At 68.3% G+C, this 57,671-nt stretch carries 47 protein-coding genes (1 of these 47 only partly in view); 28 read left to right on the top strand and 19 right to left on the bottom strand.

The window, feature by feature from the left end; all coding sequences use genetic code 11:
- Window positions 1–21 precede the first annotated feature (21 nt).
- On the bottom strand, window positions 22–516 hold the full coding sequence (locus HWX36_RS14315; RefSeq protein ID WP_175952731.1) for a MarR family transcriptional regulator: 495 nt from the start codon (window positions 514–516) through the stop codon (window positions 22–24).
- 256 nt (window positions 517–772) lie between these two features.
- Here HWX36_RS14315 and HWX36_RS14320 point away from each other — a divergent pair, with 256 nt between their 5' ends.
- The 3 genes from HWX36_RS14320 to HWX36_RS14330 all read left to right on the top strand — a co-directional run bounded on the left by HWX36_RS14320 (window position 773) and on the right by HWX36_RS14330 (window position 3,694).
- Window positions 773–1,540: a GntR family transcriptional regulator gene (locus HWX36_RS14320; RefSeq protein ID WP_175952732.1), complete on the top strand. Its 768-nt coding sequence runs from the start codon at window positions 773–775 to the stop codon at window positions 1,538–1,540.
- 73 nt (window positions 1,541–1,613) lie between these two features.
- Complete coding sequence (locus tag HWX36_RS14325; protein ID WP_175952733.1) at window positions 1,614–2,657, top strand: aromatic ring-hydroxylating dioxygenase subunit alpha; 1,044 nt, start codon at window positions 1,614–1,616, stop codon at window positions 2,655–2,657.
- 56 nt (window positions 2,658–2,713) lie between these two features.
- Window positions 2,714–3,694: a PDR/VanB family oxidoreductase gene (locus HWX36_RS14330; RefSeq protein WP_175952734.1), complete on the top strand. Its 981-nt coding sequence runs from the start codon at window positions 2,714–2,716 to the stop codon at window positions 3,692–3,694.
- Between the two features lie 136 nt (window positions 3,695–3,830).
- Here the strand turns inward: HWX36_RS14330 and HWX36_RS14335 are convergent, their stop codons facing one another.
- The 4 genes from HWX36_RS14335 to HWX36_RS14350 form a co-directional block, all read right to left on the bottom strand.
- A complete protein-coding gene (locus HWX36_RS14335; RefSeq protein ID WP_175952735.1) occupies window positions 3,831–4,112 on the bottom strand; it encodes an acyl-CoA dehydrogenase N-terminal domain-containing protein in 282 nt (93 codons plus the stop codon).
- Between the two features lie 10 nt (window positions 4,113–4,122).
- Window positions 4,123–6,027, bottom strand: coding sequence for a feruloyl-CoA synthase (locus HWX36_RS14340; RefSeq protein WP_175952736.1), 1,905 nt, complete (start codon window positions 6,025–6,027; stop codon window positions 4,123–4,125).
- A gap of 91 nt (window positions 6,028–6,118) precedes the next feature.
- Window positions 6,119–7,570 carry an aldehyde dehydrogenase gene (locus tag HWX36_RS14345; RefSeq protein ID WP_175952737.1) on the bottom strand — a complete coding sequence of 484 codons (1,452 nt, stop codon included), beginning with the start codon at window positions 7,568–7,570 and terminating at the stop codon, window positions 6,119–6,121.
- A gap of 42 nt (window positions 7,571–7,612) precedes the next feature.
- Entirely contained in the window at window positions 7,613–8,440 is an 828-nt protein-coding gene (locus HWX36_RS14350; RefSeq protein WP_175952738.1) for a p-hydroxycinnamoyl CoA hydratase/lyase, read from the bottom strand.
- A 170-nt stretch (window positions 8,441–8,610) separates the two neighbouring features.
- Here HWX36_RS14350 and HWX36_RS14355 point away from each other — a divergent pair, with 170 nt between their 5' ends.
- A complete protein-coding gene (locus tag HWX36_RS14355; RefSeq protein ID WP_175952739.1) occupies window positions 8,611–9,504 on the top strand; it encodes an amidohydrolase family protein in 894 nt (297 codons plus the stop codon).
- A 117-nt stretch (window positions 9,505–9,621) separates the two neighbouring features.
- Here the strand turns inward: HWX36_RS14355 and HWX36_RS14360 are convergent, their stop codons facing one another.
- From HWX36_RS14360 to HWX36_RS14395, 8 genes are all read right to left on the bottom strand, one after another.
- Window positions 9,622–10,524, bottom strand: a complete 903-nt coding sequence (locus HWX36_RS14360; protein ID WP_175952740.1) for an SMP-30/gluconolactonase/LRE family protein — start codon at window positions 10,522–10,524, stop codon at window positions 9,622–9,624.
- A 45-nt stretch (window positions 10,525–10,569) separates the two neighbouring features.
- On the bottom strand, window positions 10,570–11,589 hold the full coding sequence (gene araH / locus HWX36_RS14365) for an L-arabinose ABC transporter permease AraH (RefSeq protein WP_175952741.1): 1,020 nt from the start codon (window positions 11,587–11,589) through the stop codon (window positions 10,570–10,572).
- Between the two features lie 33 nt (window positions 11,590–11,622).
- Window positions 11,623–13,173, bottom strand: a complete 1,551-nt coding sequence (gene araG, locus HWX36_RS14370; protein ID WP_175952742.1) for an L-arabinose ABC transporter ATP-binding protein AraG — start codon at window positions 13,171–13,173, stop codon at window positions 11,623–11,625.
- A 22-nt stretch (window positions 13,174–13,195) separates the two neighbouring features.
- Window positions 13,196–14,200, bottom strand: a complete 1,005-nt coding sequence (locus HWX36_RS14375) for an arabinose ABC transporter substrate-binding protein (RefSeq protein WP_175952743.1) — start codon at window positions 14,198–14,200, stop codon at window positions 13,196–13,198.
- Between the two features lie 73 nt (window positions 14,201–14,273).
- Entirely contained in the window at window positions 14,274–15,203 is a 930-nt protein-coding gene (locus HWX36_RS14380) for a Gfo/Idh/MocA family oxidoreductase (protein WP_175952744.1), read from the bottom strand.
- A gap of 25 nt (window positions 15,204–15,228) precedes the next feature.
- The gene (locus tag HWX36_RS14385) at window positions 15,229–16,158 is read right to left on the bottom strand and encodes a dihydrodipicolinate synthase family protein (RefSeq protein WP_175952745.1); all 930 of its coding nucleotides are present in this window, start codon (window positions 16,156–16,158) and stop codon (window positions 15,229–15,231) included.
- A gap of 50 nt (window positions 16,159–16,208) precedes the next feature.
- Window positions 16,209–17,570, bottom strand: coding sequence for an MFS transporter (locus HWX36_RS14390; protein WP_175952746.1), 1,362 nt, complete (start codon window positions 17,568–17,570; stop codon window positions 16,209–16,211).
- A gap of 79 nt (window positions 17,571–17,649) precedes the next feature.
- Entirely contained in the window at window positions 17,650–19,401 is a 1,752-nt protein-coding gene (locus HWX36_RS14395; RefSeq protein WP_175952747.1) for an IlvD/Edd family dehydratase, read from the bottom strand.
- A gap of 114 nt (window positions 19,402–19,515) precedes the next feature.
- Here HWX36_RS14395 and HWX36_RS14400 point away from each other — a divergent pair, with 114 nt between their 5' ends.
- The gene (locus tag HWX36_RS14400; RefSeq protein WP_175952748.1) at window positions 19,516–20,466 is read left to right on the top strand and encodes a LysR substrate-binding domain-containing protein; all 951 of its coding nucleotides are present in this window, start codon (window positions 19,516–19,518) and stop codon (window positions 20,464–20,466) included.
- 2 nt (window positions 20,467–20,468) lie between these two features.
- On the opposite strand, the gene HWX36_RS14405 is transcribed toward HWX36_RS14400, so the two are convergent.
- The gene (locus HWX36_RS14405; protein WP_175952749.1) at window positions 20,469–20,945 is read right to left on the bottom strand and encodes an OsmC family protein; all 477 of its coding nucleotides are present in this window, start codon (window positions 20,943–20,945) and stop codon (window positions 20,469–20,471) included.
- Between the two features lie 392 nt (window positions 20,946–21,337).
- Between HWX36_RS14405 and HWX36_RS14410 the strand changes: the two genes are divergently transcribed.
- Window positions 21,338–23,443 (top strand): TonB-dependent receptor, encoded by a 2,106-nt coding sequence (locus HWX36_RS14410; RefSeq protein WP_175952750.1) that lies wholly within the window; start codon window positions 21,338–21,340, stop codon window positions 23,441–23,443.
- A gap of 134 nt (window positions 23,444–23,577) precedes the next feature.
- Here HWX36_RS14410 and HWX36_RS14415 read toward each other — a convergent pair whose 3' ends face one another.
- Window positions 23,578–24,612: a LacI family DNA-binding transcriptional regulator gene (locus HWX36_RS14415; protein ID WP_175952751.1), complete on the bottom strand. Its 1,035-nt coding sequence runs from the start codon at window positions 24,610–24,612 to the stop codon at window positions 23,578–23,580.
- 189 nt (window positions 24,613–24,801) lie between these two features.
- Between HWX36_RS14415 and ugpC the strand changes: the two genes are divergently transcribed.
- The 7 genes from ugpC (at window position 24,802) to HWX36_RS14450 (ending at window position 32,113) form a co-directional block, all read left to right on the top strand.
- Window positions 24,802–25,950: a sn-glycerol-3-phosphate ABC transporter ATP-binding protein UgpC gene (ugpC, locus tag HWX36_RS14420; RefSeq protein WP_175952752.1), complete on the top strand. Its 1,149-nt coding sequence runs from the start codon at window positions 24,802–24,804 to the stop codon at window positions 25,948–25,950.
- A gap of 9 nt (window positions 25,951–25,959) precedes the next feature.
- Complete coding sequence (locus tag HWX36_RS14425) at window positions 25,960–27,945, top strand: beta-galactosidase (RefSeq protein WP_175952753.1); 1,986 nt, start codon at window positions 25,960–25,962, stop codon at window positions 27,943–27,945.
- 63 nt (window positions 27,946–28,008) lie between these two features.
- Entirely contained in the window at window positions 28,009–29,268 is a 1,260-nt protein-coding gene (locus tag HWX36_RS14430) for an extracellular solute-binding protein (protein ID WP_175952754.1), read from the top strand.
- A gap of 54 nt (window positions 29,269–29,322) precedes the next feature.
- Window positions 29,323–30,267 (top strand): sugar ABC transporter permease, encoded by a 945-nt coding sequence (locus HWX36_RS14435; RefSeq protein ID WP_175952755.1) that lies wholly within the window; start codon window positions 29,323–29,325, stop codon window positions 30,265–30,267.
- Window positions 30,268–30,284: 17 nt separating this feature from the next.
- Window positions 30,285–31,136, top strand: a complete 852-nt coding sequence (locus HWX36_RS14440) for a carbohydrate ABC transporter permease (RefSeq protein WP_069261021.1) — start codon at window positions 30,285–30,287, stop codon at window positions 31,134–31,136.
- A 97-nt stretch (window positions 31,137–31,233) separates the two neighbouring features.
- A complete protein-coding gene (locus tag HWX36_RS14445; RefSeq protein WP_175952756.1) occupies window positions 31,234–31,620 on the top strand; it encodes a DUF4258 domain-containing protein in 387 nt (128 codons plus the stop codon).
- Between the two features lie 22 nt (window positions 31,621–31,642).
- Window positions 31,643–32,113 (top strand): hypothetical protein, encoded by a 471-nt coding sequence (locus HWX36_RS14450; protein ID WP_175952757.1) that lies wholly within the window; start codon window positions 31,643–31,645, stop codon window positions 32,111–32,113.
- A gap of 15 nt (window positions 32,114–32,128) precedes the next feature.
- Here HWX36_RS14450 and glcC read toward each other — a convergent pair whose 3' ends face one another.
- Complete coding sequence (glcC, locus tag HWX36_RS14455; RefSeq protein WP_175952758.1) at window positions 32,129–32,899, bottom strand: transcriptional regulator GlcC; 771 nt, start codon at window positions 32,897–32,899, stop codon at window positions 32,129–32,131.
- Window positions 32,900–33,118: 219 nt separating this feature from the next.
- Between glcC and glcD the strand changes: the two genes are divergently transcribed.
- The 13 genes from glcD to HWX36_RS14520 all read left to right on the top strand — a co-directional run bounded on the left by glcD (window position 33,119) and on the right by HWX36_RS14520 (window position 51,085).
- Entirely contained in the window at window positions 33,119–34,618 is a 1,500-nt protein-coding gene (gene glcD / locus HWX36_RS14460; RefSeq protein ID WP_175952759.1) for a glycolate oxidase subunit GlcD, read from the top strand.
- On the top strand, window positions 34,618–35,694 hold the full coding sequence (glcE, locus tag HWX36_RS14465; protein WP_175952760.1) for a glycolate oxidase subunit GlcE: 1,077 nt from the start codon (window positions 34,618–34,620) through the stop codon (window positions 35,692–35,694). Before glcD ends, glcE begins: the two co-directional genes overlap by 1 nt.
- A gap of 24 nt (window positions 35,695–35,718) precedes the next feature.
- Window positions 35,719–36,939: a glycolate oxidase subunit GlcF gene (gene glcF, locus HWX36_RS14470; RefSeq protein WP_175952761.1), complete on the top strand. Its 1,221-nt coding sequence runs from the start codon at window positions 35,719–35,721 to the stop codon at window positions 36,937–36,939.
- Between the two features lie 20 nt (window positions 36,940–36,959).
- Entirely contained in the window at window positions 36,960–37,364 is a 405-nt protein-coding gene (locus HWX36_RS14475; protein WP_175952762.1) for a heme-binding protein, read from the top strand.
- Between the two features lie 329 nt (window positions 37,365–37,693).
- Entirely contained in the window at window positions 37,694–39,868 is a 2,175-nt protein-coding gene (locus HWX36_RS14480) for a malate synthase G (RefSeq protein ID WP_175952763.1), read from the top strand.
- 530 nt (window positions 39,869–40,398) lie between these two features.
- Window positions 40,399–41,964, top strand: a complete 1,566-nt coding sequence (locus HWX36_RS14485; protein WP_175952764.1) for a sensor domain-containing diguanylate cyclase — start codon at window positions 40,399–40,401, stop codon at window positions 41,962–41,964.
- 135 nt (window positions 41,965–42,099) lie between these two features.
- A complete protein-coding gene (locus HWX36_RS14490) occupies window positions 42,100–43,485 on the top strand; it encodes a cache domain-containing protein (protein ID WP_175952765.1) in 1,386 nt (461 codons plus the stop codon).
- Window positions 43,486–43,514: 29 nt separating this feature from the next.
- Entirely contained in the window at window positions 43,515–44,159 is a 645-nt protein-coding gene (locus HWX36_RS14495) for a response regulator transcription factor (protein ID WP_043186307.1), read from the top strand.
- A gap of 432 nt (window positions 44,160–44,591) precedes the next feature.
- The gene (locus tag HWX36_RS14500; RefSeq protein WP_175952766.1) at window positions 44,592–45,140 is read left to right on the top strand and encodes a fimbrial protein; all 549 of its coding nucleotides are present in this window, start codon (window positions 44,592–44,594) and stop codon (window positions 45,138–45,140) included.
- Window positions 45,141–45,228: 88 nt separating this feature from the next.
- On the top strand, window positions 45,229–46,002 hold the full coding sequence (locus tag HWX36_RS14505; RefSeq protein ID WP_175952767.1) for a fimbria/pilus periplasmic chaperone: 774 nt from the start codon (window positions 45,229–45,231) through the stop codon (window positions 46,000–46,002).
- Window positions 46,003–46,154: 152 nt separating this feature from the next.
- The gene (locus HWX36_RS14510) at window positions 46,155–48,701 is read left to right on the top strand and encodes a fimbria/pilus outer membrane usher protein (protein WP_244136422.1); all 2,547 of its coding nucleotides are present in this window, start codon (window positions 46,155–46,157) and stop codon (window positions 48,699–48,701) included.
- Complete coding sequence (locus HWX36_RS14515; RefSeq protein ID WP_175952768.1) at window positions 48,689–49,873, top strand: fimbrial protein; 1,185 nt, start codon at window positions 48,689–48,691, stop codon at window positions 49,871–49,873. Before HWX36_RS14510 ends, HWX36_RS14515 begins: the two co-directional genes overlap by 13 nt.
- Window positions 49,874–49,954: 81 nt before the next feature.
- Window positions 49,955–51,085, top strand: coding sequence for a fimbrial protein (locus HWX36_RS14520; RefSeq protein ID WP_175952769.1), 1,131 nt, complete (start codon window positions 49,955–49,957; stop codon window positions 51,083–51,085).
- A gap of 171 nt (window positions 51,086–51,256) precedes the next feature.
- Here the strand turns inward: HWX36_RS14520 and HWX36_RS14525 are convergent, their stop codons facing one another.
- Window positions 51,257–51,853: an ABC transporter substrate-binding protein gene (locus tag HWX36_RS14525; protein WP_175952770.1), complete on the bottom strand. Its 597-nt coding sequence runs from the start codon at window positions 51,851–51,853 to the stop codon at window positions 51,257–51,259.
- A gap of 325 nt (window positions 51,854–52,178) precedes the next feature.
- Between HWX36_RS14525 and HWX36_RS14530 the strand changes: the two genes are divergently transcribed.
- Together HWX36_RS14530 and HWX36_RS14535 are read left to right on the top strand one after the other, a co-directional pair.
- On the top strand, window positions 52,179–54,812 hold the full coding sequence (locus HWX36_RS14530; protein ID WP_175952771.1) for an MMPL family transporter: 2,634 nt from the start codon (window positions 52,179–52,181) through the stop codon (window positions 54,810–54,812).
- On the top strand, window positions 54,805–55,788 hold the full coding sequence (locus tag HWX36_RS14535) for a VacJ family lipoprotein (protein ID WP_175952772.1): 984 nt from the start codon (window positions 54,805–54,807) through the stop codon (window positions 55,786–55,788). The genes HWX36_RS14530 and HWX36_RS14535 overlap by 8 nt, the downstream gene beginning before the upstream one ends.
- 115 nt (window positions 55,789–55,903) lie before the next feature.
- Here the strand turns inward: HWX36_RS14535 and HWX36_RS14540 are convergent, their stop codons facing one another.
- Both HWX36_RS14540 and shc read right to left on the bottom strand, forming a co-directional pair.
- Window positions 55,904–56,560: a phosphorylase gene (locus HWX36_RS14540; protein WP_244136423.1), complete on the bottom strand. Its 657-nt coding sequence runs from the start codon at window positions 56,558–56,560 to the stop codon at window positions 55,904–55,906.
- Between the two features lie 50 nt (window positions 56,561–56,610).
- A protein-coding gene (shc, locus tag HWX36_RS14545) for a squalene--hopene cyclase (protein WP_175952774.1) crosses the window boundary here: on the bottom strand, window positions 56,611–57,671 show its 3' portion. 913 nt of this gene lie beyond the right edge of the window; the window shows 1,061 of its 1,974 coding nt (coding positions 914–1,974); its start codon lies beyond the right edge, outside the window — the gene reads right to left on this strand; its stop codon occupies window positions 56,611–56,613.

The following is a 57,671-nucleotide window of genomic DNA, read 5'->3' on the forward strand; positions in this document are numbered from 1 at the left end:
CGAAGGAAGCGAACGTGCGGTTCAGTCGCGCAGGTTGCGCACGAACAGTTCGAGCGTGCGCTGGACCTGCGCGGCTTCGGCGGCGGTGAGGTCGTCGCCGAGCATCCGGCGCTCGAGCGGCCGCAGCACCCGTTCGCATTCGCGCAGGATCGCCGAACCTTCGTCGGTCAGGCGCAGCAGGATCACGCGGCCATGATTCGGATCGGCCTCGCGCGTGACGAAACCTCGCGCCGCCATCGCGACCATCACCTCGTTGGCGGATTGCGGCGTGATGAACGAGCGCACCGCGAGCTGCGCATTGGACAGCGCGCCGCGCGACTCGAGCACCGACAGCGCCGTGTATTGCGCGAGCGTCACGCCGAGCGGGGCGAGCGCATCGCTCATCTGGCGGCGCAGCAGCCGATCGAGATTGCCGATCAGGTAGGTCAGCCGCTGCTGGGCACGCATGGGCGGCCTGGCCTCGGTGGCACGGGCAGCGCGCTTCGCGCCGGCCGGTTTGACGGGAGTCGAACTCATGAAGGTGTCGGGAGGAATATCGCGGGCCATCTTACCTCACGCGGCCCGCATGGCGGACAGGCTCGCATCGCCTGCTTCGTGGCGACCGGCGCACTGTATACAACACGAGCCAGACTAGCCGGTTTCGCTCGTGGTTTACCCGCTGATTTGCACGATTCCGCTTGAACGCATGGCAGCGATGTATACAATTTTATCAAGTAACCTGATAACTCCGCACGCCTGCGCCGGCAATGCGGCACAGCTCCCGATATCCGCCATGACCGACCTCGACGTTCCGACTTCCGACACCCGCACCGCTTCCCCGTCGCAAACGGTCCGCACGCTGCTCGGCCTGCGCGAACTCATCGTCGGCGGAGAACTCGCGCCCGGCGCACGCATTTCCGAACTGTGGGTCGTCGAGCGGCTCGGCGTATCGCGCACGCCGGTTCGTGCGGCGCTGATCCGGCTCCAGGAGGAAGGGCTGGTCGAGCCGATTTCGACCGGCGGGTTTGCGGTGCGCGCGTTTTCTGCGCGCGAGATCGGCGATGCGATCGAACTGCGCGGCACGCTCGAAGGGCTCGCCGCGCGGTTCGCGGCCGAACGCGGCGTGCCGCCGTCGATGCTGCACGGCCTGCACGCGTGCGCCGACGAGATCGACGTGCTGCTCGCCGGCCCGCTGACCGACGACACCTTCTCGCGCTACGTCGACGCGAATGCCCGCTTTCACAGGTTGCTCGCGGCCGCGGCTGGCAGCGACGTCGTCGCGCGGCAGATCGACAAGGTCGCGACGTTGCCGTTCGCGTCCGCGAGCGCGTTCGTCGTCGTGCAGTCGCTCGATCCGCGCGCGCGCGAAACGCTGATCGTCGCGCAAGCCCAGCATCGCGCGGTGCTCGACGCGATCGAACGCCGCCAGGGCGTGCGCGCCGAAGCGCTGATGCGCGAACACGCGCAGATCGCGCACGACAACCTGCGGCGCGTGCTCGACAGCCAGCGCGCGATGACAAAGCTCAAGGGCGGCAACCTGATTCGCCGCGACGCCGGCTGACCGGCGCGCGGCGCACGACGCGCCGCTCATCCGACGATAGACACGGCGTGAGGACACGCCATGGAGGAGACGCATGTTCCTGAAAAACGCGTGGTATGTGGCCTGCACGCCGGACGAATTCGCCGGCAAGCCGCTGGGGCGGCAGATTTGCGGCGAACGCATGGTGTTCTTTCGCGACGCGGACGGCGCGGTCGCCGCGCTCGAGGATTTCTGCCCGCACCGCGGCGCGCCGCTGTCGCTCGGCACCGTGCGCGACGGCCGGCTCGTGTGCGGCTATCACGGGCTGACGATGGGCGCGGACGGCAAGTGCACGAGCATGCCGTGCCAGCGCGTCGGCGGCATTCCGGCGATCCGCCGCTATCCGGCCGTCGAGCGGCACGGCTTCGTATGGGTGTGGCCGGGCGACCCGGCCCAGGCCGATCCGGCGACGATCCACCCGCTCCACTGGGCCGACGATCCGGGCTGGGCGTATGGCGGCGGTCTCTATCACATCGACTGCGATTACCGGCTGATGATCGACAACCTGATGGATCTTACGCACGAGACCTACGTGCATGCGTCGAGCATCGGGCAGCCGGAGATCGAGGAAGCGCCGCCCGCGACCAAGGTGAACGGCGATACGGTCACGACCAGCCGCTTCATGGAAGGCATCGTGCCGCCGCCGTTCTGGGCCGCCGCGCTGCGCGGCAACGGGCTCGCCGACGACGTGCGCTGCGATCGCTGGCAGATCTGCCATTTCACGCCGCCGAGCCACGTGATGATCGAAGTGGGCGTCGCGCATGCGGGCAAGGGCGGCTATCACGCGGACCCGCGCGACAAGGTGTCGAGCATCGTCGTCGATTTCATCACGCCGGAAACCGAGACGTCGATCTGGTACTTCTGGGGGATGGCGCGCAGCTTCGCGGTGGACGACCGCGCGTTGACGGAGACGATCCGCAACGGGCAGGGCGCGATCTTCGCCGAGGATCTCGACATGCTCGAAGCGCAGCAGCGCAACCTGCTGCGCTGGCCGGACCGGCCGCTGCTGAAGCTGAACATCGACGCGGGCGGCGTGCAGTCGCGACGCGTGCTCGACCGGCTGATCGACCAGGAGCGCGCCGCCGCGCTGCCGTGCTGACCGCATGCCGCACCGCCGCCGCATGGCGGCGCGGCACGCCTACTTCGCCCTTCCCCATGAAAGTCACGCTCATCCGCAAGCTTCCCGTCGCGACCGACATCTGCGCGTTCGAACTCGCGCCGGCAGACGGCACGGCGCTGCCGCCATTTACGGCCGGCGCGCATATCGACATCCACGTCGGCGGCTTCGTCCGCCAGTATTCGCTGTGCAACAGCCCGTCGGAGACGGGCGTCTACCGGCTCGGCGTGCTGCGCGAGCCCGCGTCGCGCGGCGGCTCGCTCGCGATGCACGCATGCGAGCCCGGCACGACGCTCGACATCAGCGCGCCGCGCAACCACTTCCCGCTCGACCCGCGTGCCGCGCACAGCGTGCTGCTCGCGGGCGGCATCGGGATCACGCCGCTGCTCAGCATGGCCGCGCACCTGATCGAGACCGGCCAGTCGTTCGAGCTGCATTACTGCGCGCGCGAGCCGGCGCGCGCCGCGTTCCTCGACCGGCTCGACACGCCCGGGCTCAAGGCCCGCACGCGGCTCTGGTTCGACGACGCGCCGGACGGCCGGCGCATCGATTTCGCGCAGATGCTCGCGAAGCCCGATGCGGGGACGCACCTGTACGTGTGCGGCCCCGGCGGGTTCATCGGCGCCGTGCTCGCGGCGGCCGCGCAAGCCGGCTGGGATCCGGCGAACGTGCATCGGGAGTATTTCGGCGCGGCCGGCTCGGGTTCGGCCGGCGTGGACGCCGCGGCTGTCCCAGGCGAAGACGGTGCCGACCGCGCGTTCCAGGTCTCGCTCGCGCAATCGGGCCGCGTCGTCGACGTGCCGGCCGGCACGACGATCGTCGAAGCGCTGCGCGGCTGCGGAATCGAGGTGCCGGTGTCGTGCGAGCAAGGCGTGTGCGGCACCTGCCTCACGCGCGTGCTGTCCGGCACGCCCGATCATCGCGACGTCTACCTGACCGACGACGAGCGCGCGGCCAACGATCAGATGCTGCCGTGCTGTTCGCGTGCGGCCACGCCGCTGCTGGTGCTGGATCTGTGAAAGTGCGTGCGGCGCGGTGGACGCGCCGCACGCCGCGCGTTCACGCCGACGGCCGGCTTTGAGCCCCGGCAACCGGCAACGACGCCCGGCAACCGGCCTCGACGAGCGCGAGCCGATGCGCGAACGCCGCCAGCGGTTAGTCGAAGAAGTAAGCGCCGACCGAGCGCTTGTCCGTGCGGAACGGATCGTCGCACGGCGCGTCGCCAATGTCGAACCGGCAGCCGTCGAGATCGCCGCTCGCGTCGAGCGGCGCGACGCGCCCGGTCACGAAGCGCGCCGCATCGTCGAGCACCTGTTGCGCGCTCGATGCATCGAGGTCCGTCCATTCGGGCACACGGCGCCACAGCGCCGGTGCGTCGAGCCATTCGTCGATCACGAACAGCATGTCGCGCGGCGGCGCGCGATATCCGGTACTCATCGTGCGCGCCTTACGCGCCGCGCGCCGTGCCAGCGACGATCACGCCCGAGTCGGCCGCGTCGGCCGCATACATCGCTTCGACCACCGCCGCGCGCTGCGTCAGCACCGCGCGCTGGTTGATCGACCCCTTGTCGGTGATTTCGCCGAGATCGAGCGACGGCGGCGTGTCGAGCAGGCACAGCCGCGTGATGAACGTCGCGCTGCCGGTCGCGTCGCGGTTCAGCCGCTGCAGCAGGTCCGCAAAGAACGCGCGCACGGCCGGCGCCCGCAGCACGGCGCGCACGTCGGCGTCCGGCCCCGCGCCCGCGAGGCGGCGGCAATCGTCGACGCGCGGGAAGATCATCGCGCCGACGTCGTCGCGGTTCATCCCGGTCACGACCGCGTCCTGCACGTACGGCGCGCCGTTCGACACGATCCGCGCGCGCATCGGCCCGACGCTCACGAAGGTCCCCGTCGACAGCTTGAAATCCTCGGCGATCCGGCCGTCGAACATCAACCCGATCTCCGGACGCCGCGGGTCGACGAAGCGCACCGCGTCGCCGCTGCGGTAGTAGCCTTCGTCGTCGAACACCTCGCGCGCGTCGTCGCCGCTCGCGCGCCAGTAGCCGGCCATCACGTTCGGGCCGCGAAAGCGCGCCTCGAGCTTGCCGTCGACCGGCACCAGCTTCGCGTCGCAGCCGGGCGCGGGCAGGCCGATGTAGCCGGCGCCCGACATCGGCCCGGTGGTGAACATGCACGACGGCGCGGCCTCGGTCATCCCGAGGCCCGCCATGATCCGGATGCGCTCGCCGCAGTGCGCGAGCGTCACGCGCTCGAGCCGGTCCCACGCGGCCTGCGACAGCCCCGCGCCCGCGAAGAAATACATCTTCACCCGCGAGAAGAAGGTCGCGCGCAGCGCCGCGTCCGTTTCGAGCGCGACGGTCAGCTCCTCCCAGCCTTTCGGCACGTTGAAGTACACCGTCGGCGCGATCTCGCGCAGGTTGCGCAGCGTCTCGTCGAACTTGCCGGCGACCGGCTTGCCGTCGTCGATGTACAGCGTGCCGCCGTTGTACAGCGCGATCCCGACGTTGTGGCTGCCGCCGAACGTGTGGTTCCACGGCAGCCAGTCGACCAGCACCGGCGGCTCGATGCCGAATTGCGGAAACGTCTCGAGCAGCATCTGCTGGTTGCTGCACAGCATCCGGTGCGTGGTCGGCACCGCCTTCGGCAGCCGCGTCGACCCGGACGTGAACAGGAACTTGGCGATCGTATCGCCCGTGATCGCCTCGTGCGCGGCGTCGACGCTGCCCGGCGCGGTGTCGAGCAGCGACGCGAAGCGCGTGACGCCGCGCATCCCGTCCGGCGCCGACACGACCACGCGCTCGACGTCGGGCGGCACCGTCGCATCGAGCGCGGCGCGGAACGCATCGCCATCGGTGGCGAACACGAGCCCCGGCGTCAGCAGCGCCAACGCGTGGCGCAGCTTGCCGTAGTCGCTCGACACGAGCGAATACGCGGGCGACAGCGGCGCATACGGAATGCCGGCCCACATCGCGCCGAACGCGACCTGCAGGTGTTCGAGATCGTTGCCGGACAGGATCGCGACCGGCCGCTCGGCCGACAGCCCGCGATCGAGCAGCGCCTGGCCGATCGCGCGCGCGCGTTCGAGCATCTGCGCATAGCTGATGCCGATCCACGCGCCGTCGGGGCCGCGCCGCGCGACGAGCCAGCGGTCCGGGTGCGCTTGCGCACCGCTGACGAGCCGGTCGGTCAGCCGGCGCGGATACGCGCCGAGCGCGGTCGATGCGCGCAGGGTCCAGCAGCCGTCGCGTTGCGCGATGTCGGGCGGTGCCGCACCGATCGCGACGGGGCGGTAGCCGGCGGGGGCGGGCTGCGCGGCGGCAGTGCCGTGCAGTTGGGTCGGATCCGCATCCAAGGTCTGTCTCCAGTCGGTTCCGCCTGCGCGCTGGCAGCGCGCGGCGGGAACTTCATTGTGTCGTTGTCGGTGCCGCGACGCGGCGGCCCGCTCAGATCGGGTAGTGGCGCGGCGCGGTCTGCACGGTGATCCAGCGCAGGTCGGTGAATTCGGCAATCGACGCCTTGCTGCCGAACCGACCGTAGCCGCTCGCCTTCACGCCGCCGAACGGCATCTGCGCCTCGTCGTGCACGGTCGGGCCGTTGATGTGGCAGATGCCCGACTCGATCCGTTTCGCGACCTGCATCGCGCGTGCGATGTCGCGGCTGAACACCGCGGCCGACAGCCCGTATTCGCTGTCGTTCGCGGCCGCAAGCGCCGCTTCGTCGCCGTCGACGCGCTGCACGGTCACGACCGGCCCGAACGACTCGTCCGCGTAGAGCTTCATGTCGCGCGTGACGCCGTCGACGATCGTCGGTTGCATCACCGCGCCGTCGACTTCGCAGCCGAGCGGCAACGCCGCGCCGTGTGCGCGTGCGTCGGCGACCAGCGCCGCGATGCGCTGCGAGGCCGCCGCGCTTTCCAGCGTACCGAGCACGACGCCCGGTGCGGCCGGGTTGCCCGCCTTCAGCGTACGCGCCTTCGCGACGAGCCGTTCGACGAACGCATCGGCGACTGTCCGGTCGACGATCACGCGCTCGGTGGACATGCAGATCTGGCCCTGGTTGAAGAACGCGCCGAACGCGACCGCGTCGACCGCCGCATCGAGATCCGCGTCGTCGAGCACGAGCACCGGCGCCTTGCCGCCGAGTTCGAGCAGCGCCGGCTTCAGGTGCTGCGCGGCGAGCGTCGCGACGATCCGGCCGACGCGCGTCGAGCCGGTGAAGTTGACGCGCCGCACCGCCGGGTTCGCGATCAGCCGTTCGACGATCGCGGGAGCGTCCTGCGGCGCATGCGTGATCACGTTGACGACGCCGTCGCCGAGCCCCGCGTCATGCAGCACGCTGCCGATCAGCCGGTGCACGCCCGGGCAGCCTTCGGACGCCTTCAGCACGACCGTGTTGCCGCACGCGAGCGGCATCGCGAGCGCGCGGGTCGCGAGAATCACCGGCGCGTTCCAGGGCGCGATGCCGAGCACGACGCCGCACGGCTGGCGCACCGCCATCGCGAGGCTGCCCGGCACGTCGGACGGGATCACCGCGCCGTCGATCTGCGTCGTCATCGCGGCGGCCTCGCGCAGCATGTTGGCCGCGAGCATCACGTTGAAGCCGTACCAGTTCGCCATCGCGCCGGTTTCCGCGCGGCCGATCTCGATGAATTCGCCGGCGCGCGCGTCCATCCGGTCGGCCGCCGCGAGCAGCCGCCGGCGGCGCTCGGTCGGCGCGAGCGCCGCCCATGCGGGAAACGCGCGCGCGGCCGCCGCGACCGCGGCATCCGCATCGGCGAGCGTCGCCGCGGCGGCGCGCGACGCCACCTGTCCCGTCGCCGGATCGATCCGGTCGAACGTGCCGCCATCCGACGCGCCGCGCGACACGCCGTCGATCAACAAACTCACTTCGTGCATTTCGCTGTCTCCGCTCAGTCCGGTTGCGTGCCGCGTCGCGCGTCAGCGCTTGTATGCCTGCAGGCCCGGCTTGATGCTCTTGTCGTCGAGGAACTGCTTGAGGCCCTGCTCGCGGCCGCCTTCCGGATCGCGGTAGTTCGCCTGGTCGAGCTTCGCGTACAGGTAGTCCTCGTTCTGCTCCCACGTCAGTTCGCGGCAGCGCTTGAAGCCGTGCTTCGCGTTGCGGATCACGACCGGATTCTTGTCGAGCAGCTTCGCGGCGAGCGCCAGCACTTCATCGCGCAGTTGCGCACGCGGCACGCTCTTGTTGACGAGCCCCATCTTCGCGGCCTGCTGCCCGGTGAAGGTATCGCCGGTCATGATGTAGTACAGCGCCTCGCGATGCCCGACGGTATCCGCCATCGCCTTGCTGACGAGGTTGCCCGGCGGGATGCCCCAGTTGATCTCCGACAGCCCGAACACGGCTTCGTCGGCCGCGATCGCGAGATCGCACGCGACGAGCGGCGAGAAACCGCCGCCGAAACACCAGCCGTTGACCATCGCGATCGTCGGCTTCGCATACATGCGCAGCAGTTGCCACTGCCAGCGGCTCGCGTCGCGGCGGATCTTTTCCTGCAGGATTTCCGGGCCCGCGTCCACTTCGCGGAAATACTCCTTCAGGTCCATCCCGGCCGTCCAGGCATCGCCCTCGCCGGTCAGCACGAGCACCTGCGCCTCGGCGTCGAGCTCGACCGCTTCCAGCACGTCGATCATCTCCGCGTTCAGCGTCGGGCTCATCGCGTTGCGCTTGTCCGGGCGGTTCAGCGACACCCACGCGATGCCGCCCTCGACCGTAACCTTCACCGTTTTCCAGCGACCTTCGTAACTCATCTTCGTTCTCCAATAACCGTGCCGCCCTGTGCGACTCGACGCCAATTTACTATCAGGTAACCTGATATGTAAAGTAGAATGGAAGCGGCTCGGGACAAACCCCTAAACGGGCACGAACGCACGGTTTCGCGCCGCGCGGCGCCTGCCCTTCACGACATGAGGAGACACGCTTGGACATCCGCAACCTGATCGCCATCGACACGCACGTGCATGCCGAAGTGTCGTGCTGCCAGCCGCCCGACCTGTTCGCGAAGGCATTCGACGACGCAGCCGACCAGTACTTCGGCACGGTGCTGAAGCAGGGCCGCCGGCCGACGATTCCGGAGACGATCGCGTACTACCGCGAGCGCCGCATCGGCTTCGTGATGTTCACCGTCGACTGCGAGACGAACATCGGCCGGCGCCGCATTCCGAATGAGGAGATCGCGCAGTTCGCGCAGGACAACGCCGACGTGATGATCGCGTTCGCGAGCATCGACCCGCACAAGGGGCGCTTCGGCGCGCGCGAGGCGCGCCGCCTGATCGAAGAACACGGCGTGAAGGGTTTCAAGTTCCACCCGACGATGCAGGGGTGCTTTCCGAACGACCGGCTCGCGTATCCGATCTACGAGGTGATCGCCGAATATGGGCTGCCGGCCGTGTTTCACAGCGGCCATTCGGGGATGGGATCGGGCATGCGCGGCGGCGGCGGGCTGCGTCTGAAGTACTCCGAACCGATCCATCTCGACGACGTCGCCGCCGACTTTCCGGACATGAAGATCGTGATCGCGCACCCGTCGTGGCCGTGGCAGGAGCAGGCGCTGTCGATCGCGCTGCACAAGCCGAACGTCTACATCGATCTGTCGGGATGGTCGCCGAAGTATTTCTCGCCGGAGCTGGTGAAGTACGCAAACACGCTGCTCAGGCACAAGGTGCTGTTCGCATCGGATTTTCCGCTGATCCGGCCGGATCGCTGGCTGGAGGATTTCCACGGCGCCGGGTTCCGGCCCGACGTGCATCCGCTGATCCTGAAGGACAACGCGGTGGCGTTGCTGGGGTTGGGGCTCGACGCGCCGCGCGAGTGATGCGCCGAGTGGTGAATGCGCCGATCGTGGCGCGGCGGCAGGCGCGGCCGGCGCGGCCGTGCGACGACGCCGCGCCCGCCGGCCGCCGGCCGCTGGTCGCTGGCCGCGCCGTAACGCTCAGGTGGCGCGCTTCGGCGTGAACCGCGCGGTCGGCAGCCCCGCATGCCGCGTCTGCGCGACGAACACGCCGCCCGCATGCGCATCACTTGCCAGCGCATCGCCGCTCAACCCGACGCGCGCACTCGTCACGTACAGGCGGCCTTCGCCATCGAGCGTTGCGCAACTCGGCTGCGCGGTCGGCACGTCGACGCGCGCCGTCTCGATGCCGTCCGGCCCGTAGCGCACCACCCGCCGCCCGCCCCACTGCGCGTTCCACAGGCCGCCGTCGCGATCGATCGTCGAGCCGTCGGGGTCGCCGTCCGGGTCGGTCAGGCGCGCGAACGGCCGCACGTTCGCGACGTCGCCGCCCGCGCGGTAGTCGCAGACGAAAATCTCGCGAACGAGCGAATCGCAGAAATACATCCTCGAACCGTCCGGCGAGAACGCGATGCTGTTCGCGATCGCCGCCGGCGGCAGCGCGAGCCGTTCGAGCGTGAGATCCGGCTTGAGCCGGTAGAACCCGCCGACCGCGCGCGGCGGCTCGCCGCCTTCGTCCTTCATCCCGAACACGAACGCGCCGAACGGGTCGCAGCGCCCGTCGTTCAGCCGCGTCGGCAGATCGGGTTCGACGTCGACGATCCGCGTGAACGCGCCGCTGCGCAGGTCGAAGAACGCGAGATGCGTCGCGAGCCCGACGAGCAGCACGTCCGGATCGTCGGTCAGCGCGAAACACGCGAGCCGCTCGGGCATCGGCCACGGCGTCAGGCCGGAACCGTCCGCGCGGCATCGCCACAACTGCGCGCCTTCGATGTCCGTCCAGTACAGCGCGTGCGTCGCATCGCACCACGTCGCGCCTTCGCCGAGCGTGTTGCGGCTGTCGGCCAGCAGCGTTGCCTGCCCGGCCGGATGAATCTGTTGCATGCCGTCTCCCGATATCTGTCGTGTCCGCAGGCGGCCGCGCTTTCGTCAGATCTTCATCGCGCGCCGCTGGTTGCGACGATACTGGTCGAACAGCACCGCGAGCAACAGAATTCCGCCGCGTATCAGATATTGGTAAAACGTCGGCACGTTCAGCAGGCTCATCGCGTCCTGCACCGCGCCCATGATCAGCACGCCGACTAGCACGCCGGAGATCGTCGCGACGCCGCCCGTCAGCGACACGCCGCCGAGCACGCACGCGGAGATCACGCCGAGTTCGAGCCCGACCGACGTCTTCGGATCGCCGAGGCTCATCCGCGACGCGAGCATCACGCCGGCGAAGCCCGTCACGAGCCCCTGCAGCACGAACACGGTGATCTTGATGCGCATCACCGGCAGCCCCGCGAGCAGCGCGGCCTCGCCGTTGCCGCCGACGGCGAGCACGTTCTTGCCGAACACCGTCTTGCGCAGCAGGAAGCCGAACACGACGAAGCCGACGATGTTGCTCCAGATCGGATACGAGATGCCGAGGAACGAGCCGGCGCCGAGGTCGAAGAAGCGTTCCTCGGAGATCATCACCGCGTCGCCGTTCGACGTGATGAACGCGAGCCCGCGCACGACTTCCATCATCGCGAGCGTGACGATCAGCGAATTGATCCGGTAGCGCGCGATCAGCACGCCGTTCACGAGCCCGACCGCGCCGCCCGCGAGCACGCCGGCCGCGGCGCCGAACAGCACGCTGTGCGTCGCGGTGATCAGCGTCGACGCGACGACGCCCGAGAACGCGACGATCGACGCGACCGACAGGTCGACCTCGCCGAGCGCGAGCACGAACATCATCGTCACCGCGATCGAGCCGATCAGCGTGACCGACAGCAGCAGGCCCTGGATGTTGCGCGGCGTGAGGAAGTCCGGCACCGTCAGCGACAGCGTCGCGAACAGCACGAGAAACACCATCACGATGCCGGAACGGTTGATCAGTTGCCACACGCCGCCGCGCGCCCGCATGGGCACGCGGGCGGCATCGGGGGATGGAGAGGTACGTTGGGGTTGCATTGCCTGGCTCATGTCATTTGCATTCCGGTTGATCGTTGCGGGGCGCTAGCGCGGCAGCGCGAGCTTGATCAGCGCGTCGGGCGTCGCCTGCGCCTTCGCGACCTCGCCCGCGATCCGTCCTTCCTTCATCACGATGACCCGGTCCGACACGCCGATCACCTCGGCCAGGTCGCTCGACACGAGGATCACCGTGCGGCCCGCTTCCGCGAGTTCGTAGAACAGGTTGTAGATTTCCGCACGCGCGCCGACGTCGATGCCGCGCGTCGGCTCGTCCATCAGGAACACGTCGATGCGTTCGGCCAGCCAGCGCGCGAGCACGACCTTCTGCTGGTTGCCGCCCGACAGCGCGCCGATCGGCGTATCGCCGTCGCGGGTCTTGATCGCGAGCCGCTCGATGTAGCGTTGCGCGAGCTCGCGCTCGCGCCGCGTGTCGAGCAGCATCCGCGCCGGGCTGAAATGCCGGCGCGCGCTGATGTTCAGGTTGTCGGCCACCGATGCGATCGCGACGATGCCCTCCTGCTTGCGGTCTTCCGGACACAGCGCGAGGCCGGCGCGTACCGCGTCGCGTGGGCTCCCGAACGCCACCCGCTTCCCGTTCAGCTCGACATGTCCCGCGCTCGGGCGCACCGCGCCGTACAGCAGCTTCATCAGCTCCGAGCGGCCCGCGCCGACGAGCCCGAAGAAGCCGACGATCTCGCCGCGCCGCGCGGTGAACGACACGGGCTCGGACAACCCGGGCCCCGCCAGCCCCTTCGCCTCGATCAGCACGTCGCCGGCCGCGCGCGACCGGTAGCCGTACACGTCCTCGATCGAGCGACCGACCATGCAGCCGATCAAGCGGTCGCGATCGAGATCGGTGACGGAATCGAACGTGTCGATGCGGCGGCCGTCGCGAAACACGGTCACGCGGTCGCACAGTTCGTAGACTTCCTCCATCCGGTGCGTGACGTAGATGATCGCGCGGCCTTCCGCGCGCAGCGCGCGGATGATCCGGAACAACTGCGTGGTCTCGCGCGCCGACAGCGAACTCGTCGGCTCGTCGAACGCGATCACGCGCGCGTCGCGCATCAGCGCCTTGCCGATCTCGATCATCTGGCGCTGGCCGATCGACAGATACTTCACCGGGGTGCCCGGATCGATGTGCTCGCCGAGCCGCTCCAGCGCATCGAGTGCGCGCGCGGCGAGCGTGCGTTCGTCGACCACGCCGAGCCGGCTCGGCAGTTGCCCGAGCATCAGGTTCTCCGCGACCGTCAACTCCGGCACCAGATGCAGCTCCTGGTAGATGATCGCGATGCCGGCCTCGAGCGCCGCACGCGTCGACGCGAAACGCTGCTCCGTGCCGTTCAGCGTCAGCGTGCCGGCCTGCGGCTGGTTCACGCCGGACAGCACCTTCAGCAGCGTCGATTTCCCCGCGCCGTTCTCGCCCATCAGCCCGTGCACTTCGCCCGCGCGCACCGACAGCGACACGGCGTCGAGCGCGCGCACGCCCGGGAACGTCACCGTGATGCCGTCGAGCGCGAGCAGCGGGGCGCCGCCCGGTGGCGGGGCGTGGGCACCGGCGTCGGCGTTTGCGTGCGTGACGGCCGTCATCGTCATCGTTTCCTCGCTCGGCGCCCGCTCAGATGCCGAGCTCGGCGCGCACGGCCTGCCAGTTCGCGCGCGTCATCAGCTTGCCGCTCGTCTGCGTGTCGGGCGGCGGCGTCTTGCCGTTGCGGATCCAGTCGACGAGGTTCTGCGTGCTGTCCTTGCCGTGGTTCGTCGAGCTGACGGCGATTGTCCCGTAGAAGCCGGTCGGCTCCTTCTTCTGGAATTCGGCGAACGCCTCGCCCGCGCCGTTGATGCCGACGCCGATCACGTCGGCCGCCGGGATGTGCAGTTGCTCCGTCGCGCGCACCGCGCCGAGCACGGTTTCCTCGTTCAGTGCGTAGACCACCCATTTCTTCACGTTCGGATGGCGCGCCAGCACGGGAGCTGCCGCGCTGAAGCCGCCTTCGTCGTCGGTCGTCTTCTGCGGCGCATCGAAGATGTTTTCCTTGCGGAAACCGTTCGCGAGCAGCGCCTGCGTCGCGCCGTCAGTGCGCAGCTTCGCGGTCGGCAGCTCGTAGTTCGTGATCCGCAGCGCGCCGACTTCCTCGGGCTTCCAGCCGCGCCGCTTCATCTCGTCGGCAATGGCCTGGCCGACCTGGTTGCCGATCTTGGTCGCCGACATCCCGAGGTGCGGCACGTTCGGCAGCGGCTTGCCGGTCGAATCGACGAGCTGGTCGTCGACGGTCACGAACTTCATGTTGTAGCGCTTCGCGCGTGCGGCGATCGCCGGGCCGAGGCGCACGTCGGGCGCGCAGATCACGAAGCCCTGTGCGCCTTGCGAGCCGAGGTTGTCGATCGCGGCCAGCACCTTCTCGCCGTCGGGCGTGCCGATCTTCACGACCGAGAAATTCTCCTTCTGGCCGAGCGCGGACGCCGCGTTCTGCTCGTTGATGAACCAGGCCTGCTCGGGCATCTTCACCAGGAAGCCGATCTTCAGCGGCGCGTCGGCGCGCGCGGCGCCCTGCATGCCGAGCGGCGCGATGCAAAGCGCGGCCAGCAGCGCGCGCAGGGTATGGCGGCGAATCGTGCGATTCATGTCGTGTCTCCTTGTATCGACTGGGGTCTTCATCATTCGTCGTGCGCGGCCGCGGCGAAGCGCGCCGGCACGTTCATCGGCCGAACGCGTCGGTCTGGACGCGCCGCCCGAACAGAAACGCATCGGCGACGAGCCGCAGCGGCCGCACGTCGACATCGCTTGCGCCGCGCGCGATCAGCGCGCGGAAGTGCGCGTACAGCGCCGGATACTCGCGTTCCGGCCCGAGCTCGACCGGCTCGCCCGCGATCGACAATTGCGCGCCGCCGCGGCTGATCGCGAGCACGCCGTCGGCCGTATCGACCGCGATCTCCCATTGCTCGAGCGGGCCGTGCCGCCAGTCGAATTCCGCGCGCACCGGCACGCCGTCGGTATCCGCGCAATCGAGTTCGGCCGCGATCGGCGTCTGCACGTCGCTCGGCACGATGAGCGTCGCCTCGCGCAGCACGAGCTCGCGCGGCAGGATCCGCGTGACGATCGACAGCGCGTTGATGCCCGGATCGAACACGCCGAGGCCGCCCGGCTCCCAGATCCACTGCTGCCCCGGATGCCAGCGCCGCACGTCCTCTTTCCAGCGCACCTGCACCGCGCGGATCGTGCGCGTCGCGAGCCACGCGCGGGCGGGCTCCACCGCGCTCGCGCAGCGCGAATGCCAGGTCGCGAACAGCGTGAGGCCGCGTTCGCGCGCGAGCGCCTCCAGCGCGGCCACTTCGCCGAGTGTCGCGCCCGGCGGCTTCTCGAGCATCACGTGCTTGCCGGCTTCGAGTGCGGCACGCGCCTGCGCATAGCGCACCTGGGGCGGCGCGCACAGCGACACGGCGTCGAGCTCGCGCTCGGCGGCCAGTAGCGCACGGAGGTCGCGATAGTTGCGCACGCCGGTGACTTCCGCGTGGCGGCTCGCGCAGGCCGTCAACGCGAAGCCCGGTTCGGCGGCGATCGCCGGAAGATGCTGGTCGCGCGCGATCTTGCCGATCCCGACGACGCCCAGCGAAACCTGATCATTCATCGTGCATGTCTCCTTCGCGTATCGCTCAGTGCGCCCAGCGCAGCACGAGCGGATCGAGCCGGCGCGCGATCGCGAGCAGTTCCGCGCGCGTGTCCGGATGCAGTTCCGGCATCGGATGCCGCGGCCGCTCGCACGCGATCACGCCGCCTGCGCGCATCAGCGCCTTCGCGGTGAGGATCCCGGACTGGCGGTTCTCGTGATTGATCAGCGGCAGCCACGCCTGGTAGCGCGCATACGCGTCGTCGTGGCGCCCGTCGCGCCATGCTTCGAGGATCGGCCGGATGCCGTCCGGATACGCGCCGCCCGTCATCGCGCCGGTCGCGCCCGCATGGAGGTCGGCGAGCAGCGTGATCGCCTCCTCGCCGTCCCACGGCCCCTCGATCGCGTCGCCGCCGAGCCGGATCAGCTCGCGCAGCTTGGTCGCGGCGCCGGGCGTCTCGATCTTGAAGTACGCGACCTGCTCGATCTCGCGCGCCATCCGCGCGAGGAACGGCGCGGCGAGCGCGGTGCCGCTCGCGGGGGCGTCCTGGATCATGATCGGGATGGCGATCGCGTCGGACACGCGGGCGTAGAACTCGAAGATCTGCGCCTCCGGCACGCGGAACGTCGCGCCGTGATACGGCGGCATCGCCATCACCATCGCCGCGCCGAGCTGCTGCGCGCGCAGGCTGCGCGCCGCGCACACCTGCGTGCTGTAGTGCGACGTCGTGACGATCACCGGCACGCGGCCCGCCACGTGTTCGAGAATCGTGCGCGTGAGCACGTCGCGTTCGTCGTCGGTGATCGCGAACTGCTCGGAGAAGTTCGCGAGGAGGCACAGCCCGTCCGAGCCCGCATCGATCATGAAATCGACCGCGCGCTTCTGGCTCGCGAGGTCGAGCTCGCCGGTGTCGGTAAACGTCGTCGGAACGACGGGGAAGATGCCGCGATAGCGCGGCGTGCTGCTCGAGGTCATGGTTCGGTCCTGCGTCGGTCGAAGCGGCATTCAGCCGGAAAACAATGCGTTCAGGATTCGCGGGCGAGCGCGCCCGCGGCCGGCTGCGGCGCGCGCAGCGTCGCGCGGACCACGAACGTGATCAGCACCGCGAACAAAAGCGTCGCCGCGAGGAAATACAGGCCGGCCGCGAGGCTGCCGGTCGCCTGCTTGATCAGGCCGATGCCGTACGGCCCGACATAGCCGCCGAGATTCGCGAGCGAATTGATCGCGGCGATGCCGACCGCCGCGCTCGTCCCGGTCAGGAACTCGCCGGGCAGCGCCCAGACGACGGCCTGGATCGAGTAAAGCGAGAACGCGGTGACGCAGATGAACAGGAACTGCAGCGCGGGCTGACGCGCCCATGCGCTGGCGGCCATCGTCAGCGCCGCGGCGGCCGACACGACGACGATGTGCCAGTAGCGTTCGCGCGTGCGATCCGAATGACGCGGCACGACCAGCAGCCCGACCACCGCGAACAGGTACGGCACGGCGGACAGCAGGCCGGTGGCCGTGTCGCCCGCGCCAAACGCATGAATGATCGTCGGCAGCCACAGCGACAGCCCGTAGATGCACAGCGGGAACGGCAGGAACAGCGCCGCGAGCAGCAGCACGCGCCGGTCGGCCAGCGTGGCGAGCGGGTTGCGGTGCGCGTCGGGGCGGTACGTGTCGCGATCGGCGGCGAGCTGGCGCGCGATCCAGCGCCGCTCGTCATCGTTCAGCCAGCGCGCGCGCTCCGGCGATTCGGGCAGCAGCCGCAGCGTCGGCCACACGAGCAGCACGGCCGGCAGGCCGCTGGCGACGAACAGCGCCTGCCAGTTCGACAGCCCGAACAGCCCGTGCGTCGACAGCAGCCAGCCCGCGAGCGGCCCCGTCACGATGCCGGCGATCGGCTGCGCGAGCACCAGCAGCCCGATCACGCGCGCGCGGCCGCGCATCGGAAACCACTGCGTGAGGAAATACAGGATGCCCGGATACAGGCCGGCTTCGGCCGCGCCGAGCAGGAAGCGCAGCACGTAGAAGCTGGCCGGCCCACGCACGAGCGCCATCGCCATCGTGATCACGCCCCACGTCGCGAGAATCCGCGCGAACCACACGCGTGCACCGAAGCGGCCGAGCGCGAGATTGCTCGGCACCTCGCACAGGAAATAGCCGATGAAGAACAGGCCCGCGCCGAGCCCGTACGCGGCGTCGCCCAGGCCGACGGCCGCATTCATGTGCAGCTTCGCGAAGCCGACGACCGTGCGGTCGACATAGGCCACCACGTAGATCAATGCGAGAAACGGCACCAGCCTGCGCGTGAGCGTGCGCATCAACCGCCGTTCGTCGACGGCGGCCGACGGGCCGGATTGAGCCGCGGCCGGTGTCGCGGACGGGTGCTGCGTCGTCGTCATCGTGTCTCCATGGGTGGGCTGTGCCGGCGTCGTCGCCGGTCTGTCCTGCTTCACCTGTGCCGCGTTTCGTGCGCGCCGCTCAATGCGAGTGGCTCGGCACGTCCGCGCCGCGCGTGCCGACCAGGAAGTCGAGGTCGCACCCCTCGTCGGCCTGCAGCACGTGATCGATATACAGCCGCGCGTAGCCGCCCTTGCCGAGCTGGCCGGCCACGCCCGGCGCCGCGGCCGGATCGACGTCCGACAGGCGGCGCTGCAGTTCGTCATCCGTAATGTCGAGATGCAGCGTGCCGGCCTCGCAGTCGAGCTCGATCCAGTCGCCGTTGCGCACGGCCGCGAGCGGCCCGCCGGCGGCGGCCTCCGGCGCGACGTGCAGCACGACCGTGCCGTACGCGGTGCCGCTCATCCGCGCGTCGGAAATCCGCACCATGTCCTTCACGCCCTGGCGCAGCAGCTTCGGCGGCAGCCCCATGTTGCCGACCTCGGCCATCCCCGGATAACCGCGCGGCCCGCAGTTCTTCAGCACGAGCACCGAGCTTGCATCGACGTCGAGCGCTTCGTCGTTGATCGTGGCCTTGTAGTGGTCGAAGTTCTCGAACACCACCGCGCGGCCGCGATGCTTCAACAGCTCGGGGCTCGCCGCCGACGGCTTCAGCACCGCGCCGCGCGGCGCGAGATTGCCGCGCAGGATGCGGATGCCGCCGTCCGCGATCAGCGGCCGGTCGAGCGGGCGGATCACCTCGTCGTCGTAGTTCGGCGCTTCGCGCACGTTGTCCCACAGCGATTTGCCGTTCACCGTCAGCGCATCCGGGTTCGGCAGCAGCCCGCCTTCGCCGAGCCGGCGCAGCACGGCCGGCAGCCCGCCCGCGTAATAGAACTCCTCCATCAGGAAGCGGCCCGACGGCATCAGGTCGACGATCGTCGGCGTGTCGCGGCCGATGCGCATCCAGTCTTCCAGTTCGAGCGGCACGCCGATGCGGCCCGCAATCGCCTTCAGGTGGATCACCGCGTTGGTCGAACCACCGATCGCCGCGTTCGCGCGGATCGCGTTTTCGAATGCCGCGCGCGTCAGGATCTTCGACAGCACGAGCCCTTCGAGCGCCATCTCGACGATGCGGATGCCGGACATGTGCGCGAGCACGTAGCGGCGCGAATCGACGGCCGGAATCGCCGCGTTGTGCGGCAGCGTGACGCCGAGCGCCTCGGCCATGCAGGCCATCGTCGACGCGGTGCCCATCGTGTTGCAGGTGCCGGCCGAGCGCGACATCCCGGCTTCGGCCGACAGGAAGTGATGCAGGTCGATCTCGCCGGCCTTCAGCGCTTCGTGCAGCTGCCACACGGCCGTGCCCGAGCCGATGTTTTTGCCTTCGAGCTTGCCGTTCAGCATCGGGCCGCCCGACACGACGATCGCCGGCACGTCGCAGCTCGCCGCGCCCATCAACAGCGCGGGCGTGGTCTTGTCGCAGCCGGCGAGCAGCACGACCGCGTCGATCGGGTTGCCGCGGATCGCTTCCTCGACGTCCATCGACGCGAGGTTGCGCGTAAGCATCGCCGACGGCCGCAGGTTCGATTCGCCGTTCGAGAACACCGGGAACTCGACCGGGAAGCCGCCCGCCTCGAAGATCCCGCGCTTCACGTGCTCGGCGAGCTTGCGGAAGTGCGCGTTGCACGGCGTCAGTTCGGACCACGTATTGCAGATGCCGATGATCGGCCGGCCATCGAACTCGTGATCGGGGATGCCCTGGTTCTTCATCCAGCTCCGGTACATGAAGCCGTTCTTGTCGTTCGTGCCGAACCATTGGGCGGAGCGCAGCCTGGGTTTCGTTGCCGACATCGTCAGTCCTGTGGTGACGGGATACCGGCGCAGTCTAGGCAGAATTTTGATAACTCGCTAATGACGTTTTGGTCGATTACGATATCCAATTCGATATCGATATAAACCCGTACGATGCCCGAAGCCAGCCCGTGGGGAAACCGTGGCCGCCTGAAGACGCGCCAGCTTCTGCTGGTCGTCGCGCTTGCCGACGAAGGCAGTATTCACCGCGCGGCGGCCGCGCTGAACATGACGCAGCCGGCCGCGTCGAAGCTGCTGCGCGAACTCGAGGAATCGATCGGCGCGGTGCTGTTCGAACGCCTGCCGCGCGGGATGCGGCCGACGCTGTACGGCGACGCGCTGATCCGCCACGCACGCGCGGCGCTCGGCAGCCTCGACCAGGCGCACGAGGAACTGGCCGCGCTGAAGGCCGGCCATCTCGGCCATGTGGCGGTGGGGGCGATCACGTCGCCGGGCCTGCGGCTCGTGCCGCCGGCCGTCGCCGCGGTGAAGGACACGCACGCGAACGTGCGCGTGTCCGTCGCGATCGACACGAGCAATGCGCTGCTCGAACACCTCGCACAGGACAAGCTCGACATCGTGCTCGGCCGGCTGTCAGCCGAACACGACAAGCTGCACCTGCGCTACGAGCCGCTGACCGGCGAGCCGGTCGCGGCCGTCGTGCGGCCCGGCCATCCGCTGCTCGCGCAGGCGCCGCTGTCGCTCGCCGACGTGCAACGTGCCGCGTGGATCATGCCGCCGGCCGGCAGCGTGCTGCGCCACCGCTTCGAGCTGGTGTTCCAGCGCGCGAGCCTCGCGCCGCCCGCGAACGTCGTCGAGACGGCCGCGCTGCTGTTCATCACGCAGCTGATCGAGCAGAGCGACATGATCGCGGTGCTCGCGGAGGACGTCGCGCTGTACTACGCGCGACATGGCATCGTGTCGGTGCTGCCGCTGCAGATGGATTGCCGGATGGACGATTTCGGGATCATCACCCGCACCGACCGGCTGCATTCACCGGCCGTCGCGGTGATGGCCGACGCGATCCGCGCGGCCGCGCGGGAGGTGTACGGGATCGCGTTGTAACGTCACGCGGCCGCGCACTCGACGCGCGGTTCGCACCGGATCGGAAAGTTCACGGAGTTCGCGATATAGCACTTCGCATGCGCATCGTGATGCAGCCGCTCGGCCAGCGCGCGATCGTCGCCCGCGCGGATCGTCACGCGCGGGTGCAGCACGATTTCGGTGAAGCGCCCTTGCTCCGGGGTGTCGAGCATCGTCCCTTCGGCGTCGTCGACATACGCGAGCACGCGGATGCCGGCTTCCGAGCAAAGATGCAGATACCACAGCTTGTGGCACGCCGAGGCCGACGCGAGTAGCAGGTCCTCCGGATTCCAGCGCGCCGCGTCGCCGCGAAACGCCGCGTCCGACGAGCCCGGAAGGTCCGGCTTCGAACCGGCGCGGATCACATGATCGCGGCCATATTCGCGATACCCCGACGTGCCGGTTCCGCGGTTGCCGGTCCACTCGACTGCCACGCGGTACTTGTGTTCGCCATGCGCCATCTCGCTCTCCTCTGCGATCGGATATGAGGCCGCCATTGTGTCACCGGAATGCCCGGCGCGAACGCAATGCCCGCGTCGCCCGCGCGATGACGGTCGCGCCTCCCGATTCGGCCCGGCGCATCGTGCTGCGGCTCGTCGAACGCAACTGACGCCGGCCGGCGGCCGAACGCGCGCTCGCGCATTGCCGGCCGCCCTCACGCGGCAAGCCACCGGACCGGCCGCTCCCCGGCCGGACACTGTCACTCCCCGCCCCAAGCAACAAGGCCAGCTTACGATTGCAAATAACTCTCATTTGCATTAGATTTCGGCCCGCAAATGTACTGTTTGGAACACGGATGCCGGCGCAAGACGGCCCGCGGCCCGAACGCGGACCACTCTCTGAAGGACGGGGTATGAGCAGGAAGAACTGGGCGGCCGCACCGATGGCCATCGTCGTCGGCGCGGCCGGCCTGGGCGCCGCCGACGCTCAGGAACTGTCGCTGCCCGCGATCGAAGTCTCCGGGCAGCGCACGACGGCGCCGTTTCGCGCGCCGGAATCGACGAGCGCGACGCGCACCGAGACGGACGTGATGGAGATTCCGTTCGCGGTCAGCAGCGTCGACAAGAAACTGATCCAGACCGTGGCCGCCACGCGCGGCGAAGACCTGTACGACTGGGTCGCCGGCGTCGCGCGGCAAAACAACTTCGGCGGGCTGTGGGACAACTACGCGGTGCGCGGCTTCGCCGGCGACGGCAACACATCCGGCACCGACTACCTCGTCAACGGCTTCTCGTGGAATCGCGGGATGAGCGTCCCGCGCGATACCGCCAACCTCGAACGCATGGAAGTGCTCAAGGGGCCCGCGTCCGCGCTGTACGGCCGCGGCGACCCCGGCGGCCTCATCAGCTACACGACGAAGCAGCCGCAATTCGCGCGCTCGAACACCGTCGGCGTGTCGGCCGGCAGTTACGGCGCGCTGCGCGAGACGCTCGATTCGACCGGCCCCGTCACGCAGTCGCTCGCGTACCGCTTCGTCGCGATGAACGAGAACAACGGCAGCTTCCGCGATACCGTGTCGAGCAAGCGCTACCTGTTCGCGCCGTCGTTCACGTGGGACATCGGCGCGGACACGACGCTGCACTATGAATTCGAGACCGCCCGCCAGCGCGCGCCGCTCGATCGCGGCGTGGTCGCGGTCAACGGGCAGCTCGGTGCGGTGCCGGCGTCGAGGTTCCTGGGCGAGCCGCGCGACGGCGACTTCGACGTGCGCAACTCGGGCCACCAGCTCACGCTCGAACACCGCTTCAATGCCGACTGGTCGGTCAACGCCGGCTTCGCGCAGCGCGACACCGACCTGTCCGGCCGCTCGTCCGAGGCGTTCGCGCTGCAGCCGGACGGGCGCACGCTATGGCGCCGCTACCGGCAGGTCGCGTTTCATTCGAACGACGTGCAAGGGCGCGTCGAGGTGGCCGGCAAGGCCCGCACCGCCGGCATCGGCCACACGTTCGTGATGGGCGTCGACGCCTATCGCTTCAACTACGACCAGTTCGTCGCGCGCTCGACGCCGACGGCCGCGGCGCCGTATGCGATCGACATCTTCGATCCGGTTTACGGCCAGCCGGCGCCCGTGCCGCGCACCGCGACGAACCTGCTCGAGCGCGACGACGGCCAGGGCCTGTACGCGCAGGACACGCTCGCGTTCGGGCCGCACTGGAAAGTGCTCGCCGGGCTGCGCTGGGACCGCTTTCACCAGTCGGTCGAGAATCGACTGACGGGTGTGACGACGACCCAGCTGCAAACGGCGCTGAGCCCGCGGCTCGGCATCGTGTACGAAGCCAGTCCCGCGCTGTCGCTCTACGCAAACACCGCGTATTCGTTCCGGCCGAACAACGGCGCCGACGCGAACGGCCGCGCGTTCGATCCGGAGAAGGGGCGCGGCTACGAGGCCGGCGTGAAATGGGCCGGCACGCGCTGGCTCGCGACTGTCGCCGCGTTCTACGTGAACAAACGCAACGTGCTGACCGCCGATCCGGCGAATACCGGGTTCTCGCGTGCGGCCGGCGAAGTACGCAGCCGCGGCGTCGAATTCGAATGGAACGGCGAACTGGGCCACGGGTTGCGCGGCATCGTCAATCTCGCCTACGTCGATGCACAGGTCACGCACGACAGCGTGCTGACGCCCGGCGCACGCCTCGTCGACATTCCGCGGCTGAGCGGGAGCGCGCTGCTGATGTACGAAACCGCGCTGCCGCTCGTCGACAAGGCCGGCGCGGGCGCGGGCGTGATCTACGTCGGACGCCGCGCGGGCAACACCGCGAACACGCAGGACGGCTTCGACCTGCCCGCTTACGCGACCGTGCAGCTCAACGGCTACGTGCAGGTCAACAAGCATCTGCGCGCGTCGGTCGTGCTGAACAACCTGTTCAATCGCACGTACTACGTCAGCTCGTACAACAGCCTGTGGGTCACGCCGGGCGCGCCGCGCAGCCTGTTCGCCTCCGTCGCGTACTCGTTCTAGAACGGCCGGCCGACGTGCATCGCGCGCCGGACGCAAACCGTGCGTGCGGTGCGCGAACAGCAATGACGCCGCAGACATCGCGGGCCTCTCCACCCATTGCCCGCAACGTGAAAACGCCGCGCACGTCGCCCCCGCTACACGGCGGCGCGTCGCCCGGACACCGCCGCCGTCGTACCGCGCACCACCAACCGCGGCAACGACGCGATCCGCACGCGCGACACATCGTCGATCCGGCCGCCCGCCTCGCGCAGCGCGTTGAGCAGTTCGACCGCGAGCCCGGCGGCCTCGGCGGTCGGGATCGCCACCGTCGTCAACGTGGGACGCGTGTCGCTCGCCAGATGAATATCGGTAATACCGACGATCGACAGGTCGTCGGGCACGCGCCGGCCGCGATCCGCCGCCGCGTGCAGGGCGCCGATCGCGGGCAGGTCGTTGGTCGCGACCAGCGCGGTCAGCCCGGAATGTGCGTCGAGCAACCGCCCCGCCGCGCGCACGCCGCCTTCGATCGAATCGGGCTCCGCCGCGACAATCGTCGCATCGAGCCCCGCTTCGCGCATCACGTCGACGAAGCCGTCGTAGCGCGCCGCCTGCACGCCGCTCGCCGATCCGCCGACGATCACGCCGATCGTCCGGTGCCCGAGTTCGAGCAGATGCCGCGTCGCGATCCGCCCGGCTTCGCGGAAATCCACCGCCACGCACGGCAACCCTTCGGGCGGCGCATCGGGCCGCTCCCACAGACACAGCACGACCGGCACGCCGCGCGCCGCCACATCGAGCAGATCCGGCAGATGCAGGTTCGCATTGGTCACGAGAATGCCTTCGGAGATCGTGCCGGCGATCTGGTCGAGATACGCTCGGCCCTGCAATGGATCTTCGTTCGTATTGCAGACGATCAGGAACTGCCCGTTGCGGCGCACCGCGCGCTCGACCGCCAGCGCGAATTCCGGATAGAACGGGTTCGCGATGCTCGACACCATCAGCGCGACCGTCGGCGCGCGCCCTTCGGCGAGTGCCCGCGCCGCGAGATGCGGCCGATACCCGAGCGCCTCCACGGCTTCCAGCACCCGCGCACGCGTCGCGTCGCCCACCCGGCCGCGGTCGCGCAGCACGTTCGATACGGTTGCGGCCGTCACGCCGGCGCGGCGCGCCACTTCATCCAGGGTTGCCATCGCTTGCCCACTATATGAGATGTCTATCCAGTATTTGCTTCGCTCACCGAAGCGGCGCACTATCGCCGCACACCCTGCCGCCCGACCGACGGGCGCGACTCGGCCGCGATCGCATCGCCTCTTTTTTTGATCGCGATGATTAAGCGCTTAATCACTGATGAAAGCGCATTAGAACATGGAGCGGAGACAATGGCGAGCATCTCGATGCGGCGCGTGCAGAAAGCCTATGGCGATCACGCGCCGGTCATTCGCGACGTCGATCTGGAGATCGGCGCGCACGAGTTCTGCGTGTTCCTCGGGCCGTCCGGATGCGGCAAGTCGACGTTGCTGCGCATGATCGCCGGGCTCGAGGACCTGAGCGCGGGCGAGCTGTCGATCGACGGCCGCCGCGTCGACGACGTGCCGGCCGCCGAGCGCGGTGTCGCGATGGTGTTCCAGAGCTACGCGCTGTTTCCGCACATGACGGTCTACGAGAACATGGCGTTCGGGCTGAAGCTCGCGCGCGTGCCGAAGGCCGAGATCGACCGGAAAGTGCGCGATGCCGCGCGCATCCTGCAGCTCGACACGCTGCTCGATCGCAAGCCGAAGGCGCTGTCGGGCGGCCAGCGCCAGCGCGTCGCGATCGGCCGCGCGATCGTGCGCGAGCCCGGCGTGTTCCTGTTCGACGAACCGCTGTCCAATCTCGACGCGGCGCTGCGCGGCCAGACCCGCATCGAGATCGCGAAGCTGCACCGGCAGTTCGAACGCGCGAGCGTCGTCTACGTGACGCACGACCAGACCGAAGCGATGACGCTCGCCGACAAGATCGTGCTGCTGCACGCCGGCGCCGATACCGCGCAGCACGGCAGCATCGCGCAGGTCGGTGCGCCGCTCGACCTCTACCACCACCCGGCCAGCCGCTTCGTCGCGGGCTTCATCGGTTCGCCGCGCATGAACTTCCTGCCGGCCGTCGTGACCGCCTGCGATGCGCATCGCACGGCCGTCACGCTCACGCCGTCCGGCGAAACCTTCGTGCTGCCGCGCAACGGCGCGGCGCTCGGTGCGGGCGCCGCCGTGATGCTCGGCATTCGCCCCGAACACCTGACGCTCGGCGCCGCGCACGACGCGACGGCACTCGCCCGCGACGTCGCGCTCGTCGAACGCCTGGGCGAACAGACCTACGTGCACCTCGACCAGCCCGGCGGCCACTCGCTCATCGCGAAGGTGCCCGGCGACGCACAGGTGCGCAGCGGCGAACGCGTGCACGTGCATGCGCCGGCCGCGGCCTGCCATCTCTTCACCGAAGACGGCCGCGCGGTGCCCGCGTGCGCCGATGTCCACGTTCACCACTACGCATAAGGATCGGGCATGCGCCTCGGAGTCTGTTACTACCCGGAACACTGGCCGGAAACGATGTGGGCCGACGATGCCCGCCGGATGAAGGCGCTCGGCATCGAGCAGGTGCGGATCGCCGAATTCGCGTGGAGCCGTATCGAGCCGTCGCCGGGCGAATACGACTGGGGCTGGCTCGATCGTGCGGTCGACGTGCTCGGCGCAGCGGGCCTCGAGATCGTGATGTGCACGCCGACGGCCACGCCGCCGAAATGGCTGGTCGATCGCCATCCCGACATCCTCGCGATCGGCGCGGATGGCCGGCCGCGCGCGTTCGGCTCGCGCCGCCACTACGACTTCTCGTCGCCGACCTATCTCGAAGCGTCGCGCCAGATCTGCACGGCAGTCGCCGAGCGCTACGGCCGCCACCCGGCCGTGCGCTACTGGCAGACCGACAACGAGCTGGGTTGCCACCAGACCGTCGTCAGCTACTCGCCGGCCGCGCTCGTGCGCTTCCGTGCGTGGCTGAAGGCGCGCTACGGCACGATCGACGCGCTCAACCGCGCGTGGGGCACCGTGTTCTGGAGCATGGAGTATCGCCACTTCGACGAGGTCGACGCGCCCGTCGGCACCGTGACCGAGGCCCACCCGTCGCATCGCCTCGACTACCGGCGCTTCGCGTCGGACGAAGTCGCGCGCTATCACCGGATGCAGGTCGACGTGATTCGCGCACATTCGCCGGGCCGCCCGGTTGCGCACAATTTCATGCAGCTGTTCACCGAGTTCGACCATTACGAGGTGGCGCGCGACCTCGACATCGCGACCTGGGACAGCTATCCGCTCGGCGCGCTCGAGGAACAATGGTTCGCGCCTGACGTGAAGGCGCGCTGGCTGCGCACCGGCCACCCCGACTTCGCGTCGTTCAATCACGACCTCTATCGCGGCATGTCGAAGCTGCCGTTCTGGGTGATGGAGCAGCAGCCGGGCCCCGTGAACTGGGCGCAGTGGAACCCCGCGCCGCTGCCGGGCATGGTGCGCCTGTGGAGCTGGGAAGCGTTCGCGCACGGCGCCGGCTGCGTATCGTACTTCCGCTGGCGGCAGGCGCCGTTCGCGCAGGAGCAGATGCATGCGGGCCTGCACACCCCCGATAACCAGCTCGACGAAGGCGGCCGCGAGGCGCAACGCGTCGCGCGCGAGATCGCGGCCCTGCACGACGCCGGCGCGGACGCGGACGGCGCGGTGCGCGCCCCCGTCGCGCTGGTCTTCGACTACGACGCGAAGTGGCTGTTCGAAGTGCAGCCGCAGGGCGCCGATTTCCATTACCCGCGTTTCGCGTTCGAGTACTACTCGGCGCTGCGCTCGCTCGGCCTCGACGTCGACATCGTGTCCGCGCACGCGCCGCTCGACGGCTACCGGCTCGTGGTCGTGCCGCCGCTGCCGGTCGTGCCGGACGATTTCGCCGCGCGGCTCGCGGCCTCGGGCGCGCATGCGGTGTTCGGGCCGCGCACCGGCTCGAAGACCGTCGACCTGCGGATCCCGCCGACGCTGCCGCCCGGCCCGCTCGCGTCGATCCTGCCGGTGCGCGTATGGCGCGTCGAATCGCTGCGGCCGAACGTGACCGAACGGATCGACGGCACGCTGCGCGACGGCGCGCCGCTCGCGGGCGACGCACGCCACTGGCGCGACTTCGTCGAGCTTCACGACAGCACGCGCAGCCTCGTCCGCGCACGCTTCGCCGACGGTCACCCGGCCTGCGTGTCGCACGGCGCGCTGCACTACTGGGCCGCGCTGTTCGACGATGCGACCACCGTCCGGCTGTTCGCGGATGTCGCGGCCGAAGCCGGCCTCGCGCCGACGCCGCTCGGCGACGGCGTGCGCGTGAGCCGGCGCGGCGGCCTGACCTACGTTTTCAACTATGGCGACACGCCGCACACGATCGACGCGGTGCCGCCGTCCGCGTTCGTGCTCGGCACGGCGCAAGTCGGGCCGCAAGACGTGGCCGCGTATCGAAGCCGTTCGTAGCAACCGCCCCCGGCGCCACGATGCGCCGGTGACGTACAACGACACCCAGAACTGGAGACACGTATGACACATCGCCCCCTTCGCGTCGCCGCCCGGCTCGCCACGGCCGCCGCTGTCGCACTGGCATCGCTCGGCATGACGGCGCCCGCCGATGCCGGCACGCTGACGATCAACATCGCGTTCAAGGGCGCGAGCCAGCGCGCGGTCTGGCAGTCGACGCTCGACGCGTTCCGCAAGGCGCATCCCGACATCGACGTGAAGGCCACCTTCGTCGACGAGGAAGCGTACAAGGTGCAGCTCCCCGCATGGCTCACCACCATCGCGCCGGACGTCGTGAACTGGCACGCGGGCGAGCGGATGGCGTACTACGCGAAGCGCGGGCTGTTCGAGGACCTGAGCGGCGACTGGGCGAAGAACGGCTGGGGCGCGATGTACGCGTCGACGCGCGACGCATCGTCGTACAACGGCAAGCAGTACGCGGCGCCGACCGTCTACTACTCGTGGGGGCTGTTCTACCGCAAGGACCTGTTCCACAAGGTCGGCATCGCCGACGAGCCGAAGACCTGGGACCAGTTTCTCGACGCGTGCAGGAAGCTGAAGGCGACCGGCATCACGCCGATCGCGGTCGGCGGCCGCGACGCATGGACCCTCGCCGGCTGGTTCGACTATCTCGACCTGCGCCTGAACGGCAACGCGTTCCACCAGCAGCTGATGGCCGGCGACGTGCCGTACACCGACCCGCGCGTGAAGAAGGTCTACACGACGTGGAAATCGCTGATCGACGCGGGCTACTTCATCGACAACGCACTGTCCTACGATCTCGACGGCGCGCAGCCGTTCCTGTTCCAGGGCAAGGCCGCGATGATGCTGATGGGCACGTTCATCGCGGCGGGCTTCCCGCCGAACGTGAAGCAGGAAATGGGCTACTACCGCTTCCCGATCATCGACCCGAAGGTGCCGACCGCCGAGGACGGCCCGGTCGAATCGCTGCATATCCCGACGAAGGCGAAGAACAAGGCCGACGCGCACACGTTCCTCGCGTTCGTCGAAACGCCCGAGATGGGTGCGAAACTCGCGGAAGGGCTCGGCTCGCTGTCGGCCAACAGCAAGTCGCCCGAGCCGGCCGATCCGATCTCGCGCATCGGCTTCCGGATCCTTGCCGACACGAAGGGCGGCGTCGCGCAGTTCTACGACCGCGACATGACGAAGGAAATGGCCGACGAGGGGATGAAGGGGATGCAGCAGTTCCTGGCCAATCCCGCGCAGCTCGATACGGTGCTCGCGCAGCTCGAACAGACCCGCAAGCGCATCTACAAGAAGTGACCGCGTGACCCAACCGGCGGCCCCGCGCCGCCGCGCCCGTTCAGGAGGCTTGCCGTGTCCAGTCCGATCACGTCCACCCCGCCCGCCGGCACCGCGCCGCCGCCGCGCGGGCCATCCGCCACGGTGCTGACCGCGCGCCGCCCGTCGCCCGCCGTACGGCGGCAACGGCGCGCCGCGTGGCTCTTTCTCGCGCCGGCTTGCGCGATGGTTGCCGTCTATGTGATCTGGCCGATCCTGTCGACGCTGTGGCTGAGCCTGTACAACTGGGACGGGATGACCGAGCGCACCTTCGTCGGTCTCGCGAACTACGTCGAACTGCTGCAGGCGCCGACGTTCTACACCGCGCTGCGCAACAACGTGATCTGGCTCGCGCTGTTCATGCTCGCGCCGCCGCTCGGCCTCGCGCTCGCGTTGTACCTGAACCAGGCAGTCAGCGGCATCCGGCTCGTGAAGTCGCTGTTCTTCGCGCCGTTCGTGCTGTCCGGCGTGGTCGTCGGGCTGATCTTCTCGTGGTTCTACGATCCGACCTTCGGGCTGCTCGCGCTGATCGCCGGGCACGGCATCCCGGTGCTCGGCGACGCGCGCTATGCGACGTTCGGCATCGTGTTCGCCGCGCTGTGGCCGCAGACCGCGTACTGCATGATCCTGTACCTCACCGGCCTCACGTCGCTCAACCCGGAACAGATCGAAGCCGCACGGATGGAAGGCGCGCGCGGATTCGCGCTGCTGTGGCACGTGGTGCTGCCGCAGTTGCGGCCGACCACCTTCATGGCGATCGTCGTCACGGTGATCGGCGCGCTGCGCAGCTTCGACCTGATCTCGGTGATGACGAGCGGCGGCCCGTTCGAGAGCTCGACCGTGCTCGCGTATTACATGTACGACCAGGCGATCAAGTACTACCGGCTCGGCTATTCCGCGTCGATTGCGGTCGTGCTGTTCGCGATCATGCTCGTCTACATCGTGTTCCAGTTGCGCCGCCTGCTGCGCAACGAGCAATAACCTGACCGGTGGCCATCATGTTTCCGACGCCCGTTGCTCAATGGAAGCCTGTCTCGCGCAGGCTGTACAAGTTGTCGCTGCCCGTTGCACTGCTGATCTGGCTGCTGCCGATGATCGCGGTGTTCGTCACGTCGGTGCGCTCGACCGAGGAACTGGTCGAAGGCCACTACTGGGGCTGGCCACGGCACTTCTCGATGATCGAGAACTATCGCGACGCGCTGACGACGTCGCCGATGCTGCATTACTTCTGGAACAGCGTGCAGATCACGGTGCCTTCCGTCGTCGGGTCGATCGCGCTGGCGGCGATGGCGGGTTTTGCGCTGGCGACCTACAGGTTTCGCGGAAGTACCGCGCTGTTCGGCACGTTCGTCGCCGGCAACTTCGTGCCGGTGCAGGTGTTGATGATTCCGGTGCGGGATTTGTCGCTCAGGCTGGGGGTGTTCAATACGGTCGAGGCGCTGATCCTGTTTCATGTCGCGTTCCAGACGGGGTTCTGCACGCTGTTTCTGCGCAACTTCATCAAGCAGCTGCCGTTCGAGTTGATCGAGGCCGCGCGGATCGAAGGGGCGGGGGAGTGGACGGTGTTCTGGAAGATCGTGCTGCCGTTGATCCGGCCTGCGTTGGCTGCGCTGGCGATTCTCGTTTTTACGTTCGTGTGGAATGACTACTTCTGGGCGCTGTGTCTCACGCAAGGCGATGAAGCCGCGCCGATCACCGCGGGCGTGGCCGCGTTGAAGGGGCAGTGGACGACGTCGTGGAATCTTGTTTCGGCCGGGTCGATTCTGGCCGCGTTGCCGTCGGTCGCGATGTTCTTCGCGATGCAGAAACATTTTGTGGCGGGGCTGACGTTTGGTGCGACCAAAGGTTGAGCGCACACGGCCCCGCGTATTCGTATCTCCCCCCTCCGCATCGTGAGGTTGCCCGCTTCGGCGGGCTTTTTTTCGACTACGCAAGGCCAGGCGAACCGTGCCCAATAGCCAAAATTTATCCACGACACTCAGCAAACAGCGTAAACTCCAACCTATCAAAATGATAGGTGTGCGATTGGGGCAACCATCCAAACGACAGCTTGAGAAGCACATCCGGGTATGTGCGGCCATTTCAGCGAACATCGTGTTCGTCGGCCATGCACGCGACCGGATGCGGCAGCGGAAAATCAACGATCCGATGGTGCTGGAAACGCTGCGCAAGGGCGTCATCGTGAGCGAGCCTGAACCGGACATGCGGGCATCGGGCCTGCGCTGTGTGATGGAGCGGTATGTGTCGGGCGTCAATGTCGGCGTGGCCGTACTCGTGGATCATCCTGCTCCTCACCTCACGGTGATCACCGTGATGGAAGTCACCAAACGCTGAATTGACGCACCAAGGGGCTGATATGTATCACTACACCGACGGTGGCCTGAAGAATGTATGGCTGACGAACGGATATACGCTGCACAAGACACCCTATGGCGACGGTGTGTCCATCAACGATCTGGACGGACTCTGCACCGCAATCTGTCTCGCGCTCGCGAAAAAAGCCGCTCCGCTCACGGGGGTCGAGTTTCGGTATGTGCGCAGCGCCGGCCTGATGCAATCGCAGAGCGGACTGGCCAAGCTGCTCGGCAACAACGAGCAGGCGGTCGCCCGCTGGGAGAAGTCGGGCAAAGTGCCACGCTGGGCCGACAAACTGGTTCGCCTGCTGTACCTCGCACACGCGGACGGCAATGTTCCTATCGCGTCGGCAATCGAGCGCATCAACGCGATCGAGCGTGCAGAAAAACAGCGAATCGTGCTGAAAGAAGCCAAGTCCGGCTGGGCATCCAGGCTCGAAGCGCAGGACGATGCCGACTGCACGGCCACCTGACAAAAACCGACGCGCCTAAGTCCACCCTTCGAGCCGCAACGTCGAACGCACGAGCCGCTGCTCCTCCTGCTCGATCTCGCGCAGATACTCGACGCACTGGCGGATATGTTCGCTCGCGGCCTTGCGCGCCTGCTCGGGCAGCCGCCCAGTGACCGCGTTGTAGAGCCGCGCATGCTGGCGGTCGATCTGCTTCTTCAGCGGTTCGCGGTGATAGAGATTGTTCACCGACGCGAACACCGAACTGAGCAGCAGGTCGGTCAGCGACTGCAACGTATTCACGAGCACCGGGTTATGCGACGCCTCGCAGATCGCAAGATGAAACGCATGATCGAGCTTCGCCCGCGCAGCGGGATCGAGATCCTGCGCATCGGCCGCGATCATCTCCTCATAGCGGCGCCTGATCAGGATGAAATCCGCCGGCGTACCACGCAGCGCCGCGAGCCGTGCGGCCTCCGTCTCGAGCATCCCGCGCACCTCGAACAGGTCGTACAGCGTGCGCGGCTGCGAGCCGAGCAGATGCATCATCGGCGTGATCTCGCGCTGCGGGGTCAGGCTCGCCACGAACGAGCCCTTGCCGTGCAGGGTGTCGATGATCCCGCGCGCACGCAGCAGCTTCATCCCTTCACGCACGGCCGTGCGCGACACGCCGAGCTTCTCGGTCAGCCGCCGTTCGGACGGCAATGCCTGCCCGGCCTTCAGCACGCCGTCGACGATCAGCTTCTCGATGCGCTCGGCGACGACGTCGGCCACGTTCCGCGCCGGGCCCGCCTGTTCCTGAATTTCCATACTGGTATGACCACTTCGGAAGGATATCGGCGATTTTCCCACAAACCCTTTTAGCCATTCAGTTTTACGGCGATCCACACGGCTGCTTTCAGGCCACCCGATAAAAACTGGTATGACCACATCCGCCGCATCTGGACACGCGCGCGCCGCCCGCCAAGAATCCATCCCTTCCGGCGTGCCGCGCGTCGCGCTGCTGCCTGCATGGTGGAGACAACCCCGATGAGTTTCACCTACGACGAACGGATCGACGGCCCGCTGGCGACCGTCGGCCGCGACACACTCGTCGCCGCACTGCACGCGGCGGCGCCCGGCCTCGACGTGCTGCACGAACGCGAGGCGCTCAAGCCGTTCGAATGCGACGGCCTCGCCGCATACCGCACGGTGCCGCTCGCGGTCGTGCTGCCCGACACGGTCGACGAGGTGCGCGCGGTGCTGCGCGTCGCGGCCGCGCTCGGCGTGCCGGTGGTCGCGCGCGGCGCGGGCACCGGTCTGTCGGGCGGCGCGATGCCGCTCGAAAAAGGCCTCCTGCTCGTGATGGCGAAGTTCAACCGGATTCTCGACATCGACCCCGATGCCGGCATCGCGCACGTACAGCCCGGCGTGCGCAACCTTGCGATCTCGCAAGCGGCGGCGCCGTACGGCCTCTACTACGCCCCTGATCCGTCGTCGCAGATCGCGTGCTCGATCGGCGGCAACGTCGCTGAAAACGCGGGCGGCGTGCACTGCCTGAAATACGGCCTCACCGTGCACAACATCCTGAAGGTCGAGATCCTGACGATCGACGGCGACACGCTCACGCTCGGCGCCGATGCGCTCGACGCACCCGGCTTCGACCTGCTCGCGTTGTTCACCGGCTCGGAAGGGATGCTCGGCATCGTCACGGAAGTCACCGTGAAACTGCTGCCGAAGCCGCCGAGCGTGAAGGTGCTGATGGCGAGCTTCGACGATGTCGCTCAAGCCGGCGCGGCGGTCGCGACAATCATCGGCGCGGGGGTGATCCCCGGCGGCCTCGAAATGATGGACAACCTCGCGATCCGCGCGGCGGAGGATTTCATTCACGCGGGCTACCCGGTCGACGCACAGGCGATCCTGCTGTGCGAACTCGACGGCTCGCCGACCGACGTCGACGAAGACGCCGAACGCGTCGCCGCGCTGCTGCGCGACGCGGGTGCAACCGAGATCCGCGTCGCGCGCGACGAAGCCGAGCGCCAGCGCTTCTGGGCCGGCCGCAAGAACGCATTCCCCGCGGTCGGCCGCATGTCGCCCGACTACTACTGCATGGACGGCACGATCCCGCGCCGCGCGCTGCCGCGCGTGCTCGAAGGCATCGCCGCGCTGTCCGCCGAATACGGGCTGCCGGTCGCGAACGTGTTCCACGCGGGCGACGGCAACATGCACCCGCTGATCCTGTTCGATGCGAACCGGCCCGGCGAACTCGACCGCGCGGAAGCGCTCGGTGGACGGATCCTCGAGCTGTGCGTCGCGGCAGGCGGCAGCATCACCGGCGAGCACGGCGTCGGGCGCGAGAAGATCAACCAGATGTGCGTGCAGTTCAACGCCGACGAGATCACGTTCTTCCACGCGGTAAAGGCCGCATTCGATCCGCACGGCCTGCTCAATCCCGGCAAGAACATCCCGACGCTGCACCGCTGCGCCGAATTCGGCGCGATGCACGTCCATCACGGCAAGCTGCCGTTTCCCGAACTGGAGCGCTTCTGATGCGACGTGACATCGAATCGATCGACGACAGCGCGGCGCTGGTGGCCCAGGTCGACGCGGCGATCCACGAGCGCCAGCCGCTGCACATCCGCGGCGCCGGCACGAAGGCGTTCCTCGGCCGCCCCGTCGAAGGCCGCACGCTCGACGTGCGCACGCATCGCGGCGTCGTGTCGTACGACCCGACCGAACTCGTCGTCACCGCACGCGCGGGCACGCCGCTCGCCGCACTCGAAGCGATGCTCGACGCGGCCGGCCAGATGCTGCCGTGCGAGCCGCCGTCGTTCGGCGGCGCGGCAACGGTCGGCGGCATGTTCGCGGCGGCGCTGTCGGGCCCGCGCCGCCCATGGGCCGGCGCGGTGCGCGACTTCGTGCTCGGCTGCCGCGTGATCACCGGCCACGCGAAGCACCTGCGCTTCGGCGGGGAGGTGATGAAGAACGTCGCGGGCTACGACGTGTCGCGATTGCTCGCGGGCAGCTTCGGCTGTCTCGGCGTCGTGACCGAGGTATCGCTGAAGGTGCTGCCGAAGCCGCGTGCGACGTGCGATCTTGCGTTGCCGCTTGCCGTGGACGAAGCCGTGCAGCGCATCGCCGCGTGGCGGCGGGCGGGGCTGCCGCTCGCGGGCGCATGCCACGCGGACGGCGTGCTGCGCGTGCGGATCGAAGGCGGCGAGGGCTCGGTGAAGGCCGCGCGCGACACGATCGGCGGCGAGCGCATGGACGATCGCGACGATGCGTTCTGGGCACGGCTGCGCGACCTCGCGCTGCCGTTCTTCGACGATCCGCGCCCGCTGTGGCGCGTGTCGGCGCCGGCCGCCGCGCCGCTCGACGCATTGCCCGGCGCGCTGCTTGCCGACTGGGGCGGCGCACAGCGCTGGCTGAAGAGCGACGCCGCACCGGTCGACGTGCAGCGGCTCGCCGCGCAATGGGGCGGTCACGCGAGCTGCTTCACCCCGGGCACGACGCGCGAGCCGTTCCAGCCGCTGCCGCCCGCGTTGTTGCGCGTGCATCGGCAGCTCAAGGCGCGGCTCGACCCGCACGCGATTTTCAATCCAGGCCGGCTGTACGCCGACTTCTGACGCGAACCCGACCCCGACCCGCCGATGCAAACCAATCTCAGCGAAGCAAGCAAGGCCCTCGCCCGGGCCGACGAAGCGGAAGCGATCCTGCGCGCGTGCGTGCACTGCGGCTTCTGCAATGCGACCTGCCCGACCTACCAGGTGCTCGGCAACGAGCTCGACGGGCCGCGCGGGCGCATCTACCTGATCAAGCAGCTGCTCGAAGGCGAGCCGTGCGGCGAGCGTACGCAGCAGCATCTCGACCGCTGCCTGACGTGCCGCAACTGCGAGACGACCTGCCCGTCCGGCGTGCGCTATCACACGCTGCTCGACATCGGCCGCGCGGAAGCCGAGAAGCGCGTGCCGCGGCCCGCGCGCGAGCGCCTGCTGCGCGCGGGGCTGCGGCATGTCGTGCCGCGCCCGGCGGCGTTCGCCGCGTTGCTGAAGGCCGGCCGCGCGCTGCGCCCGCTGCTGCCCGGCACGCTGCGGGACAAGATCCCGGCGGCCGTGCCCATGGCCGCACCGCGCCCGCCCGTGCGCCACGCACGGCGCGTGCTGATGCTTGAAGGCTGCGTGCAGCCGTCGCTGTCGCCGAATACCAACGCGGCCGCCGCGCGCGTGCTCGACCGGCTCGGCATCGGCGTGAGCCCGGCGCGCGAAGCCGGCTGCTGCGGGGCGACCGAATACCACCTGAACGCGCAAGATGGCGGCCTCGCCCGCGCGCGCCGCAATATCGACGCCTGGTGGCCCGCGATCGAAGCAGGTGCGGAAGCGATCGTGCTGACGGCGAGCGGCTGCGGCGCGTTCGTCAAGGAATACGGCGACCTGCTGCGCTCCGACCCCGTCTATGCGGAAAAGGCGCAACGGGTCAGCGCGCTCGCACGCGATCTCGCCGAGGTCATCGCGGCCGAGCCGCTCGACGCGCTGGCCGGGTCGGCGCCACGCCGCATCGCGGTGCACTGCCCGTGCACGCTGCAGCACGCACAGCGTCTCGGCGGCGCGGTCGAACGCATCCTGACGCGGCTCGGCTTCGATCTGACGAATGTCGCCGACGGCCATCTGTGCTGCGGCTCGGCCGGCACGTATTCGCTGACGCAGCCCGAACTCGCGACGACACTGCGCGACAACCGGCTCGACGCGCTCGAAGCCGCGCGGCCGGACCTGATTGTCACGGCGAACGTCGGCTGCCAGACTCACCTGAACGGCGCGGGCCGCACGCCTGTGCGCCACTGGATCGAGCTCGTCGACAACCCCCTCGTCAACTGACCTGATTCCGGAGGAATGCCATGCAGACGAAACCCGAACTCGAACTCGCCGATGCGGACCGCATGCTCGCCGCCGCCCGCGCGGAAGCGGAACGCCACGGCTGGGCCGTGTCGATCGCCGTCGTCGACGACGGCGGCCACCTGCTCGCGTTCGCGCGGCTGAACGGCGCATCGCCGGCCAGCACCTACCTCGCGCAGGACAAGGCCCGCGCGGCGGCGCTCGGCCGTCGCGAGACGAAGGCGTATGAGGATATGATCAACGGTGGCCGCACCGCGTTTCTCAGCGCGCCGCTGACGGGGTTGCTCGAAGGCGGCGTGCCGGTCACGGTCGGCGGCCGGATCGCGGGCGCGATCGGCGTGTCTGGCGTAAAGTCCGAACAGGACGCGCAGATCGCCCGCGCCGGCACACAAAGCGTCGTGGCATAGGAGAGGGCCTGTTCACGCTAATAACGGGCTTGCGCTGGCCACCAGAAGGGCCGAGCGCAAGGATTGTGACGAAGCGAATACTCGACGTATTCGCAAGGAGCATGACGCAGCGATCGGCCCTTCTGGTGGCCAGCCCCACAAATGATTTTTTCCGATCAGGGGAACGAGCCTTGCCGGCCGCATTGCGGCGTCGCGCGTCGCTTGTTTGGCTCGGCCAAACGGCGCTCCTTGCTCCTTGCACTACGACCGGCAAGGCTCGTTCGCAAGCCCGTTATTAGCGTGAACAGGCCCTCTAGCCGCGCGCGATTTTTTCCCCGGGAGGATTAACGATGATCGACCAAGCAGGACTGCAAGTCGCGCCAGCGCTGAGCCAGTTCATTGAAAACGAAGCGTTGCCGGGCACCGGCATCGACAAGGCCGCGTTCTGGAGCGGTTTCTCGGCCCTGGTGCACGACCTGGCGCCGCGCAACCGCGAGCTGCTCGCGGAACGCGACCGCCTGCAGCAGGAACTCGACACCTGGCACCGTGCGCACCCCGGCCCCGTGCGCGACCACGCCGCGTATCGCGCCTTCCTCGAACACATCGGCTACCTCGTGCCGGTCCCGTCGAACGTCGCGGCAGCCACCGCGAACGTCGACAGCGAGATCGCCACGCAGGCCGGCCCGCAGCTCGTCGTGCCGCTGTCGAACGCGCGCTACGCGCTGAACGCCGCGAACGCCCGCTGGGGCAGCCTGTACGACGCGCTGTACGGCACCGATGCGCTGCCTGAAGACGGCGGCGCCGAGCGCACCGCGACCTACAACCCGACGCGCGGCCAGCGCGTGATCGACTACGCGCGCAACGTGCTCGACAACGCGGCGCCGCTCGCGAGCGGCTCCCACCGCGACGCGCTGCGCTACCGCGTGCAGGACGGCCAGCTCGCCGTCGAAACCGCCAAGGGCATCGTGGGCCTCGCGCAGCCGGCGCAGTTCGTCGGCTACCAGGGCGCGGCCGGCGCGCCGTCCGCGATCCTGCTGAAGCACAACGGCCTGCACCTCGAGATCCAGATCGACGCGTCGACGCCGATCGGCCGCGCCGATCTCGCGAACGTGAAGGACGTCGTGCTCGAAGCCGCGGTCAGCACGATCATCGACTGCGAGGATTCGGTCGCGGCGGTGGACGCCGACGACAAGGTCCAGCTCTACCGCAACTGGCTCGGCCTGATGCAGGGCACGCTGGCCGAGGAAGTCGCGAAGGGCGGCAAGACCTTCACGCGCCGCCTGAACGCCGATCGCGAGTACACCACGCCCGCCGGCGGCACGCTGTCGCTGCACGGCCGCTCGCTGCTGTTCGTGCGCAACGTCGGCCACCTGATGACCAACGGCGCGGTGCTCGACCGCGACGGCAACGAGATTCCGGAAGGGATTCTCGACGGCGTCGTCACGGTGCTGTGCTCGCTGCACGACCTGAAGGCGAAGCGCAACTCGCGCACCGGCTCGATCTACATCGTGAAGCCGAAGATGCACGGCCCGGTCGAAGTCGCGTTCGCCGATACGCTGTTCGCGCGCATCGAGGATCTGTACAACCTGCCGCGCAACACGCTGAAGATGGGCATCATGGACGAGGAGCGCCGCACCAGCGTGAACCTCGCCGCGTGTATCGCCGCGGCCGCCGCCCGCGTGGCGTTCATCAACACCGGCTTCCTCGATCGCACCGGCGACGAGATGCATACCGCGATGGAAGCGGGCCCGATGATCCGCAAGGGCGACATGAAATCGTCCGCGTGGATCCAGTCGTACGAGCGCAACAACGTGCTCGCGGGCCTGTCGGCCGGCCTGCGCGGCCGCGCGCAGATCGGCAAGGGCATGTGGGCGATGCCGGACCTGATGCACGCGATGCTCGAGCAGAAGATCGCGCACCCGCGCGCCGGCGCGAACACCGCATGGGTGCCGTCGCCGACCGCCGCGACGCTGCACGCGCTGCACTACCACCTCGTCGACGTGCAGGCCGTCCAGCAGGAACTCGAGAAGACGCCGTACGCGAGCGAACGCGACGCGCTGCTCGAAGGCCTGCTGACCGTGCCGGTCGTCGAGCGCGCCGAGTGGAGCGAGGCCGAGATCCTGAGCGAAGTCGAGAACAACGCGCAGGGCATCCTCGGCTACGTCGTGCGCTGGGTCGAACAGGGCGTCGGCTGCTCGAAGGTGCCCGACATCCACGACGTCGGCCTGATGGAAGACCGCGCAACGCTGCGCATTTCGAGCCAGCACATCGCGAACTGGCTGCGCCACGGCGTGATCACCGAGGCGTTCGTGCTCGACGTGTTCAAGCGGATGGCGCGCGTCGTCGACCAGCAGAACGCCGGCGACCCGAACTATCGCCCGATGGCGCCCGACTACGACCAGTCGACCGCGTTCAAGGCCGCGTGCGCGCTCGCGCTGCAGGGCACGTCGCAGCCGAGCGGCTATACCGAGCCGCTGCTGCACCGGTTCCGCCTCGCGTTCAAGGCGCAGCAGCACGGCGGGTAAGCGCAGGCGTGCTTCACGAAACGGGCGGCCGCAACGGCCGCCCGTTTTCATATTCGGGTTCGCCCGGCCGTTGAAACGGATAATCGGCGCATATCGCCTGCCTTCATTTTTCGCGAACGCGTGCCTTAACCGGATGGACTCGACGGCGGCATGCCGCGCGCCACGGCCCTTTATGCCGCGAAGCCTTGCGCCACAACGCTCTGCCCGGGATTCGCAAACACCGGGGTACACGGTAATTTGATCGGGATCAACCGTCCGCAACATTTCTCGCGCGTGCGAACGCCCGCGTTATACTCCGTTGAATTCGCGTTGCCCGATTCGTCGGATCGTTGAATCGGCGCAGATGTCACCAGTGAATATTTGATTTACCGGTATATCTGGCCGAGATTACCGATAATCGGCGTCCATTTTCTTCGCCGGGCGGCACGAAGGCGTCGAAATGGCCGCGTCACGGATCGCCGCCCGCACGTCATACGAACAATCGCATCGGCCCGCCTCCCGGCGGCAATGCCCCCTCGATCCACGGGACCATGGCAGAAACCGACTACGCAGTGCCCAGCGAATCCGGCCTGACGAGCCGTGTCGCCGCTCATCTGCGCCGGTTCCTGCTGCCGCACCTGATCTTCTATACCGGGCTGCTGATCGCGCTGGTCCTGCTGTTCCTGTGCGGGATCGTGCTGTACGAAGGCCGCATCGACGCACGCGACCGCTCGGCCGCGATGCAGCAGAATCTTGCGCTGATGGCGTCGTGGGACATCGAGCGCAACATCGAGATCTATTCGCTGTCACTGCAGGCCGTCGTGGAAGGCGAGAACGACCCCGAGGTCGTCAAGCTGCCGATGCCGCTGCGCCGCCAGGTGCTGTTCGACCGTGCGACGACCGCCAAGTACCTCGGCGGCATCTATGTGCTCGACGCGAAGGGCGACATCGCGGTCGATGGCAAGAGCGACGTGCCGCGCAAGGCCAACTTCGGCAACGAACCGTACTTCACCGTGCACCGCGACCACCCCGACGCCGGCCTGTACGTCAGCCCGCCGTATCATTCGCGGCTGCGCGGCGGCTCGCCGAGCATCGCACTCAGCCGGCGGATCACGAAGCCCGACGGCTCGTTCGGCGGCGTCGCCGTCATGTCGATCCGGCTCGAATATTTCCAGGACCTGTTCTCGCGCCTGTCGCTCGGCGATCGCGGCTCGATCGCGCTGATCAACACGGACGGCCTGATGCTCGCGCGCGAACCGTACGATCCGAAGATCGTCGGCCGCGACATCAGCCGCGCCAGCACGTTCCGGCATTTCATGACCGCCAGCGAAGGCAGCTTCGACGATACCGCGTCGATCGACGGCGTGCGACGCCTGTACGTGTTCCGGCACCTCGATCACCTGCCGCTCATCGTCATGGTCGCGCGGTCGGAAGCGGACACCTACGCCGCCTGGTACGACCGTGCGATTCCGATCGGCTCCGCGATGGTCGCGCTCGCGATCGGCTTCGTCGGCCTGTCGCTGCTGCTCGACGTGCAGCTGCGCAAGCGCCATCGCGCGGAAACGGAGCTGCAGGCGCTCGCGCGCACCGACGGCCTCACGGGTCTCGACAACCGCCGGATGCTCGACGTCACGCTCGCGCGCGAATGGCGCCGCGCCGCGCGCTCGCAGCATGCGCTGTCGCTGCTGTTCATCGACGTCGATTACTTCAAGCGCTACAACGACACGCAGGGCCACCAGGCCGGCGACGACGCGCTCGCCGCGGTCGGCCACTGCATCGCCGGCTGCCTGCGCCGCCCGGCCGACTATGCGGCGCGCTACGGCGGCGAGGAGTTCGTCGTGGTGCTGCCCGACATCGACACCGACGGCGCGGTGACGATCGCCGAGACGATCCGCACCGGCATCCTCGATCTCGGCATCCGGCACGACGCCGGCGTCTCCGGCCGCCTGACGGTGAGCATCGGCGTGACGACGAGCTATCCCGAACTCGACGACAACATGCAGGCCGCGCTGAAGCTCGCCGACGATGCGCTGTATCGCGCGAAGGAAGGCGGGCGCAACCGCATCGTCGTACTGACGCCCGCGCCCTCCGACGATCTCGAGTCGCGGCGCGCCTGAGCGGCGGCGGGGCGGCCCCCCCCCCCGGTCGCAGCCGCCCGCGTGCAAAATCGCCGACAATGTCGCCTCGACACGCCGCCGCACGGCTGACGCGCCTGGCCGGTCCGCGCCGGTGCGCGGCCGCTTCGCACCACCATGAGACTCAAGGCAAAGATCTTCCTTCTGGCCATCGTGCCGTTCCTGCTCGCGATCGCCGGCATCGGCTTCGGCGTGCGCCAGCAGGCGACGTCCCTCGCGCGCACGCAGCACGCGACGATCCAGGCCGCGTACCTGTCGAGCAAGGAAGTCGAGCTGAAGCACTACGTCGAGCTGGCGACGAGCGCGATCATGCCGCTCTACGACGCGAGCGGCCGCAACGCGCGCGACGACGCGCTGCTGCGCATGCAGGCGCTCGCGATGCTGCAGAAGATGGATTTCGGCCCCGACGGCTATTTCTTCGTGTACGACCTGCACGGCAATTCGCTGATGCATCCGCGCGAGCCCGAGCGGGTCGGCCACAACTACTGGTCGATGCGCGACCCGCAGGGCGCGCTGACGATCCAGAAGCTGATCGGCGCGGCGTCGAGCGGCGGCGGCTACGTGCGCTACGCATGGCAGCGGCCGTCGACGGGCCGCGTCGCGCCGAAGCTCGGCTACGTCGTCGCGCTCGAGCGCTGGGGCTGGATGGTCGGCACCGGCATCTATCTCGACGACGTCGACACCGCGCTGCAGCGCATCGACGCGCGCGCTTCCGCGAACATCGAGCGCACGATGAGCTGGCTCACCGCGATCGCGCTCACCGGCGCGGCGGCGATCGCCGTGTGCGCGCTGGTGCTGAACGTCAGCGAGTCGCGCAGCGCCGACGCGAAGCTCAAGCTGCTCGCGCAGCGTGTGGTCGAATCGCAGGAGCAGGAGCGGGCACGGCTGTCGCGCGAGCTGCATGACGGGATCAGCCAGATGATGGTGTCCGCGAAGCTGATGCTCGAATCCGCGCTCGCACGTTTCGAACGCGGCTCGGCGCGCGTGCCCGAGGCCGAGCAGGCGCTGGCTTCAGGCGTCGGGCGGCTCGGCGACACGCTGCGCGAAGTGCGCCGCATCTCGCATGCGCTGCGTCCGTCCATGCTCGACGACCTCGGCCTCGCAGCCGCGCTCGAACAGCTTGTCCGCGAGCTCGGCGCCGAAAGCGGCATCGACATCGGCTATACGCAGGTTGCGCACAGCGGCGCACGGCCGCTGCCCGAAGCCGTCAACACCGCGCTGTTCCGGATCGCCCAGGAAGCGCTCAGCAACATCGTGCATCATGCGCAGGCGTCGCGCGCGGCCGTCACGCTCGACGTCGGCGCACAATCCGTCGTGCTGACCATCGCCGACAACGGCTGCGGCTTCGACGCCGAACGCTCGCAGGCCGACGCGCGCCGCGGCATCGGCCTGCGCAACATGCGCGAGCGCCTCGATGCGCTCGGCGGCATGCTGACGATCTCGTCGCAGGTCGGCCACACGATCGTCGCCGCGCGCGTGCCGCTGCCCGGCGCCGCGTCGTGACGCACCCCATGACAGGAGACCTTTCACGCATGAGCGCCCCCGACACCGCCCGGCCCGTCGCCCGACTGCTGCTCGTCGACGATCACCCGCTCGTGCGCGACGGCCTGCGGATGCGGCTCGAAGCGGCCGACTTGTCCGTGGTCGGCGAAGCCGGCAACGCCGACGAGGCGCTCGCGCTCGCCGCGTCGCTCGAACCCGATCTCGCGCTGATGGACGTCGGCATGAACGGGATGAACGGCATCACGCTCGCGGGCGTCTTCCACGAGCGCTTTCCGGGCATCCGCGTGCTGATGCTGTCGATGCACGACAACATCGAATACGTGACGCAGGCCGTGCGCGCCGGCGCGAGCGGCTACCTGCTGAAGGATTCGCCCGCGAGCGAGATCGTGCGCGCGATCGGCGCGGTGCTGGCCGGCCAGACGTTTTTCAGCGAAGGGCTCGCCGCGCGGATGATCCACGCGAGCGCGACCGCATCGCCGCTTGACCGGCTCACGCCGCGCGAACGCGACATCCTCGACGCGCTGGCGGAAGGGCTGTCGAGCAAGCAGATCGCGCAACAGACGGGGCTGTCCGTACGCACGGTCGAGACGCACCGGCTCAATTTGAAGCGCAAGCTGGAAATCGAAGGGCAGGCCGAGTTGATCAAGTTCGCGGTCGAGCATCGGCGCAGATAGGACGCCATTCCGGTTGCGCACGTCACGCGCAAGTCGGCTTCCAATTTCATAGTTGTCCAATCGACTTCACCCCGAGGGCGATGGAATCCTTTCGCTTGCCGGAACGCGCATCGTGCTCGTGTTTCGCATGACGTCTGCATGACCGGCACATACGGCGTGCCCGCACCGAAGCCGGCGCCCGAGAGCTAATGCCGTTCAGTCAAACTGAACAGCATTTTTTGCTGGCGGTATCGCGAAGTGACAATTGTTCATCTTACGAATCGTTGACGCCGGTACGATTCGCTTCGTCCAAGTGTAACCGGGCCGAAAACACAATATTCGGTCGCGTGATGCCTTTTCGGGTTGCCGTTGGATGTCGCGTCGCGCTATCGAACGGATAGCGCGTCGGCGTCGTATCTCCATTCAGATCGCTTCTTTCAGAAACCAGAAACCATGCAAACCAAACTCATTACCGCCGTGTTGTTCGTGGCTGCAGCCACTGCGTCGCAAATCGCATCCGCAGCCGACGGCACGATCACGTTCAACGGCACCGTGCTCGCGCAAACCTGCACGATCAACGGCAACGGCAGCGGCTCGAACAACTTCAACGTCCCGCTGCAATCGGTGTCGACCAGCGCGCTGGCCGCCGCAGGCCAGTACGCCAACCGCACGCCCTTCAACATCTCGCTGACGGCCTGCACGCCGGCATCGGGCACCGTCCACGCCTACTTCGAGCCGGGTCCGACGGTCGACACCGCCACCGGCAACCTGGTCCTGGCCGCCGGCGGCGCGACCAACGTCGAGATCCAGCTGCTGAACGGCGACGGCAGCTATTCGCCGATCAAGATCGGTGCGGCCGACGCCTCGCAAAACTCGAAGGCCGTCGCAATCAGCTCGGCCGGCGCCGCCACGCTGAACTACTACGCGCAGTACCTCGCGACCGGCGCTGCAACAGCGGGCGCGGCGACGTCGAGCGTGATGTACTCGCTCGTTTATCAGTAATCAATCATTTAGTTATACGTAGCAGATGGAGTGGGGCGGCACGACGTCGCTCCACCCGTCGCGCTCGCTACCGGCATCGATCCCCATCATGAAGCTTCGAAAAACACTCCGGCGCGCGATCGCCACCGCGTGCGTCGCATCGCTCGGCTACCTGGCGACACCTGCCGTTGCATCGGTAGTGATCGGCGGCACGCGCGTGATCTATGGCGCGAGCGAGTCCGAGGTCACGCTCAAGCTGTCGAACGCCGGCCAGTCGCCTGCGCTCGTGCAGTCGTGGGTCGATGCAGGTGACGTGCGCAGCGCGCCGTCCGCGATCAAGGTGCCCTTCACCGTCACGCCGCCGATCGCGCGGATCGATCCGTCCAAGTCGCAGACGCTGCGCATCGTCTACACCGGCGAGCCCATGCCGCAGGATCGCGAGTCGGTGTTCTGGCTCAACGTGCTCGAGGTCCCCCCCAAACCGGGCGCGGCCGACGCGGACATGAACCATATCCAGCTCGCGTTCCGTTCGCGCATCAAGCTGTTCTATCGTCCGGAAAAACTCAAGGGTTCATCGGCCGATGCGCCGGCGCAACTCACCTGGCGGCTCACGCAGGCCGACGGAAAACCGGCCATCGAGGCGCACAACCCGACGCCGTTCCATGTGTCGTTGACCCTGATCAGCGTGCAGTCGGGCGGACGCAGCGCGATCTTCGACGATGGCGGCATGGTCGGGCCGGGCGAGACGCGCGCCTTCCCGCTGAAGGGCGACGTGCCCGGCGCGGCCGGCGCCAGCGTGCATTACACGGCGCTGAACGACTACGGCGGCTCGGTCAGCGGCGAGACGCCATTGCGGTCCGGCCCCGCGGCGCCGCCGCGATGATGCGCGGCTGACCCCTTCCATTGCGCGAGGCGCGGGTAGCGCGCCACGTCCTTTCCATGGCAAGACCCAGCATGCCCGCCCGGGCAGGGCGCAGGCTTGCCCACGCTCGGGTGCCTATCGTGATCCAACGTCTTTCCAGTTTGCCGTCATTCATGCGCTGGCGCCCACGCCCGTGCTTCCTGCTCGCGCTGTCGATGTTCGCATCGACCGGCACGATGGCGGAGACCACCAGCGCCACGCAAGTGGCGGAAGTCCAGTTCGACGACCTGTTCCTGCAGCGCCCGGGCGGCGCGCGGGTGGACGTCAGTCGCTTCGCAAAGGGCAATGTGGCGGCGCCGGGTTCATATCGCGCCGACCTGTACGTCAATACGAACTGGATCGGCCGCGCCGAAATCACGCTGCGCCAGGTGGGCGACAGCCGGAACAACGTCCAGCCCTGCTTCGATCGCGAGCTGTTGCAGCAGGTCGGGGTGGATCTCGCAAAGCTGTCGCCCGAAGCGACGCACAAGTTGACGGACGCGAACCATGCCTGCGCGACGATCGGCATGCTGGTGCCGGACGCCGTCGCCACCTTCGACAATGGCGAGCAGCGGCTCGACGTCAGCATCCCGCAGGCCTCGCTGAGCCGCGCGGCGCGCGGCTACGTGGATCCGCGCTACTGGGACGAGGGCGTGCCGGCCGCGCTGCTGTCGTACAACGGCAACCTCTACCGCGCCGACAACCAGGGCGCCTCGTCGACCCAGGCCTACCTGGGCCTGACCGCCGGCCTGAACGCCGGGCCCTGGCGCTTCCGCCACAACGGCAACACCACCTACGACACGCACGGCGGCACGCACTACCAGAGCGTGCAGACCAGCCTGCAGCGCTCGATCGCGCGTCTGAAGGCGCAGCTCGTGATCGGCGACGCGTTCACCGACGGCACGATGTTCGACAGCGTGGGCTTTCGCGGCGTGCGGATCGCCAGCGACGAGCGCATGTATCCGGAATCGCAACGCGGCTATGCGCCGACCATCCACGGCATCGCCAACAGCAATGCGCTGGTGCAGGTGCGCCAGAACGGCAACATCATCTACAGCGCCAACGTCGCGACCGGCCCGTTCGAGATCGACGATCTCTACGCGACCGGTTATGGCGGCGACCTCGACGTCATCGTGACCGAAGCCGATGGCAGCATCCACACCTTCAAGGTGCCGTACGCGTCGGCCGTCAGTTCGCTGCGGCCCGGCATCACGCGTTTCAGCGTGACGGCCGGCCAGTACCGCAGCCCGCTGCTGTCGAGCAAGCCGGCGCTGTTCCAGGCGACCGTGCAGCACGGTTTCACCAACCTGATCACCGGCTACGGCGGCATGACCGCCGCGCCCGGCTACCTGGCAGGGCTGGTCGGCGCCGCACTCAACACCGGGCTGGGCTCGTTCGCGTTCGACATCACGCAGGCCAACACCGATCTGCCCGGCATCGGCACGCGCCACGGCCAGAGCGTGAAGCTCTCGTACAGCAAGCTGATCAGTCCGACCAATACCAATATCGCGGTGGCCGCGTACCGCTATTCGAGCAGCGGCTACCTGGGCCTGCAGGACGCCATGCAGTTGCGCGGCCAGCAGACGGGCGGCGTGAACGGCCTGCTGTCGGGCGGCGTACGTCGCGGTCAGTTCCAGGTCATGCTGAACCAGGGCCTGCCGGAAGGCTGGGGCTCGTTCTACCTGTCGGGCTCGACCGTCAACTACTGGAATCGCGGCGGCAACGACACGCAGTTCCAGGCCGGCTACAACAACAATTTCCGGCGCATCAACTACGGCGTGTCGGCCGCGCGCCAATTCGACGCGACGCAAAACCGCTGGGACAACCGGTTCATGCTGAACGTGTCGATTCCGCTGAACCTCGGTTCGCGCACGTTGTACTCGTCGACCAGCCTGCAGCACGACAGCCATGGCGCGACCCTGGTCCAGCAGTCGCTGACAGGCTCGCTCGGCGTCGACAACGCGCTCAGCTACGGCGTGAACGTCGGCCGTACCAGCGGCGGCGGCGCCGGGGCGACCGTCAACATGGGCGGCAACGTGTCCTACATGTCGCCTTATGCGACCTTCTCGGGCAATGCATCGAAGGGCACCGGCTTTACGCAATACGGCGGCGGCATCTCGGGCGGCATGGTGGCCTATGCCGGCGGCCTGGCCTTTGCGCCGGCCATGGGCGAGACGATGGCGATCGTCGAGGCCAAGGACGCGAACGGCGCGCGCGTGACGGCCGGCAGCGGCCTGCGCATCGATTCGTTCGGTCATGCGCTGGTGCCGAGCCTGACACCGTTCTCGACCAACGAGGTGGAGATCGATCCGAAGGGTGTGCCGATGAGCGTCGAGCTGAAATCCAGCGCGCAGCACGTCGCGCCGACCGCGGGCGCGGTGGTGCGGCTGAAGTACGAAACCGAGGGCGGCGGGCGCGCGGTGATCATGCGCGCGCGCATGAGCGACGGCGAGCCGGTTCCGTTCGGCGCGGAGGTGAGCGATGCAACGGGGCAGAGCGTCGGCACAGTGGCGCAGGATGGCCGCATCGTGCTGCGCGGCTTGAAAGCGGATACCGGCACGCTGAAGGTGAAGTGGGGCGATACGGATGACGAAATATGTTCGCTCTCCTACACGTTACCGGCGGCAAGCAAGACGAACAGGCAACGCTGGATCGATGCGGAGGCGGTATGCACGAAATGAGCGAAGCGGATGCGATGAACCTGGGAAAGAAGACGAACGAGAACGAAAAGCCGGCCGCGATGCGCAGGCAAACCAAAGCTGCGCATGGCGTGAGCCGTCTGGCATTCTGGCTGCTGACGCTGCTGGCACTGATGCTCGGCTTGGGTACACATCCCGTGTTCGCCGCGGGAACCATCAGTTGCTCGGGAACGGCGCAGACGGTGGCGCTGTCGATGCCGGTCTCGGTGACGATTCCGCGCGATGCAGCGGTCGGCACCCTGCTAACCGGCTGGTTCAGTACCTCGAACGCTCCCAACTACTACACGTGCACGGTATCGGGTGTGGTTGTCGCCGGCATGGTCTTTGAACCGCAGTCGCTGACCAAGGCCGGCATGACCGTGGCCTCGCCGAATGGTGGAACCTATACGGTCTGGAATACCAATGTGCCTGGCGTCGGTGTCGCGATCGGCGTGACGACGTACGCGAACCAATGCGGAACTCAGGCCTGGATCGATCTTGCCAGCTCGACTTCTTCGCAGATCCCGCTCCCATGGGCAGGCTGGGTCTGCAACACGAGCGGCACGGTTACGTCGATCACCAACGGCGGCCAGATCCAGGCGGCGCTGGTCAAGACCGGCCCCGTCACGGCAGGCACGGTGACGGGCGGCGTGATGGTCGTGGGAGCGTCAGCAACGGGCACCGGCGGTAGCGCCCCATATACGGTCGCCGCCTCGCCCCTCATGTCGTTCTCGCTCACCCCGACCATCGTCAACGTCTCGGCGTGCACCACGCCGAACGTGACGGTCAACATGGGTTCACCCCTGCAGTCTGAATTCACGGGCATCGGCTCGACCAACAAGCAGGCCGTCTCGTTCAACGTGGCGGTCAACGCCTGCCCGACCGGCCTGAACGCGATCCAGTACCAGTTCATCCCGGTCAATGCCGTACTCGACGCCACCAACGGCGTGCTGGCGCTGTCGAGCGGGTCGACGGCCACCGGCATCGGTCTGCAACTGAAGGACGGCAACGGCAATGCGCTGAAATACAACACGCAGTACACGCTGACGAGCTACAGCAGTACGACAGGCGGCTCCTACACGATCCCGCTCACGGCCCGGTACTACCAGACGGCCGCCAGCGTGACGCCCGGCAGCGCGAACGCGGTGCTGACCTTCACCATGACGTATCAATAGGCACTGCGTATCAGGTTTTGACGTATGCGGAGGCGGTACGGACGCAATGAGCAAGCGAATGCGATGGACCAGGTAAAGATCATGAAACGGAACGAGAAGCCGGCCGAGACGCGCGGGCAGACGAAATCGGTGCGAGGCCCGGGCCGCCTCGCGTTCTGGCTGCTCACGCTGGCAGTGCTGATGCTCGGTTTGGGCGCACGTCCGGTGTTCGCCTCGAGCATAAGCTGCTCGGGAACGGCTCAGACGGTGGCACTGACGATGCCGGCGTCGGTGACGGTCCCGCGCGACGCTGTAGTCGGCACCCTGCTGACCGGCTGGGCCAGTACGCCGAACGTCCCCAATTTCTACACTTGCGCGGTGTCGGGTACGGCGGCCGCGGGTATGGTCTTCGAACCGCAGTCGCTGACCAAGGCCGGCATGACCGTGGCCTCGCCGAATGGTGGAACCTATACGGTCTGGAATACCAATGTGCCTGGCGTCGGTGTCGCGATCGGCGTGAGTACTTACGCGAACGGTTGCGGAAGCCTGCCCTGGAAGGATCTCGGCGTGCCGTCTGCGCCGTTCCCCAGCCCGTGGACGGGGAACGCCTGCAACGCAAACGGAATTGTTACTTCGATCAGTAATGGCGGTATGGTGCAGGCGGCGCTGGTCAAGACCGGCCCGATCACGGCGGGCACGGTGACGGGCGGCGTGATGGTCGTGGGGGCGTCAGCGACGAGCACGGGCGGCAACGTGTATACGGTCGCCGCCTCGCCTCTCGTGTCGTTTTCGCTGACCTCGACCATCGTCAACGTGGCGGCGTGCACCACGCCGAACGTGACGGTCAACATGGGTTCACCCCTGCAGTCGGAATTCACGGGCATCGGCTCGACCAACAAGCAGGCCGTCTCGCTCAACGTGGCGGTCAACGCCTGCCCGGCAGGCCTGAACGCGATCCAGTACCAGTTCATCCCGGTCAATGCCGTGCTCGACGCCACCAACGGCGTGCTCGCGCTGTCGAGCGGTTCGACGGCCACCGGCATCGGCCTGCAACTGAAGGACGGCAACGGCAATGCGCTGAAATACAACACGCAGTACACGCTGACGAGCTACAGCAGTGCGACGGGCGGCTCCTACACGATCCCGCTCACGGCCCGGTACTACCAGACGGCCGCCAGCGTGACGGCCGGCAGCGCGAACGCGGTGCTGACCTTCACCATGACGTATCAGTAGGCCGCGCACAGCGGGCCTTGATGTGTGCGGAGGCAGCCTGGACTTGAGCATGCACGCCCGGACATGCGGTCACGCCGGCCGTTCGACTGCTCTCCGGGCGCCCTGGGTAAAAGACAAGGGCGCCCGAGGGCGCCCTTCGTACTTCCGGATTCGGGACCGCGCAGCGCGCCGTCAGTTCGTCCGCGAATTGTGCTTCTGCAGAAACGCGATCAGGCCGTCGATCCCGCCCGATGCGAGCTGGCTCTTGAACTGGCCCTGGTAGACCTGGATCAGCCACGCGCCCGACATGTCGATGTCGTAGATCTTCCAGTCGTTGCCGACCTTGCCGAGACGATAGCCGACCGACTGGCTGTCGCCCGGCGTCGTGACCGTCGACTGCACGAGCGCGTCGGCGCCCGACGCGCCGCCGGCCTTGAACGAGAACTTCGCGTCCTGGCTGCCGAGCTGCGCGAGCGACGCGGCGTAGGTGCGCGTCATCAGCAGCTTGAACTGCTTGTACAGCTCCTGTTGCTGTTGCGGCGTGGCCTGCTTCCATGCGTCACCGACCGCGATGCGGGTCGTGCGCTCGAAGTTGGTTGCGGGCAGGAAGCGCTGCTCGACGACCGCCGAGACCTTCGCCATGTCACCGCCGCGTGCGGCGGGATCGGCCTTCATCGCGTTGACGGTGCCCTCGACCGCATTGCGGACGATATCGACCGGCGCGCTCTGCGCGAAAGCGGAAACCGACACGGCGGCCGCCGCGACGAAAGCAAACAGATGACGTTTCATACGAATATCGCTCGATGAGAAAAAACGACCAGTTGATTGCACCGGCCGGTGGCGCAAAGTATACCGGGCCTGACGCCCGGTTGCCGCGCCGTGACCGACTGTTACCTTTCAGCTTCGTTTGTCACAGGTGCGCGCAGCGGCTCGGCGAGGCAGCGAGACGCCGATTATGTAAACATCCCCTTACAAAACAGCCGGCCACCGGTATCGATTCCGCCACCGCGAACAAATCTCCTTCCCGCCCCCAAACCCGCAACGTCACGTCCTTCGCCACGCCGCGCCGGTATACTTGGCTACTTTGCCCTTGCCAGCCGCTCCCCACCGCCACATGGTGACATCTCTCATCGTCCGACTCGTTGCATGGTCGGTGCGCCGCCCCGTCTGGGTCGTCGTCCTGTCGCTCGTCATCGCCGCGCTCAGCGGCGTCTATGTCGCGCAGCATTTCAAGATCAACACCGACATCAGCAAGCTCGTCGATGCGGAGCCGCAATTTGCCGCGCTCGGCCAGGCCGTCGATCAAGCGTTCCCGCAACGCAACGGCACGATCCTCGCGGTCGTCGAGGCGCCTGCGCCCGAATTCGCGAATGCCGCCGCGCATGCGCTGACCGAAGCGCTGCAGAAGGATGCCGAAGCCGGCCGCATCGGCCAGGTCGCCGAGCCCGGCGGCGGGCCGTTCTTCGAGCACAACGGGCTGCTGTTCCTGTCGCCGCAGGAAGTCGCCGATACGACCTCGCAGCTCGCAAGTGCGCGCCCGCTCGTCAACGAACTCGCGAAGAACCCGAGCCTGACCGGGCTCGCCACGACCCTCTCCACCACGCTCGGCCAGCCGCTGCTCACCGGCCAGGTGAAACTGCCCGCGATGGCGAAGCTGCTCGCGCGCAGCGCCGCGACGGTCGACGACGTGCTGGCCGGCAAGCCGGCCGCGTTCTCGTGGCGTGCGCTGGTCGACAACGATGCCGCGCGGCAGCCCGCGCGCGCGTTCGTCACCGTGCAGCCCGTGGTCAACTACGGCGCACTGAAGGCCGGCGCGGAAACCAGCCAGGTGATCCGCGACGCGGCCCGTTCGCTCGACCTCGAGAAGCGCTTCGGCGCGGCCGTGCGCCTGACCGGCGAACAGCCGCTCGCCGACGACGAATTCGCGTCGGTGGAAGACGGTGCGGCGCTCAACGGCGTCTTCACGCTGCTCGCCGTGCTCGTGATCCTGTGGCTCGCGCTGCGCTCGAAGCGGATGATCGGCTCGGTGCTCGTCACGCTGTTCGTCGGCCTCGTCGTGACCGCCGCGCTCGGCCTCGCGATGGTCGGGTCGCTGAACATGATCTCGGTCGCGTTCATGGTGCTGTTCGTCGGCCTCGGCGTGGACTTCTCGATCCAGTACGGCGTGAAGTACCGCGAGGAACGCTTCCGCGACCCGCGCATCGACCACGCGCTGATCGGCGCCGCCCACTCGATGGGCATGCCGCTCGCGCTGGCCACCGCGGCCGTCGCGGCGAGCTTCTTCTCGTTCATCCCCACCGCCTATCGCGGCGTGTCCGAGCTCGGCCTGATCGCGGGCGTCGGGATGTTCGTCGCACTGCTCACCACGCTCACGCTGCTGCCCGCGCTGCTGCGCCTGTTCGCGCCGCCGGGCGAATCGAAGACGCCGGGCTTCCCGTGGCTCGCGCCGGTCGACGATTACCTCGATCGCCATCGCAAGCCGATCCTGATCGGCACGCTCGTGGTCGTGATCGGCGCGCTGCCGCTGCTCGCGTTCCTGCGCTTCGACTTCAACCCGCTGCACCTGAAGGATCCGAACAGCGAATCGATGGCGACGCTGCTCGCACTGAAGGATTCGCCGGAAGCCGCCGTCAACGACGTCACGCTGCTCGCGCCGTCGCTCGCGGACGCCGACGCGGCCGCGAAGCGCCTCGACGCACTGCCCGAAGTCGGCCGCACCACCACGCTGTCGACCTTCATCCCCACCGACCAGCCGGCCAAGCGCGCGGCGATCGCCGCCGCCGCGAGCGACCTGCTGCCCGCGCTGACGCAGCCGCCCGCGCCGCCCGCAACCGACGCGCAGCGCGTCGCCGCGCTCAAGCGCGTGTCGGACCTGCTGAGCTACGCGGCCGAAGATCATCCGGGCCCGGGCGCGGCCGCCGCGCAGCACCTGTCGGCGTCGCTCGCGAAGCTCGCCGCCGCGGACGCCGCGACGCGCGACCGCGCCGAGCGCGCATTCTCCGATACGCTGCGCATCGCGCTCAACCAGCTCGCGTCGCTGCTGCAGCCGCAGGACATCACGCGCGAATCGCTGCCGCCGCAGCTCGTGCGCGACTGGGTCGCGCCGGACGGCCATGCGCTCGTGCAGATCTCGCCGAAGGTGCCGAAGGGCGTCGACCCGAACGACGACACGATGCTGCGCCGCTTCGCGAAAGCCGTGAAGGCCGCGGAGCCGGGCACGACTGGCGGGCCGATCTCGATCCTGCATTCGGCCGACACGATCATCAACGCGTTCCTGCATGCGGCGCTGTGGTCGATCATCTCGATCACGATCCTGCTGTGGGTCACGCTGCGCCGCTTCGGCGACGTGCTGCGCACGCTGGTGCCGCTGCTCGTGTCGGGCGTCGTGACGCTCGAGATGTGCGTCGTGCTCGGCATGCCGCTCAACTTCGCGAACATCATCGCGTTGCCGCTGATGCTCGGCGTCGGCGTCGCGTTCAAGGTGTATTTCGTGATGGCGTGGCGCGCGGGGCAAACCGGCTTGCTGCATTCGAGCCTCACGCATGCCGTCCTGTTCAGCGCCGCGACCACGGCGACCGCATTCGGCAGCCTGTGGCTGTCGCACCACCCGGGCACGTCGAGCATGGGCAAGCTGCTCGCGCTGGCCCTGACCTGCACGCTGATCGGCGCCGTGGTGTTCCAGCCCGTCCTGATGGGCAAACCGCGCGTCAAACGCGCCAAGAACCAATCGCAAGGAATCAATGAATAAGGTGCGAATCATTGCGGCGACCGTTGCCGCCGGCGCAGTGCTGTCCGGCTGCGCGACGGGACCGAACCGCAACCCCAATGACCCGCTCGAGCCGATGAACCGGGCGATGTACAAGTTCAACGACACCGTCGACACGAACATCGCCCAGCCGATCGCGAAGGGGTACCAGAAGGTCACGCCGACGCCCGTGCGCACCGCGATCAGCAACTTCTTCTCGAACCTCGGCGATCTCGGCAACATCGCGAACAACCTGCTGCAGCTCCGCATCACCGATGCGACCGAGGATCTGATGCGCGTGGCGATGAACTCGGTGTTCGGCGTCGCCGGCCTGATCGACATCGCGACGCCGGCCGGGCTGCCGAAGCATCACCAGGACTTCGGCCTGACGATGGCGCGCTGGGGCGTGCCGTCGGGCCCGTATCTCGTGCTGCCCGTGTTCGGGCCGAGCACGATCCGCGACGGCGTCGGCCGCGCGGTGGACGTGCGCTTCAACCTGCTGAACTACATCGAACCGGCCGCGCGCAACCCGATGTACATCGCGCAGTTCATCAGTGCGCGTTCGGACCTGCTCGGCGCAACCGACCTGCTGAAGCAGGCCGCGCTCGATCCGTATTCGTTCGTGCGCGACGCGTACCTGCAGCAGCGCAAGTCGCTGACGTATCGCAGCCAGTCGTCGTCGGGCACGCTGCCGAACTACAGCGAGCCGGGCGAATCGGGCAGCGCGCCCGCATCGGCACCGGCCGCGCCGGGGTTGCCGAACTACGAGGATCCGGGTGAATCGGGCGGTGCTTCGGGCACCACGCCGAACAACGCGCCGGCCGCGCCGGGGTTGCCGCAGTACGACGATCCGGGTGCGGACAATGCGATGCCCGCGAGCGCGCCTGCTGCCGCTTCGGCCGCAGTACCTGCCGCACCGGTTGCGGCATCGGCATCCGCACCGGCGACGCCTGCGAGCAGTCCGGCCATGCAGAAGTAAGGCTGTAACGGCCGCTGTCGCAAAGACAAAGAGCGCTGCAGATGCGGCGCTCTTTTTTTGTCCGCGAGAAACGGAAAACCGGGAAGGGAAGGGCGAGAAACGCGGTGTGTGCCGCTCAGACGATCCGCATCGCGCCGGCACGCTCGAACGCGTGCCGCGCCTGGATCAGCGTCGTGCGCGCCGCACGCGCGTCGCTCGCGACCTGCAGCAGCGGGCCGAGCTGCGACGGCTGCTTCAGCAGCTCGCGCAGGATCGGCAGGATCGCCGTACTGCCGTCGTCGCGCAAACCGGCCGTTGCCGCGCGCGGCAGCGTGCGCCACGCCGGATCGACGATCGCGCGGCACACCGCGAACGGCACGCCGCGCGCGGCCGCGAAGGCCGCCGCGATATGCGACTCCATATCGACGGCGAGCGCGCCCTTCGCGTGGTGCAGCGACGCCTTTTCCTCTTCGCTGACGACCGGGGCGCCAACGGCCGCGATCGTACCGCGCGTGACGCGCGCCCAGACAGGCGTGTCGTGCAGCGCGGCAATGAGCCGTGCGCTCCAGCCCGTATCGGTCTCGACACGACCGAACGGCCCGTCGATCGCGTTCGCGATCACGAGTGCGCCAGGCGCGAGGTCGGACGCGAGCCCGCCCGCCGTGCCGAAGCTCACGATGCCCGCGCAACCGCGTGCGGTCGCCTCGGTCAGTGCGCGTTCGAGCCGGTCGGCCCGCGCGGCAAAGACGGCTTCGACGCCTTTGCCGCGCGCGATGCGCGCCTCGAATGCCATTCCCGTCACGGCGATGACGGGCAACGTGCCGGTGGGTTGCGGCGCCACGCTTACAGCCCGAACGTCACGCGCGTCGTGTTGTCGCGCTTCAGGTTGCGATAGCGGGCGAGCGCCCACAGCGGGAAGAACTTGCGATAGCCGTGGTAGCGCAGATAGAACACGCGCGGGAAGCCCGTCGCCGTGAAGCGCGCCTCGTCCCACAGGCCCGCTTCGTTCTGGTTGGCGATCAGGTAGTCGATGCCGCGCGCCACCGCCGGGTTGTTCACCTCGCCGGCCGCCATCAGGCCGAGCAGCGCCCACGCGGTTTGCGACGCCGTGCTCGGCGCCTGCTCGAAGCCGCGATAGTTCAGCTTGTAGCTGTCGCCGTCCTCGCCCCAGCCGCCGTCCTTGTTCTGGATCGACAGCAGCCACTGCGCGCCGCGCTTCATGCGCGGATCGTCCGGCGTCAGGCCGGCCGCGTTCAGCGAGCACAGTGCCGTCCACGTGCCGTACACGTAGTTCATCCCCCAGCGGCCGTACCAGCTGCCGTCCGGCTCCTGCTCCTTCAACATGTAGTCGAGCGCACGGCGCGCCGGCTCGCTGTTCAGCGGCGTCTCGCCGAGCTGCGACAGCATCGACAGGCAGCGACCCGACACGTCGGCCGTCGGCGGATCGAGCAGTGCGCCGTGATCCGAGAACGGGATGTTGTTCAGGTAGTACTGCGTGTTTTCCGGTTCGAACGCGCCCCAGCCGCCGTCGCTGCTCTGCATCCCGACGACCCACTCGCGCGCACGCGCGATCGAATCGCGATAGGCGTCGTTCTGCTTGAGTTTCTGCGCGCGATCCATCGCCACCGCGACCACCGCCGTATCGTCGACGTCGGGGTAGTGTGCGTTCGCGTACTGGAATGCCCAGCCGCCGGGCCGCACGTGCGGGCGGCGCGAGATCCAGTCGCCGCGCACGTCGAGGATCTGCAGCGGGCGCAGCCATTCGAGGCCGCGGATCGCGGCGTCCTCGGCACGCGCGTCGCCCGTTTCGAGCAGCGCATGCGCGGCGAGCGACGTATCCCACACCGGCGACAGGCACGGCTGGCAATACGCTTCGTCGTCATGCACGACAAGCAGCTTCTCGA

It is taken from the genome of Burkholderia sp. BCC0405 (assembly GCF_902833075.1).
Lineage (GTDB): Bacteria > Pseudomonadota > Gammaproteobacteria > Burkholderiales > Burkholderiaceae > Burkholderia.

What these genes read in the sequence shown, in the direction of transcription:
- HWX36_RS14315 (WP_175952731.1), bottom strand. Translation starts at nt 516, where the DNA reads ATGAGTTCGACTCCCGTCAAACCGGCCGGCGCGAAGCGCGCTGCCCGT.
- HWX36_RS14320 (WP_175952732.1), top strand. Translation starts at nt 773, where the DNA reads ATGACCGACCTCGACGTTCCGACTTCCGACACCCGCACCGCTTCCCCG.
- HWX36_RS14325 (WP_175952733.1), top strand. Translation starts at nt 1,614, where the DNA reads ATGTTCCTGAAAAACGCGTGGTATGTGGCCTGCACGCCGGACGAATTC.
- HWX36_RS14330 (WP_175952734.1), top strand. Translation starts at nt 2,714, where the DNA reads ATGAAAGTCACGCTCATCCGCAAGCTTCCCGTCGCGACCGACATCTGC.
- HWX36_RS14335 (WP_175952735.1), bottom strand. Translation starts at nt 4,112, where the DNA reads ATGAGTACCGGATATCGCGCGCCGCCGCGCGACATGCTGTTCGTGATC.
- HWX36_RS14345 (WP_175952737.1), bottom strand. Translation starts at nt 7,570, where the DNA reads ATGCACGAAGTGAGTTTGTTGATCGACGGCGTGTCGCGCGGCGCGTCG.
- HWX36_RS14350 (WP_175952738.1), bottom strand. Translation starts at nt 8,440, where the DNA reads ATGAGTTACGAAGGTCGCTGGAAAACGGTGAAGGTTACGGTCGAGGGC.
- HWX36_RS14360 (WP_175952740.1), bottom strand. Translation starts at nt 10,524, where the DNA reads ATGCAACAGATTCATCCGGCCGGGCAGGCAACGCTGCTGGCCGACAGC.
- araH (WP_175952741.1), bottom strand. Translation starts at nt 11,589, where the DNA reads ATGAGCCAGGCAATGCAACCCCAACGTACCTCTCCATCCCCCGATGCC.
- araG (WP_175952742.1), bottom strand. Translation starts at nt 13,173, where the DNA reads ATGACGATGACGGCCGTCACGCACGCAAACGCCGACGCCGGTGCCCAC.
- HWX36_RS14375 (WP_175952743.1), bottom strand. Translation starts at nt 14,200, where the DNA reads ATGAATCGCACGATTCGCCGCCATACCCTGCGCGCGCTGCTGGCCGCG.
- HWX36_RS14380 (WP_175952744.1), bottom strand. Translation starts at nt 15,203, where the DNA reads ATGAATGATCAGGTTTCGCTGGGCGTCGTCGGGATCGGCAAGATCGCG.
- HWX36_RS14385 (WP_175952745.1), bottom strand. Translation starts at nt 16,158, where the DNA reads ATGACCTCGAGCAGCACGCCGCGCTATCGCGGCATCTTCCCCGTCGTT.
- HWX36_RS14390 (WP_175952746.1), bottom strand. Translation starts at nt 17,570, where the DNA reads ATGACGACGACGCAGCACCCGTCCGCGACACCGGCCGCGGCTCAATCC.
- HWX36_RS14395 (WP_175952747.1), bottom strand. Translation starts at nt 19,401, where the DNA reads ATGTCGGCAACGAAACCCAGGCTGCGCTCCGCCCAATGGTTCGGCACG.
- HWX36_RS14400 (WP_175952748.1), top strand. Translation starts at nt 19,516, where the DNA reads ATGCCCGAAGCCAGCCCGTGGGGAAACCGTGGCCGCCTGAAGACGCGC.
- HWX36_RS14405 (WP_175952749.1), bottom strand. Translation starts at nt 20,945, where the DNA reads ATGGCGCATGGCGAACACAAGTACCGCGTGGCAGTCGAGTGGACCGGC.
- HWX36_RS14410 (WP_175952750.1), top strand. Translation starts at nt 21,338, where the DNA reads ATGAGCAGGAAGAACTGGGCGGCCGCACCGATGGCCATCGTCGTCGGC.
- HWX36_RS14415 (WP_175952751.1), bottom strand. Translation starts at nt 24,612, where the DNA reads ATGGCAACCCTGGATGAAGTGGCGCGCCGCGCCGGCGTGACGGCCGCA.
- ugpC (WP_175952752.1), top strand. Translation starts at nt 24,802, where the DNA reads ATGGCGAGCATCTCGATGCGGCGCGTGCAGAAAGCCTATGGCGATCAC.
- HWX36_RS14425 (WP_175952753.1), top strand. Translation starts at nt 25,960, where the DNA reads ATGCGCCTCGGAGTCTGTTACTACCCGGAACACTGGCCGGAAACGATG.
- HWX36_RS14430 (WP_175952754.1), top strand. Translation starts at nt 28,009, where the DNA reads ATGACACATCGCCCCCTTCGCGTCGCCGCCCGGCTCGCCACGGCCGCC.
- HWX36_RS14440 (WP_069261021.1), top strand. Translation starts at nt 30,285, where the DNA reads ATGTTTCCGACGCCCGTTGCTCAATGGAAGCCTGTCTCGCGCAGGCTG.
- HWX36_RS14450 (WP_175952757.1), top strand. Translation starts at nt 31,643, where the DNA reads ATGTATCACTACACCGACGGTGGCCTGAAGAATGTATGGCTGACGAAC.
- glcC (WP_175952758.1), bottom strand. Translation starts at nt 32,899, where the DNA reads ATGGAAATTCAGGAACAGGCGGGCCCGGCGCGGAACGTGGCCGACGTC.
- glcD (WP_175952759.1), top strand. Translation starts at nt 33,119, where the DNA reads ATGAGTTTCACCTACGACGAACGGATCGACGGCCCGCTGGCGACCGTC.
- glcE (WP_175952760.1), top strand. Translation starts at nt 34,618, where the DNA reads ATGCGACGTGACATCGAATCGATCGACGACAGCGCGGCGCTGGTGGCC.
- glcF (WP_175952761.1), top strand. Translation starts at nt 35,719, where the DNA reads ATGCAAACCAATCTCAGCGAAGCAAGCAAGGCCCTCGCCCGGGCCGAC.
- HWX36_RS14475 (WP_175952762.1), top strand. Translation starts at nt 36,960, where the DNA reads ATGCAGACGAAACCCGAACTCGAACTCGCCGATGCGGACCGCATGCTC.
- HWX36_RS14480 (WP_175952763.1), top strand. Translation starts at nt 37,694, where the DNA reads ATGATCGACCAAGCAGGACTGCAAGTCGCGCCAGCGCTGAGCCAGTTC.
- HWX36_RS14485 (WP_175952764.1), top strand. Translation starts at nt 40,399, where the DNA reads ATGGCAGAAACCGACTACGCAGTGCCCAGCGAATCCGGCCTGACGAGC.
- HWX36_RS14490 (WP_175952765.1), top strand. Translation starts at nt 42,100, where the DNA reads ATGAGACTCAAGGCAAAGATCTTCCTTCTGGCCATCGTGCCGTTCCTG.
- HWX36_RS14495 (WP_043186307.1), top strand. Translation starts at nt 43,515, where the DNA reads ATGAGCGCCCCCGACACCGCCCGGCCCGTCGCCCGACTGCTGCTCGTC.
- HWX36_RS14500 (WP_175952766.1), top strand. Translation starts at nt 44,592, where the DNA reads ATGCAAACCAAACTCATTACCGCCGTGTTGTTCGTGGCTGCAGCCACT.
- HWX36_RS14505 (WP_175952767.1), top strand. Translation starts at nt 45,229, where the DNA reads ATGAAGCTTCGAAAAACACTCCGGCGCGCGATCGCCACCGCGTGCGTC.
- HWX36_RS14510 (WP_244136422.1), top strand. Translation starts at nt 46,155, where the DNA reads ATGCGCTGGCGCCCACGCCCGTGCTTCCTGCTCGCGCTGTCGATGTTC.
- HWX36_RS14515 (WP_175952768.1), top strand. Translation starts at nt 48,689, where the DNA reads ATGCACGAAATGAGCGAAGCGGATGCGATGAACCTGGGAAAGAAGACG.
- HWX36_RS14520 (WP_175952769.1), top strand. Translation starts at nt 49,955, where the DNA reads ATGAAACGGAACGAGAAGCCGGCCGAGACGCGCGGGCAGACGAAATCG.
- HWX36_RS14525 (WP_175952770.1), bottom strand. Translation starts at nt 51,853, where the DNA reads ATGAAACGTCATCTGTTTGCTTTCGTCGCGGCGGCCGCCGTGTCGGTT.
- HWX36_RS14530 (WP_175952771.1), top strand. Translation starts at nt 52,179, where the DNA reads ATGGTGACATCTCTCATCGTCCGACTCGTTGCATGGTCGGTGCGCCGC.
- HWX36_RS14535 (WP_175952772.1), top strand. Translation starts at nt 54,805, where the DNA reads ATGAATAAGGTGCGAATCATTGCGGCGACCGTTGCCGCCGGCGCAGTG.
- HWX36_RS14540 (WP_244136423.1), bottom strand. Translation starts at nt 56,560, where the DNA reads ATGGCATTCGAGGCGCGCATCGCGCGCGGCAAAGGCGTCGAAGCCGTC.